The organism is Rubritalea squalenifaciens DSM 18772 (assembly GCF_900141815.1).
GTDB lineage: Bacteria > Verrucomicrobiota > Verrucomicrobiia > Verrucomicrobiales > Akkermansiaceae > Rubritalea > Rubritalea squalenifaciens.
The window spans coordinates 114,624-169,999 of sequence record NZ_FQYR01000005.1; the positions used below are offsets into that span (position 1 = coordinate 114,624).

57 protein-coding genes (2 of these 57 cut by a window edge) are annotated in these 55,376 nt (G+C 52.1%); 25 read left to right on the forward strand and 32 right to left on the reverse strand.

Annotated elements, in window-relative coordinates:
• Together BUB27_RS13740 and BUB27_RS13745 are read left to right on the forward strand one after the other, a co-directional pair.
• Window positions 1-47 carry the 3' portion of a hypothetical protein gene (locus BUB27_RS13740; RefSeq protein ID WP_143184436.1) on the forward strand. 232 nt of this gene lie to the left of the window's left edge, so only the last 47 of its 279 coding nucleotides appear in the window; its start codon lies beyond the left edge, outside the window; its stop codon occupies window positions 45-47.
• Window positions 48-75: 28 nt separating this feature from the next.
• Entirely contained in the window at window positions 76-456 is a 381-nt protein-coding gene (locus tag BUB27_RS13745; protein WP_143184437.1) for a hypothetical protein, read from the forward strand.
• 4 nt (window positions 457-460) lie between these two features.
• Here BUB27_RS13745 and BUB27_RS13750 read toward each other — a convergent pair whose 3' ends face one another.
• From BUB27_RS13750 to pssA, 4 genes are all read right to left on the reverse strand, one after another.
• Window positions 461-703 (reverse strand): hypothetical protein, encoded by a 243-nt coding sequence (locus tag BUB27_RS13750; protein WP_159434969.1) that lies wholly within the window; start codon window positions 701-703, stop codon window positions 461-463.
• A 115-nt stretch (window positions 704-818) separates the two neighbouring features.
• Complete coding sequence (locus BUB27_RS13755; RefSeq protein WP_234991758.1) at window positions 819-2,258, reverse strand: glycoside hydrolase family 10-like protein; 1,440 nt, start codon at window positions 2,256-2,258, stop codon at window positions 819-821.
• An 83-nt stretch (window positions 2,259-2,341) separates the two neighbouring features.
• On the reverse strand, window positions 2,342-2,947 hold the full coding sequence (locus BUB27_RS13760) for an N-acetylmuramoyl-L-alanine amidase family protein (RefSeq protein ID WP_143184439.1): 606 nt from the start codon (window positions 2,945-2,947) through the stop codon (window positions 2,342-2,344).
• 143 nt (window positions 2,948-3,090) lie between these two features.
• Complete coding sequence (gene pssA, locus BUB27_RS13765; RefSeq protein WP_143184440.1) at window positions 3,091-3,912, reverse strand: CDP-diacylglycerol--serine O-phosphatidyltransferase; 822 nt, start codon at window positions 3,910-3,912, stop codon at window positions 3,091-3,093.
• A 140-nt stretch (window positions 3,913-4,052) separates the two neighbouring features.
• Between pssA and BUB27_RS13770 the strand changes: the two genes are divergently transcribed.
• The 3 genes from BUB27_RS13770 (at window position 4,053) to BUB27_RS13780 (ending at window position 7,261) form a co-directional block, all read left to right on the forward strand.
• Entirely contained in the window at window positions 4,053-4,595 is a 543-nt protein-coding gene (locus BUB27_RS13770) for a rhodanese-like domain-containing protein (RefSeq protein WP_234991759.1), read from the forward strand.
• Window positions 4,595-5,992, forward strand: coding sequence for a hypothetical protein (locus tag BUB27_RS13775; RefSeq protein WP_143184441.1), 1,398 nt, complete (start codon window positions 4,595-4,597; stop codon window positions 5,990-5,992). The genes BUB27_RS13770 and BUB27_RS13775 overlap by 1 nt, the downstream gene beginning before the upstream one ends.
• A gap of 78 nt (window positions 5,993-6,070) precedes the next feature.
• Complete coding sequence (locus BUB27_RS13780) at window positions 6,071-7,261, forward strand: serpin family protein (protein ID WP_159434970.1); 1,191 nt, start codon at window positions 6,071-6,073, stop codon at window positions 7,259-7,261.
• A gap of 7 nt (window positions 7,262-7,268) precedes the next feature.
• Here the strand turns inward: BUB27_RS13780 and BUB27_RS13785 are convergent, their stop codons facing one another.
• The 7 genes from BUB27_RS13785 to BUB27_RS13815 all read right to left on the reverse strand — a co-directional run bounded on the left by BUB27_RS13785 (window position 7,269) and on the right by BUB27_RS13815 (window position 12,466).
• On the reverse strand, window positions 7,269-8,342 hold the full coding sequence (locus BUB27_RS13785) for a peptidylprolyl isomerase (RefSeq protein WP_143184443.1): 1,074 nt from the start codon (window positions 8,340-8,342) through the stop codon (window positions 7,269-7,271).
• A gap of 126 nt (window positions 8,343-8,468) precedes the next feature.
• The gene (locus BUB27_RS13790) at window positions 8,469-8,816 is read right to left on the reverse strand and encodes a P-II family nitrogen regulator (RefSeq protein WP_143184444.1); all 348 of its coding nucleotides are present in this window, start codon (window positions 8,814-8,816) and stop codon (window positions 8,469-8,471) included.
• Between the two features lie 159 nt (window positions 8,817-8,975).
• Window positions 8,976-10,076, reverse strand: coding sequence for a DNA-processing protein DprA (gene dprA, locus BUB27_RS13795; RefSeq protein ID WP_143184445.1), 1,101 nt, complete (start codon window positions 10,074-10,076; stop codon window positions 8,976-8,978).
• Window positions 10,077-10,136: 60 nt separating this feature from the next.
• Window positions 10,137-10,850 carry a 3-keto-disaccharide hydrolase gene (locus tag BUB27_RS13800; RefSeq protein ID WP_143184446.1) on the reverse strand — a complete coding sequence of 238 codons (714 nt, stop codon included), beginning with the start codon at window positions 10,848-10,850 and terminating at the stop codon, window positions 10,137-10,139.
• Window positions 10,851-10,986: 136 nt separating this feature from the next.
• Window positions 10,987-11,439 (reverse strand): phosphoribosyl-AMP cyclohydrolase, encoded by a 453-nt coding sequence (gene hisI, locus BUB27_RS13805; RefSeq protein WP_143184447.1) that lies wholly within the window; start codon window positions 11,437-11,439, stop codon window positions 10,987-10,989.
• A gap of 12 nt (window positions 11,440-11,451) precedes the next feature.
• Window positions 11,452-11,952, reverse strand: a complete 501-nt coding sequence (locus BUB27_RS13810) for a hypothetical protein (RefSeq protein WP_143184448.1) — start codon at window positions 11,950-11,952, stop codon at window positions 11,452-11,454.
• 94 nt (window positions 11,953-12,046) lie between these two features.
• Window positions 12,047-12,466, reverse strand: a complete 420-nt coding sequence (locus BUB27_RS13815; protein WP_143184449.1) for a hypothetical protein — start codon at window positions 12,464-12,466, stop codon at window positions 12,047-12,049.
• 336 nt (window positions 12,467-12,802) lie between these two features.
• On the opposite strand from BUB27_RS13815, the gene BUB27_RS13820 reads away from it, so the two are divergent.
• The 3 genes from BUB27_RS13820 to BUB27_RS13830 are packed head-to-tail and all read left to right on the forward strand — an operon-like array spanning window position 12,803 to window position 15,227.
• A complete protein-coding gene (locus tag BUB27_RS13820; protein ID WP_143184450.1) occupies window positions 12,803-13,525 on the forward strand; it encodes a pilus assembly FimT family protein in 723 nt (240 codons plus the stop codon).
• 20 nt (window positions 13,526-13,545) lie between these two features.
• On the forward strand, window positions 13,546-14,292 hold the full coding sequence (locus BUB27_RS13825; protein ID WP_143184451.1) for a prepilin-type N-terminal cleavage/methylation domain-containing protein: 747 nt from the start codon (window positions 13,546-13,548) through the stop codon (window positions 14,290-14,292).
• 20 nt (window positions 14,293-14,312) lie between these two features.
• Window positions 14,313-15,227 carry a type IV pilus modification PilV family protein gene (locus BUB27_RS13830; protein WP_143184452.1) on the forward strand — a complete coding sequence of 305 codons (915 nt, stop codon included), beginning with the start codon at window positions 14,313-14,315 and terminating at the stop codon, window positions 15,225-15,227.
• A gap of 87 nt (window positions 15,228-15,314) precedes the next feature.
• Here the strand turns inward: BUB27_RS13830 and BUB27_RS13835 are convergent, their stop codons facing one another.
• Complete coding sequence (locus BUB27_RS13835) at window positions 15,315-16,310, reverse strand: coiled-coil domain-containing protein (protein ID WP_143184453.1); 996 nt, start codon at window positions 16,308-16,310, stop codon at window positions 15,315-15,317.
• Window positions 16,311-16,515: 205 nt separating this feature from the next.
• Between BUB27_RS13835 and BUB27_RS13840 the strand changes: the two genes are divergently transcribed.
• Window positions 16,516-17,547 carry an L-threonylcarbamoyladenylate synthase gene (locus tag BUB27_RS13840; protein WP_143184454.1) on the forward strand — a complete coding sequence of 344 codons (1,032 nt, stop codon included), beginning with the start codon at window positions 16,516-16,518 and terminating at the stop codon, window positions 17,545-17,547.
• A 25-nt stretch (window positions 17,548-17,572) separates the two neighbouring features.
• Window positions 17,573-19,558 carry a murein biosynthesis integral membrane protein MurJ gene (murJ, locus tag BUB27_RS13845; RefSeq protein WP_159434971.1) on the forward strand — a complete coding sequence of 662 codons (1,986 nt, stop codon included), beginning with the start codon at window positions 17,573-17,575 and terminating at the stop codon, window positions 19,556-19,558.
• 16 nt (window positions 19,559-19,574) lie between these two features.
• On the opposite strand, the gene BUB27_RS13850 is transcribed toward murJ, so the two are convergent.
• The 3 genes from BUB27_RS13850 to BUB27_RS13860 are packed head-to-tail and all read right to left on the reverse strand — an operon-like array spanning window position 19,575 to window position 23,509.
• Window positions 19,575-20,057, reverse strand: a complete 483-nt coding sequence (locus tag BUB27_RS13850; RefSeq protein WP_143184456.1) for a GNAT family N-acetyltransferase — start codon at window positions 20,055-20,057, stop codon at window positions 19,575-19,577.
• A 9-nt stretch (window positions 20,058-20,066) separates the two neighbouring features.
• Entirely contained in the window at window positions 20,067-20,759 is a 693-nt protein-coding gene (locus BUB27_RS13855; RefSeq protein WP_143184457.1) for an aspartate/glutamate racemase family protein, read from the reverse strand.
• Window positions 20,760-20,788: 29 nt separating this feature from the next.
• Window positions 20,789-23,509, reverse strand: coding sequence for a DEAD/DEAH box helicase (locus tag BUB27_RS13860; protein ID WP_143184458.1), 2,721 nt, complete (start codon window positions 23,507-23,509; stop codon window positions 20,789-20,791).
• A gap of 199 nt (window positions 23,510-23,708) precedes the next feature.
• Here BUB27_RS13860 and BUB27_RS13865 point away from each other — a divergent pair, with 199 nt between their 5' ends.
• Window positions 23,709-25,232, forward strand: coding sequence for an arylsulfatase (locus BUB27_RS13865; RefSeq protein ID WP_143184459.1), 1,524 nt, complete (start codon window positions 23,709-23,711; stop codon window positions 25,230-25,232).
• Between the two features lie 83 nt (window positions 25,233-25,315).
• Here BUB27_RS13865 and BUB27_RS13870 read toward each other — a convergent pair whose 3' ends face one another.
• The 4 genes from BUB27_RS13870 to BUB27_RS13885 all read right to left on the reverse strand — a co-directional run bounded on the left by BUB27_RS13870 (window position 25,316) and on the right by BUB27_RS13885 (window position 28,102).
• On the reverse strand, window positions 25,316-25,708 hold the full coding sequence (locus BUB27_RS13870; RefSeq protein WP_143184460.1) for a hypothetical protein: 393 nt from the start codon (window positions 25,706-25,708) through the stop codon (window positions 25,316-25,318).
• 115 nt (window positions 25,709-25,823) lie between these two features.
• Entirely contained in the window at window positions 25,824-26,408 is a 585-nt protein-coding gene (locus tag BUB27_RS13875) for a hypothetical protein (RefSeq protein ID WP_143184461.1), read from the reverse strand.
• Window positions 26,409-26,515: 107 nt separating this feature from the next.
• Complete coding sequence (locus BUB27_RS13880) at window positions 26,516-27,262, reverse strand: NlpC/P60 family protein (protein WP_143184462.1); 747 nt, start codon at window positions 27,260-27,262, stop codon at window positions 26,516-26,518.
• Between the two features lie 3 nt (window positions 27,263-27,265).
• Entirely contained in the window at window positions 27,266-28,102 is an 837-nt protein-coding gene (locus tag BUB27_RS13885; RefSeq protein WP_143184463.1) for a hypothetical protein, read from the reverse strand.
• A gap of 79 nt (window positions 28,103-28,181) precedes the next feature.
• Here BUB27_RS13885 and BUB27_RS13890 point away from each other — a divergent pair, with 79 nt between their 5' ends.
• From BUB27_RS13890 to BUB27_RS13905, 5 genes are all read left to right on the forward strand, one after another.
• The gene (locus tag BUB27_RS13890) at window positions 28,182-28,541 is read left to right on the forward strand and encodes a DUF3147 family protein (RefSeq protein ID WP_143184464.1); all 360 of its coding nucleotides are present in this window, start codon (window positions 28,182-28,184) and stop codon (window positions 28,539-28,541) included.
• A gap of 49 nt (window positions 28,542-28,590) precedes the next feature.
• Window positions 28,591-29,358, forward strand: coding sequence for an imidazole glycerol phosphate synthase subunit HisF (gene hisF, locus BUB27_RS13895; RefSeq protein WP_143184465.1), 768 nt, complete (start codon window positions 28,591-28,593; stop codon window positions 29,356-29,358).
• A gap of 161 nt (window positions 29,359-29,519) precedes the next feature.
• Window positions 29,520-30,533, forward strand: a complete 1,014-nt coding sequence (locus BUB27_RS13900) for a hypothetical protein (protein WP_143184466.1) — start codon at window positions 29,520-29,522, stop codon at window positions 30,531-30,533.
• 222 nt (window positions 30,534-30,755) lie between these two features.
• On the forward strand, window positions 30,756-30,926 hold the full coding sequence (locus BUB27_RS18940) for a hypothetical protein (RefSeq protein WP_159434972.1): 171 nt from the start codon (window positions 30,756-30,758) through the stop codon (window positions 30,924-30,926).
• Window positions 30,927-30,940: 14 nt separating this feature from the next.
• Window positions 30,941-31,093, forward strand: a complete 153-nt coding sequence (locus tag BUB27_RS13905) for a DUF1328 family protein (protein WP_143184467.1) — start codon at window positions 30,941-30,943, stop codon at window positions 31,091-31,093.
• Window positions 31,094-31,156: 63 nt separating this feature from the next.
• On the opposite strand, the gene BUB27_RS13910 is transcribed toward BUB27_RS13905, so the two are convergent.
• Window positions 31,157-31,618 carry an MgtC/SapB family protein gene (locus tag BUB27_RS13910; RefSeq protein ID WP_143184468.1) on the reverse strand — a complete coding sequence of 154 codons (462 nt, stop codon included), beginning with the start codon at window positions 31,616-31,618 and terminating at the stop codon, window positions 31,157-31,159.
• A 44-nt stretch (window positions 31,619-31,662) separates the two neighbouring features.
• A complete protein-coding gene (locus tag BUB27_RS13915; RefSeq protein WP_143184884.1) occupies window positions 31,663-32,202 on the reverse strand; it encodes a glutathione peroxidase in 540 nt (179 codons plus the stop codon).
• A gap of 185 nt (window positions 32,203-32,387) precedes the next feature.
• On the opposite strand from BUB27_RS13915, the gene BUB27_RS13920 reads away from it, so the two are divergent.
• Together BUB27_RS13920 and BUB27_RS13925 are read left to right on the forward strand one after the other, a co-directional pair.
• Window positions 32,388-33,404, forward strand: a complete 1,017-nt coding sequence (locus BUB27_RS13920) for a hypothetical protein (protein ID WP_143184469.1) — start codon at window positions 32,388-32,390, stop codon at window positions 33,402-33,404.
• Between the two features lie 36 nt (window positions 33,405-33,440).
• A complete protein-coding gene (locus tag BUB27_RS13925) occupies window positions 33,441-34,334 on the forward strand; it encodes an NAD-dependent epimerase/dehydratase family protein (RefSeq protein WP_143184470.1) in 894 nt (297 codons plus the stop codon).
• Window positions 34,335-34,407: 73 nt separating this feature from the next.
• Here the strand turns inward: BUB27_RS13925 and BUB27_RS13930 are convergent, their stop codons facing one another.
• On the reverse strand, window positions 34,408-34,848 hold the full coding sequence (locus BUB27_RS13930) for an Hsp20/alpha crystallin family protein (protein ID WP_143184471.1): 441 nt from the start codon (window positions 34,846-34,848) through the stop codon (window positions 34,408-34,410).
• Between the two features lie 409 nt (window positions 34,849-35,257).
• Here BUB27_RS13930 and BUB27_RS13935 point away from each other — a divergent pair, with 409 nt between their 5' ends.
• Entirely contained in the window at window positions 35,258-35,929 is a 672-nt protein-coding gene (locus BUB27_RS13935; protein WP_143184472.1) for a hypothetical protein, read from the forward strand.
• Between the two features lies 1 nt (window position 35,930).
• Window positions 35,931-36,629 (forward strand): hypothetical protein, encoded by a 699-nt coding sequence (locus BUB27_RS13940; protein WP_143184473.1) that lies wholly within the window; start codon window positions 35,931-35,933, stop codon window positions 36,627-36,629.
• 101 nt (window positions 36,630-36,730) lie between these two features.
• Here the strand turns inward: BUB27_RS13940 and BUB27_RS13945 are convergent, their stop codons facing one another.
• Window positions 36,731-37,957, reverse strand: a complete 1,227-nt coding sequence (locus tag BUB27_RS13945; protein ID WP_143184474.1) for a saccharopine dehydrogenase family protein — start codon at window positions 37,955-37,957, stop codon at window positions 36,731-36,733.
• 267 nt (window positions 37,958-38,224) lie between these two features.
• On the opposite strand from BUB27_RS13945, the gene BUB27_RS13950 reads away from it, so the two are divergent.
• Together BUB27_RS13950 and dgt are read left to right on the forward strand one after the other, a co-directional pair.
• Window positions 38,225-39,622, forward strand: coding sequence for a tetratricopeptide repeat protein (locus BUB27_RS13950; RefSeq protein ID WP_143184475.1), 1,398 nt, complete (start codon window positions 38,225-38,227; stop codon window positions 39,620-39,622).
• 136 nt (window positions 39,623-39,758) lie between these two features.
• Window positions 39,759-41,039: a dGTP triphosphohydrolase gene (gene dgt / locus BUB27_RS13955; protein WP_143184476.1), complete on the forward strand. Its 1,281-nt coding sequence runs from the start codon at window positions 39,759-39,761 to the stop codon at window positions 41,037-41,039.
• A gap of 7 nt (window positions 41,040-41,046) precedes the next feature.
• On the opposite strand, the gene BUB27_RS13960 is transcribed toward dgt, so the two are convergent.
• The 5 genes from BUB27_RS13960 to ribH form a co-directional block, all read right to left on the reverse strand.
• Entirely contained in the window at window positions 41,047-41,784 is a 738-nt protein-coding gene (locus tag BUB27_RS13960) for a L,D-transpeptidase family protein (protein ID WP_143184477.1), read from the reverse strand.
• Between the two features lie 46 nt (window positions 41,785-41,830).
• Complete coding sequence (locus BUB27_RS13965) at window positions 41,831-42,775, reverse strand: SAM-dependent methyltransferase (protein WP_143184478.1); 945 nt, start codon at window positions 42,773-42,775, stop codon at window positions 41,831-41,833.
• A gap of 39 nt (window positions 42,776-42,814) precedes the next feature.
• Window positions 42,815-44,965 (reverse strand): AMP-binding protein, encoded by a 2,151-nt coding sequence (locus BUB27_RS13970; protein ID WP_143184479.1) that lies wholly within the window; start codon window positions 44,963-44,965, stop codon window positions 42,815-42,817.
• A gap of 126 nt (window positions 44,966-45,091) precedes the next feature.
• A complete protein-coding gene (gene nusB / locus BUB27_RS13975; protein WP_143184480.1) occupies window positions 45,092-46,027 on the reverse strand; it encodes a transcription antitermination factor NusB in 936 nt (311 codons plus the stop codon).
• Window positions 46,020-46,547, reverse strand: coding sequence for a 6,7-dimethyl-8-ribityllumazine synthase (gene ribH, locus BUB27_RS13980; protein ID WP_143184481.1), 528 nt, complete (start codon window positions 46,545-46,547; stop codon window positions 46,020-46,022). The genes nusB and ribH overlap by 8 nt, the downstream gene beginning before the upstream one ends.
• Before the next feature lie 117 nt (window positions 46,548-46,664).
• Here ribH and BUB27_RS13985 point away from each other — a divergent pair, with 117 nt between their 5' ends.
• Window positions 46,665-47,327 carry a lysophospholipid acyltransferase family protein gene (locus BUB27_RS13985; RefSeq protein WP_159434973.1) on the forward strand — a complete coding sequence of 221 codons (663 nt, stop codon included), beginning with the start codon at window positions 46,665-46,667 and terminating at the stop codon, window positions 47,325-47,327.
• A 38-nt stretch (window positions 47,328-47,365) separates the two neighbouring features.
• Complete coding sequence (locus tag BUB27_RS13990; protein ID WP_143184483.1) at window positions 47,366-47,773, forward strand: DUF2721 domain-containing protein; 408 nt, start codon at window positions 47,366-47,368, stop codon at window positions 47,771-47,773.
• 56 nt (window positions 47,774-47,829) lie between these two features.
• Here BUB27_RS13990 and asnS read toward each other — a convergent pair whose 3' ends face one another.
• The 3 genes from asnS to sppA all read right to left on the reverse strand — a co-directional run bounded on the left by asnS (window position 47,830) and on the right by sppA (window position 52,045).
• A complete protein-coding gene (asnS, locus tag BUB27_RS13995; protein ID WP_143184484.1) occupies window positions 47,830-49,197 on the reverse strand; it encodes an asparagine--tRNA ligase in 1,368 nt (455 codons plus the stop codon).
• Window positions 49,198-49,276: 79 nt separating this feature from the next.
• A complete protein-coding gene (locus BUB27_RS14000) occupies window positions 49,277-50,221 on the reverse strand; it encodes a VPGUxxT family thioredoxin-like (seleno)protein, type 2 (RefSeq protein WP_267462192.1) in 945 nt (314 codons plus the stop codon).
• Window positions 50,222-50,263: 42 nt separating this feature from the next.
• Window positions 50,264-52,045 carry a signal peptide peptidase SppA gene (gene sppA, locus BUB27_RS14005; RefSeq protein WP_143184486.1) on the reverse strand — a complete coding sequence of 594 codons (1,782 nt, stop codon included), beginning with the start codon at window positions 52,043-52,045 and terminating at the stop codon, window positions 50,264-50,266.
• A gap of 375 nt (window positions 52,046-52,420) precedes the next feature.
• On the opposite strand from sppA, the gene BUB27_RS14010 reads away from it, so the two are divergent.
• Window positions 52,421-53,569, forward strand: a complete 1,149-nt coding sequence (locus tag BUB27_RS14010; RefSeq protein WP_143184487.1) for an alpha-hydroxy acid oxidase — start codon at window positions 52,421-52,423, stop codon at window positions 53,567-53,569.
• 1 nt (window position 53,570) lies between these two features.
• Here the strand turns inward: BUB27_RS14010 and BUB27_RS14015 are convergent, their stop codons facing one another.
• Window positions 53,571-55,376, reverse strand: partial view of a chondroitinase family polysaccharide lyase gene (locus BUB27_RS14015; RefSeq protein ID WP_143184488.1) — the 3' portion only. Its footprint extends 1,191 nt past the window's final position; 1,806 of the gene's 2,997 nt are visible here — the last part of the coding sequence; the start codon falls outside the window, past its right edge — the gene reads right to left on this strand; the stop codon is at window positions 53,571-53,573.

Consider the following 55,376-nt stretch of genomic DNA (forward strand, 5'->3'; position numbering starts at 1 on the left):
TGAAGCGGATGTTCGAGCGCGCGCCGAGCTATTTGTTGATTGCTTGAGCTTGCAGGGATCTGTGTTAGCGTGGACATGATGAAGCATGTCGTATTTGCATTAGCTGGGCTTTCTCTTTTCACTAGCTGCTCTAGAGTTGATGAAGAGAAGGCGGTGAAGAAATCTGCTGAGCCGGGAGCTCAGAAGCAACCGGGTGAGACTAAAAAAATGGCTGAAAAGAAGGCAGAGAGTGAGACGGACGAATCACTGAAAAGTGCGAAATCTGAGCCGAAGGGGGATGACCGCTACCTAGGGATGGAGCTGAAAGCTGCCATGGAGTTAGCCAAATCCGAAGGAAGGTCTGCACGTGTCATCCAAGAGGACGGTGAGCACCGCATAGTCACGCGTGATTATCGACCTGAGCGGCTGAATTTTGTCGTGGTCAAAGGAAAGGTGACTGAAGTCACCAGAGGTTAGCCGCTTATTCTGCGACTATGGTGCCTAGCTCATCAGGCGTTGGCAGTTTGCTGACCAAGTCTGGTGTCTCGTCCTGATCTGCAGAGAGGGCGAGATTAGCATCATCTTGGGCTGAATAGCTTGCCATGTCTACTTGGTGGAAGTAGGCGAGGCCGAGCCAGCCGCTGAGGAGAAAAAGTGATGTGGCGATGAAGACTTTGACTTTCATGATGAATGTAGCAGGGGGGCTGGCTAAGTTCCGGGCCATGTTAGGCTGTTTTTCCAGCAGTTGTAAAGAAATTTAGGTTTCTTTAGTTTCTGATCTGCGCGGGAGATGCGATGGAACCGGGTAATTGTCAACGATATATGCCGAATTCTTTGTCTTATCTTCGTCTGCTTTTTGAAATGACAAATGGCTGGCTGGTGTTGCCGAATCGATCCACGGAGGAGACGGCAATCGCATCTGGGCTGCCTTTCAAGTTGATACCAGATGCGTAAGTCACACTAATAGAGTGCCAGTCCTTGCCGTAGCGAGCCTGAACGGCGTACTTGGAGGCATCTCGGACAGGCTGCCAGCGGACCAGAGTAATGTTGCCCTGCAAGGTGGCTGAGATGGAGGGAAGGCCTGGGGTGCTTTTGCTGAGCCAGGGCATCGGTGGTACGAGTGCAGGGGCAAGGTAGGCAGATTTTTTCAAGTCGTTGCTGATGCCTCCTCGATTTTGCATGAGTGACTTCATGCTCCAATGGACGTGGCCTACCCAGTTTTTGCCGATGGTGCGGGAGTAATTGACTTGATTGACGATTTCGGAGGCTTTTCGACCGGGATCCTCTGAGGAATTGATACGGGCTGTCGCAATGCCGGGCCAGACGGGGCGTGAGCCTTGGGAACGCCACCAGGCGAGTAGTGCGGTGTATGACTGTTTTCTGGGAGAGATTCTCCAGTAAAGCTGGGGTGAGAGGTAATCACACCAGCCCTTTTGTAGCCACTTGCGTGAATCTCCGGCAAGATGTTCGTAGGCGTCGATACCGGCTTCAATGCCAGCAGGATGACCCGGGCGCCAGATGCCAAAAGGCGAAATGCCTACCCGCACCCATGGTTTGGTCTGCTTGACAGAGCTGTACATGGACTGGACGAAGGAATCCACGTAGGCGCGGCGCTGGGCAGGAGTCTTCCCGTCTGGGAACTCGGGGTTGGGACGGCCGTTGACGACCGTGGGATAGGGGTAGAAATAGTCGTCGATGTGAACGCCATCGATGTCATAGCGTTTGACGACATCGAGAATGACGGAGAGGGCGCGGTTACGGGTAAAGGAGGAGGCAGGGTCGAGCCAGCGGTATTGCTTGTAGGGGCGAATATCACCTTTGTTGGTGCGCATGACGTGGTTGCGGGCAGTCGGGATATCCTTGTTCGGCAAAGCACGGAAGGGATTGAACCAGGCGTGCACTTCAATACCCCGGGCATGGGCCTGCTGTATACAGAAGGCGAGTGGATCGTAGCCGGGTGAGCGGCCCATCGTGCCGGAGAGCCAGTGAGACCAAGGCTCGATCGAGGATTTGTAGAGGGCGTCAGCATTCGGCCTGACCTGGAAAATGATCGCATTCAGGTTCAGGGCTTGGGCTTCATTGAGAATGCGGAGGAGTTCAGCTTGCTGGGCCGAGGCCGAGAGACCGGGGCGTGATGGCCAGTCAATATTGTAGACACAGGCTACCCAGGCCGCGCGGAATTCCCGGGGAAACAGGGGAGGTTGTTCGTTGCTGCGGGTATACCCTTGTGCCAGGGCTGAGACGGCGGTCAGTGCAAGAATTAGTAAGGCGCGAATCACGGGCTGTATACTAGCCCAGCTTCAGCTGAATGAAATGGAAAAGTCCGTAAACGGGGGGAATTTCAGTAATCAGCAAGAGCGCCTTACCGGTAGGCCACGATTCCGTCAACGATGGCGCTCGCACAGAGGGACTGGTACCAAGAGGAGGAGCAGCGTTTCCGCTCGTAAGGATTACTGATGTATCCGCACTCCACCAAAATTGCGGGGCAATGCGTCTGGTTAAGCACGGCGTACTTGGCACCCAGGCGTGTTTTCCTGTCCTTGATATTGAGTTTTTTCACCATGCGGCTGTGGATCTGCTGAGCGAGAGCCTTTCCTTTGGCGCTGGCGTAATAGGTTTCCAGCCCTCTTACGGAAGTGTGGGTGCTGGCATTAAAGTGAATACTCACGAAGATGGCGCCGCGATAATTATTGGCGATATTGGCCCGCTTGCTGAGTGAGATGAATTGGTCGCTTCTGCGGGTCATCGTTACGGGGATTCCGCGGGCTTTCAGTAGAGTCTCTACCTTGCGAGCGACTTTCAGGTTGAGATCGGACTCACGAACTCCACCCCAGATAGCGCCTTTGTCCTTGCCTCCATGACCTGGATCCAGAATGACTCGGCTGAATTTCGCAGCGCTGGCAAGGCTGACCATACTGAGCACTGCCAATAGGATGAGGGTGAACTGTGGTAGCCTTGGGATTTTCATGAGATAGACGCTTCAGATGAAATTTTAAAAACTTTAATGACCTGGGTCAATATTTTTTAAACTTATTTAAATAGTTAATGCGTCTAAATAAAAAATGCCCGCATGAAGGATGCGGCATTCAGAAAAAGCGATGGATGCGGGACTTAGCCGTCTACGGACTCAGCGAGGGTCTTTTGTACTTTCTTGGAGAGAAAGGGGCGCACCAGGCCATAGATCAGATAGCAGCTGAAAATGAGGGTCGGCGCATACCAGCGTGTGGCTTCGATGACGAGAAGCATGATGACCATACCTCCCAGAAGGATACCCCAGAGCGAGCCTTTGGTGCTCCAGTCGACTTTCTTGAAGCTGGGGTAGCGTACGTTGCTGAGCATCAGGGCGGATAGTCCGAGCATCACGGCTGCGAGTACGTAACTCCAGATGCCGAGGTTCTTATCGGATTCGTAAAGGTGGATGATGAGGAAGGTGATGGAGGCAATGAAGCCCGCTGCCATCGGAATGGGGATACCGCGGAAGTCCATGGAGTCGCCTTCCTTCTTGGGCATATTGGCGAGGCAGTTGAAGCGCGCCAGGCGCATGGCACCGCAGAGCAAGTAGATGAAGGCGATAGCCCAGATGATCTTGTTGTCACTGCCTAGTTTTTCAGACAGGGGGAAGAGAACTGCTTTGGAGACCAGCAGGGCGGGAGCCATGCCGAAGGAGACGACGTCTGCGATGGAGTCAAATTCCTGACCAAACGGGGACTCCTGACCGCCGAGGCGAGCCAGGCGACCGTCCAGAAGATCGAAGATACAGGAGGCAAAGATCAGCATAATGGCCCGCTGGTACATAGGGTAAGCGGTTCCGAAGGAGTCCATCTGCATGCCATTGAAAATAGTCAGTACAGCAAAGAAGCCGCAGCAGAGATTGCCGGCGGTCATCAGGTTGGGCAGGAGATAGATTTTAGGTTCCTCGCGTTCTTCTTGCATCGACGTAGCTTGAGCATAGTTGAGGGCGGATAAACAGTGGAAAATTACCGCCCGGTTAAACTAGTGTACGTGCAATTTTCAAAAATGGTTTCTTTTTTACTGCGAAAACTGGCCTGAGTGTATGTATCTTGCGCCCAGACATGGCTGACCTTACTGCGAACACCACAATGGCGGAGATCACCTCCACTTTCCCTGGCTCCAAGCGCGCTCTCTTTGCTCGCTATCATATCGGGGGCTGTAGCTCTTGTGCCTATAGGGATGACGAGACTTTAGCCGAGGTTTGTGAGCGCAACGAGATCAAGGCTGATGAGGCAATCGAGTACATCCTTGAGAGTCACGAAGTGGACAAAGCCATGTTGATCTCTCCTCAGGAGGTGAAAGCTCTCATGGATTCGGGTGAAGAGGTTCTCTTACTGGATACCCGAACACGTGAAGAGCATGAGGCGGTCGCGATCGCAGGCTCCAAATTCATGACGCAGGAGTACCAGCAGGAATTGTTTGGGACCTGGGGCAAAGACAGGCTGATAGTGCTCTATGATCACACTGGGGGGCGCGTACTAGATACCTGTGCCTGGTTCCAGGGTCATGGTCTCAAGGGGGCCCGCGGCATGACCGGCGGCATTGATGCCTGGAGCAAGGAAGTCGACAAAAGCGTGCCGCGATATAGGTTGGAGATGGAGTGATGTTTCGCTGGATTCTAAACAAGCTAAAAGGTCGCCCAGATGTGACTCAGGCCGGAACTGCACCCGGGCGCGTAAGTATTGATCTTACATTCGAGGAATTGCATCGTAATTATGATATAAGAACCTCTGAGTTTAAGGGCTTGAGTCTATCTAGTATTCGGCAAGAGGCTAGATTAGCGCATTGGATCGGGGCGTCCGACTATTCGGGATTTATTAGAGAGAGATCCCTGAGATTTATCATTGATCATTTCCAGGAGGGGGACGAAGAGCGTATAATGTTGAGGTTGTCGGATTGGGTTCCGCAAATCAGCTCAATTGCTTCAGATTGGATTATAGCCAATTTTAATCAGCTTCCATTATCAGCAATTTATGCCAATCAGAGAATCATTCTGTATCTTTCTCGAAAAGCGAGAGTGGTCACAAAACCTGCATATAAGGTAATCCAGCGAGATGTTTTGGAGCGTGTTTCTCATCTGGATGAGGAATGTTTTTTTAAGTTTGATTTAGCTTTCCGTAAGTATTTGTACAAGCTCTCTATGAATGGTGACCAGAAGCTTCGTCCGTGGATGATGTCTGATAGTGACCCCAGAAACCGCTTGTTACTTTTGAATCTCATTGGGGAGTGTGACCGGTTGACTGACACTGAAGTCGCAGCTTTCGAGTCCGATAGGTCGGCTCTTGTTAGGCGTCGTTATCTCTATTACTTGTTGTCACAAGGAAAGATGGCCTCAGAAGATTTTTTGTGGTCCATGGCTTTGCATAAGAGCAAGGGTTTAAGGGATCTCGGGAGATACTATTTGGAAAAGGAGTACCAAAGAGATGTGTACGCTAAGTATGCAGGTCTCTCTGGAGAGTCGTTTTATTATATTGCTGACTATGAAAGGGCTTCAGATCTGGATGTTTTTGTCAGAGGGGTGAGGGAGGGATGTAAAAGAACCCGGATGCTTTGTCTGCAGGCAATAGTGAATCTTGAGCCGAAGCGCATCTTGGAATTAAGTATTCATGATTTACTGAAAGCCTCTGGCAGCGAGAAGTTTATCGTTTATCAAGTGCTGCCAGATCTACTCACTCTGGAAGAATTAAGAAGCTATCGTGAGGATATTGAGAGTGCTAGCCCCAGCGGATGCGAACATTACATGAACATGATTGGGAGAAAATCGTTTTGGGCATTTGTCTGCGACGGGTTAGATTACCTCATCAAAGATACTTCGGAGTCGAGCGTTCGGAGTCTAGTGTTTGATACAATCCAGAGGAAAAATTCCATATTTGAGCAGCTGTCCAGTGAGCTCGAATTCAGGATTCAGTCCAAACTGGAGGAGCTGGAGAATTCTTCAAAAGGTGAGTATTCTAAGTGGATCGAGCATGTCAGGTTTATTTTGAAAAATGCTTTATCTTAGTTAAAATAGGTCAAGATAAGGGATATAGTGTAAAGTGATGCTATGCGGAGTTTTGTTCTTTTAATGGTTTTAGCTGCTTTGCTCAGAGCGGAAGATCTACCCGTGCTTTCTGGGGTGGTGAATGGCTTTGCTGTTGATCTGTATCAGCAGGTCGAGAAGAAGCAGAACTTCTGTTATTCTCCCTATGCGCTGCATGCTGCCTTATCGATGATTGAGGTGGGGGCTGAGAAGCGAACCAGGGATGAGCTCTACGCTGGCTTGAAGCTCCTGGGTGAGAGAGGGGATACCGTGATCCAGCATGCGAATGTCTATGGGGACATGGTAGAGCGCTATTCCAGGGGGCTTCCAAAGCAGCTTGAAGGAAAAGAAGATCCGTTAGATCTGTTTTTGTTGAACCGCATTTATCTCAGTCAGCAGAGAAACTATGAGCGAGATTATCTGGAAATTGGTCGTGACGTGGCTGGCTACGGCATGGAGAAAAAGGATTTCGAGCGAGATCACCAACGCATTCAGAAGCAGGTCAATGCCTGGGTGGCACATGAAAGTCTTCAGCGGATCGAGAATGCTCTGCCAGAGAATGCCGTCCGGAAGGATTCTTCACTGCTGTTACTGAATGGCTTGTTCTTCCAGGCTCCTTGGCATGAGCCCTTTGATGTGAAGTTGACGAAGCCGGGTGGATTCCATCTCCATGACGGCAAGGCGGTGCAGGTGCCGATGATGCAGCGGGAGGGAAAGTATGGTTACTTGGCGAATAGTTCCTGGACGGCGATAAGTTTGCCATTTGGCCAGTACTCGGAATGTCACCTGGTTCTGATAGTTCCCAAGGTGGTGGATGGGCTGAGTGGGCTAGAGCAAAATTTGAAGGCAAAAGACCTGATGGACATGAGGGATCTACCACAGCGGACCCTCCGCCTCCATATGCCAAGATTCGAGCTGAAAGGAGAGAGCCAGCCTCTCATGCCAGCTTTGAAGGGCTTGGGAATCAAGCGGGCTTTTGATGACCCGAAAGGGAGTGCTGAATTGACCCAGATAGATGCTACACGAAATACGGTGTTAGGCCCCGTCTATCAGAAGAGCTATTTCAAGGTCGATGAAATGGGGTGCGATGTCCTGAAAGCTTCCAGCGCGGTGTTACTGGATCGAGTCTTTGAGCAGACCGGACGGGGTTTCGAGTTTAAGGCTGATAGAGCCTTTCTCTTCCTGGTTCAGGACAGCCGCACAGGAATGGTACTCTTCATGGGAAGAGTGGCTGATCCGCGAGCCCATTAGAGACTCGTTAGTGGGTCCAGTCGTCCTCAAGCATGTCTTGATGAATGACGACGTGCTCTTTCTCCCGGTAGCGAAGTCTCTCCCGGTAGTCCTTGATGGCGGCTTTGCGGCGTGTGGTCTCTAGGCTCGCGAAGATTTCAGGTTTGAGTTCTTCGTAGCTGCGCAGTTGAGGATCTTTCCTGTCGGTCACTTCGATCAGGTGCCAGCCGAGTTTGGTGCGGATGATCTTAGCTTTACCCTTTGGAAGGGCAAAGACCGGAGTGGAGAAATCCAGCGGTAGGCGTGACTGGGTCATCCAGCCTAGATCTCCACCGCTGTTCTTGTTCCGTTCGTCTTCGCTGATTGAGGCGGCCAAGTTCTCGAAAGTTTCCTCTTGGGAGGTAATTCTCTTGAGTGCGTCCTCCAGTTTTTGGGTAGCCTCTTCTTCCTTGTTTGTGAGCGCAGCTAGAAAGATGTGCCGGGCACGAAGACTTGCTGGGGTGGTGAGTTCTTTTTTGTGGTCTTCGTACCATTGCTTGGCTTCTTCCTCAGAGACCACAATCCCGGGAGCGATGTGTGCCTCCAGGTATTTGTCTTGCTGGAGTTTGGCGGCTAAGCGGAAGCGCAGTTCTTTTTCCCCCTCAAAGCCCATGTCGTCCATGGCCTTGAAGAGCTCGTCTTTAGTGGTGAATCGGCTGGCAAATCTTCTCAGCGCGGCTTCGATCTCCTCGTCACTGACCGGGTATTCGTCTGCATTGAGTTTCACCTTGATGCGGAAGATGTACTGGTCGATGAGTTCTTGCAGCACTGAGTTTCGCAGAGCTATGCGCTCGCTCTTGCTTACGTCATTGCGTGTGCGGCCTGTGCGCCACAGGATTTTGTCGACACCGTAGTCAACCTGGCTCAGCAGGATGGGCTTATCAAAGACCCTGGCGACAACTTGTCTCTCCATGTCGCTGGCGAGCTTTTCCTCCGGAAATCCCTGCATCTTGCGGACGCTTCGCTTGAGTGGGCCATTGAAGAGTACCAAATCAAATAGAAGGTACAGCATTAGCACGGACCAGAGGCCCAGGCGAATGACGAATTTGGAGGACATTTTCATGATCTCAGATAGAAGCTACGAGCAAGAGAGTCTGACGGTGAGTGATGAGTAGGCTGGAGACCAGCATAAAAAAACCGCCCAGTCCTCGGAAGGATGGGCGGCGTAAGCTATGAATGGTGTGATGAATTAGTTCACAGCAACTGCTTCCGGACCAGTTTCACCGGTACGGATGCGGATTGCTTCATCAACGGAGGAAATGAAAACTTTACCATCACCGATCTTGCCGGTGTTTGCGCTCTTCACGATAGCCTCAGCCACTGTCTGGGAGAGTTCATCATCAACAACGATTTCGATCTTCACCTTAGGAAGGAAGTCGACTGTGTACTCAGATCCGCGGTAGATCTCAGTGTGACCTTTTTGGCGGCCGAAACCTTTAACTTCTGTTACCGTCATGCCCTGGACGCCGACGTCAGCGAGAGCTTCTTTTACTTCTTCGAGTTTGAACGGTTTGATGATTGCTTCGATTTTTTTCATGGCTTGAGTCGATCAGTTATGGATACGGGGAATAAAGCAGGAGGTGTGCCAACGTCAGCTTATAATTGTTGCATACCCGTAAACCATCTAAGGTTAGAGTAATAATCATGAGCGGTAGTGGCAAGTGAATACGCCTTCTGAAGGGCAAGTAAATTGTCATCAGCGAAGGATGTAGCGGGGGCCGGGCAGTTGGCGGACCAGACTTTTCATCTCAAGCTTGAGCAAGGTAGCTGAAAGTTGCTGCACACTAAGGCCTGTGGAGGCCACAAGCTGATCGAGGAGCAGTTCTTCTTTGGATAGCACTGAGATGACGGAACTCTCCAGCTCGTCAAGTTCAAGGACGGGGGCTGGTGTATTCGCTAGATCGGATGCTGACTGCATCAGGGGAAGGGTTTCCAGGTCGTCCAGGATGTCTTGGGCGCTGGTGACGAGGGTGGCTCCGTCCCGGATAAGCTGATTGCAGCCAGCTGAAGTGGGGCGGTCGATGGGGCCTGGCACGGCGTAGATGTTCTTGCCCATGTCGGCGGCCAGATTTGCGGTGATCAAGGAGCCGGACCATTGAGGGCATTCTACGACGAGAACCCCGGAGGCCCAGCTGGCTACGATCCGGTTCCGCATGGGAAAGGTTTTCTTGTCTGGTGGTTGCTGGAGTGGAAATTCGGAGACGACGGCACCGTGACCGTCAGCGATTTCCTCCGCCAGCCGCATGTTCTCGGGGGGATAGAGTTGGGCCAGGCCGGAGCCAATGACGGCAACAGTTCTGCCCCCTGCCTCTAGGGCTCCACGGTGTCCAAAGGTATCGATGCCGCGTGCGAGTCCGGAAATAATCGTCAAGCCGGAGGCTGCCAAGTCGCGCGACAGCGTGAGTGCGGCACTCTGACCGTAGTGGGTGCAGCGGCGAGAGCCGACGACGGCCATGGCGTGCTTGTCTTTGTCTTGCAGCTCGCCCCAGACATAAAGTGCCAGTGGCGGGTCATACATCTGGCGTAGCGGGGCGGGGTAGTCATCGTCTTCTTGAGTGATGATCTGAATGCCTCGCCTCTCAGCTTGCTGGATTTCAGCAGCCAGATTGATGCTAGTTTCCCAGGATCGGATGATTTGTGCGGTCTCATTGCCAATTCCCCTGACCTGGGTGAGCTTGTTAGCCGGGGATGTTAGGATGGCTTCGGCGGAGCCAAGAGCCTCTAGCAATCTCTGCACACGGACAGGGCCTATCTTAGGCAGCATGTTCAGCGCGATCAGAGCTTCCCTGTTAGTCATGATAGAAACGCTAACAGAAGGAATAGCATCTTGGCGAGAAGTTTACGTGTTCAAATGAGTCTATTTGATCTCTTTGATCGTGATGTCCTTGAACTGTAGGGCAAGGTCGTCCCTGGCGTGGAGTTGCAGGGCGATGTGTCCCTTCATGCCTACATGATGCTTTTTATGATGTTCGTCATTGAGTACGCCCTCGCCATCATAGTCAGAAACGAGGTTACCGTTGAGCCAGGTCTGGATCTTGGTGCCGACAGCCTTGATGCGCAGCGTATTCCAGCCGTCTTTCTTCCAGACGACTTGGTGCTTGGTGTCTTCGGGGTTCACTTTCCAGCTAGGCTTGACCGGGTGGATCCAGTGCTGGGTTTCGAAGGTTTCATCATAGATGAGGCCTATCCGGTAAGGCGTAGGAGTATGAATATCGATCTGGGGGCCATTCATCCACATACCTTTGCCCTTAGGGTGCGGTGAATAACGCGAACGAATCTGGATACCTGAGTTTCCGCCAGCTGGGCGCAGCTCTTTGATTTTGAGGGAGAGGTCGAAGTCTGCGAATTCCTTTTCGTGAACCAGCCAGACGTAGAGGTGCTTTTTGTCGCCCTTGGTATCCACGGTGATGGCGCCGTCTTTGACGGACCAGTAGTCTTTGCCTTGGTCGCTTTTCTGATACTCGGCTTTCCAGCCAGTAAGGTCTTTGCCATTAAATAAGCTGATGGCTTCATCGGCATGGGTGGCACAAATCAGTGACAGGCTGGTGATGGCTGTGAGCAGGGCTTTCATGGTTTTCTTTAAATGGAAGTGGGCTGGATTTGAATAGTATTACCGATTCTAGCTGCCAGATCTAACATAGAGGCAATAAAAAACCTGCGCACCACAGGGATGCGCAGGTTAAAATGATCTCTCAGATCTCAGAGACTTACTTCTTGTAGACGGAATCCGGGTCGAAAGTAAGGTCTTCAGTGAAAGTCAGTGCGGTCGGGTCTGTGCCGGCCTCGAGGTCTACTTTGCGGTAGAAGCAGGAGTTGCGGCCAGTGTGGCATGCGCCAGCGCCTTGCTGATCTACGTAGAGGATGACTGCATCCTGATCACAATCGGTACGGATCTCGACGATCTTTTGAGTATGGCCGGAGGTGGCTCCTTTGTGCCAGATCTCTTGGCGACTGCGTGAATAATACACGGCTTCACCAATTTCGAGTGTCTTGAGGAGGGATTCCTCGTTCATGTATGCCAGCATCAGAGGCTCCTTGGTCTGGGCATCCATGGCTACAGCCGGGATGAGACCGTTTTCGTCAAACTTAGGTGCGAAAACTGGTGCTTCTTCTACGGTTTTCTTGTCGTTACGTCCGCCGAATGTGAGGTTACAGCTCATGATTCTAAGTGGTTATGCAATGGCGATTCTCTCGTCTTTTTCGAGGAGCTCGGTGAGGGAGTCCCATCCGGACTCTGTCTGGAGATTGAATACGCTGAGGTAGAGAGCGGTCAGCTTTTCACCGTTCTCTTCGATCAGCTTGTCTACAGCAGCCTTGAGCTTATCTGCATCGAGAGTTTCTGGCAGCTCACCGTCTACGGAGCCTTTGCCGTCGTGTTCGATGCCCATGGAGTCGCAGAAGGACACGAGCATTTTCTCTTGCCCCTTCATGAAGTAAACTTGGAAGAGGTGTTCGCCGATCATGTCGCAGCTCTTCAGCTTGAGTGTTTTGTGAAGCCAGGCGATCTGCTCAGGGACGGACTTCTTAGTGACAAATACTGGACGGAGTTTGCGGTCCTGAGCCAGCGTAGCCACGGTGGTCTTATAGAGGTCGCGCTCTTCGTCTCTCATCCACTGGAACATGTCCTGGATGAGTGTCGGGTCGATATTTTGGTAGATTTCGTAAGCTTTCACGATGGTCAAAATTGAATTGATGGAGTGAAGGCTGTGTGCCATGCCCAGTCAAGGGTGTAGTGTGCGGGAAATCCGTAAAAAAACGGCTGAGGAATCAGCCGTGTGAAGAGAAAGGTGGGTAGGAGTCTGCGAACTTATTCCCGGTGACGGGATTTACCCCTGCGGCGGCTAGATTCGCCATCGCTGGGATTGCCCCGCTGGGTAGAGACGAAGGTGCGATTATCGCTAGATCTACTGCTTCGCTGGCGATTGTGCTCACTGTGGTTACCGCCTCTTGAGCGAGTTCGCTGGTAGCTGTCACCTCTGGAATGGCTTCGTTGATAGCTCCTGTGGCGATCATGGTCTCCAGAGCGGTGAGATCTCCCGCTGTGATGCTTGACGTGGTGACTAGAGTGAGGCTTCCGGTGACCGTAGTGGCGATGATGATGGCCGTGATGATGTCTGTTTGCGTGGCTGTAGTGGTAATACGGGGAGCTATAGTAGCGGGGATAACTGGAATAGCTGGTATAAACATAGCTGCTACCAGTATAGCCGGGGCTGTAATAACCATCATAACCCGTGTAATAGGCGTCATACACGCAGGAGGGCAATAGGAAGGAGAGTAAAACCAGACCTATTGCGTAAAAAGAGCGACGTATTCTCGGATTTTTCATGGTGTAGTGTTCGACGTTGATGCTATCACATCTATTCACACAGTAGCTTATTTTATCTGAATTAGTTAAAATAAGTGTGAGTTTTCAATGGGAGAATACTTTGTAATCACAATTATCTTGAAATCTCACGGAAAGCCTTCAAACTTAAAAAAAGGGTTTCCACCTCGCGGTGAAATCACTAGGTTCCCATCTATTCCATGAAAAATCCATCTATATCTTTATTCAGGAACAAACCCAGAGGCTTTACGCTCATCGAATTGATCGCGGTGATTATGGTGATCGCGATTTTGATGGGTATCGGAGCAACGACCCTGAAGAACGTGACAACGGCAAAAGGTGTAAACACCGGAGTGCCAATCGCTGAGAGTATCTTTTCCGAGGCTCGCTCACTGGCCAAAGGCAGAGGTGTGGATGCCTATGTCATCATCTACGCAGATACTTCAGATAACGACGCGGACATGACCGAAAAGCTCTATCGTTACATGGGTGTAGCAACCAATGCCGAATACGACGCGAACGGGAACTTGACTGAAGGCTCAGGTACACTGCGCCTGACAAGTCGTGGTTCTATGTTGCCGACCAAAACATTCTTGAATGCCAATCTCAGTGGTTTGACTGATGCGGACAAAATGCCGGTTTTGATTCCAGGTTCCAGTGATCCAAAGGAATGCTACGTCTACCGTTTCAACTCTGAGGGCATCCTCGTAGAGCCGACTCTCTCTGGAGCGAATGGCCCTCAGGCTCTGTTCGTGATTCAATCAGGTGTGATGACCCCGGGTTCAGATTTTCCTAGGGAATTGCCGAAGAATGAGAAAGACGTAGGCGGTTTCGCTGTGTGGAGAAGTGGTCAGACTTCCGTCTTCCGTCACCCGGACCAAATCCTCGACATCAACGGAGCTGTGGACGCTTCTTTTGAATAAATACCAATTTCCTCACACTTATGAGATCTACAAAACTCAATACAACAAAGGGATTCTCACTGGTAGAAGTGGTGATTGCCATGGGGATCGTGGCTATCCTGCTGACTACATTCTTTGCCGTATTTACTCCGGCCCAACGAAATATCCAACGCTCCCTTGGCATCAAGGATGCCAACCGTATGGCATCCGCCTTGGAAAATGAAATGGCGGTGCTGAGACCCGGTGGTGAATCCAGTACTTACGATTCTGCTTTTGATAAAGCCTTCGAGTGGATCAAGAATTCCAATTCTCCTACTTCAGCCGTCCTAGTCTACCAATACACGGCAGTGCCTGGTCAGACCGATGGAGAAATGAACCAAGATGGCACACCTCAAGCCTACAACACCGCGAAGGATAAAGGTATCCCAGGTAAGGATTACATTACATTTACCGCTGTCAGAAGTCTTAATGACAGTAGCGCTAGGAACTTGATCCAAGAGGAGCTTGTCCCTGGTGTGGTAACTGGAGGTGTCTATGTGGTACGCATGACTCAGCTTGTGCCTAAGCAAGATGGCAGCTTGGGGCTTGGGTCTGAGGGGCAAATCGTAGATCCTGATACAGGTTCCGGAGTTGGCTCCAGTGATCAATACGAACAAGCTTACATCGCATTTCAGGCTGACTTCTTCCGTCTTAAGTCCAACCAGGCAGGCTATGTACTGGGTGGCTCATGGAATTTCGATAATCTCGGTAAGGCTGTAGCATCTCGTAACATGGCCGTCAGACGATAACCCCATAAGAATAGGATTTTATGATTTCAGTAAAGAAACTCAGAAGCCGCAAAGGCTTCACAATGATCGAACTGCTTACTTCGGTTGCTGTTACTGCCATTATCATCAGTGTCTTGATCGGGATGACCCGTATCGCCATGGATGCTTGGAAGGATAGCCGTGACAAGACCAAGGCATCACGTCTGGCTAAGGAAGCTCTGGAGACCATGTCCAAGGACTTGGAGGGGATTGTGATCCGCTCCGGCAACAACTATGAATGGGCCTTTGTGAAGTCCGAGTCTTCCAACAAAGACGGTCCTCTCAATGCCGAAATGTCCAACCCAACTGAGATTCTCTTCTTCACAGGGGCAACAGATCGTTATGATGGTCAAATCGGTACCAAAGACGATAAAGGTGGCGACGTGTCCACGGTGGCTTATCGTATTGTTTATCAGGATCAATTGAATCCTGGTGAAAACGAGTTCCCGATCTTTGCTCTCTACAGAGACTTGGTAAACCCTGATGAGACTTTCAAAAAGTATCTTTCAGAAGAGAACTTGATGTCCGGTGGTATTTACAATTCCAGTGATACCAGCGACCAGGAGAACTTCTTGGTGGAAAATATTTTCGACCTAACTATTACATTCATCTTCGAGTATCAGGATAATTCAGGTCAGACCTTCACCAAGCGAGTACCTGTTACGGCGGACGGCTCTGGTGCCAACCGCTTGAGAATCTTTGGAGATCGTGTGGAAGTAGGTGGTTCCGTTCTTAATGACCCGAGTGGCAATAAGATCACCCGTCTTGCTGGATGTGAGTTGAGCGTGCTGGTGCTTACAGACAGTGCTCTGACCCTCTTGAAAAATCGTAACTTCTCTGATCCGAGTGAGCTTTCCAAATTCCTCAATGAGAATGGATTCCATTACTCCAAGTCAGTGATTCTGCCACGCCCTTAATCAGGTGTAGGTTTGAGACCTTTTCAAAGAAAAGCCGGTCTAACGACCGGCTTTTTTATTTTAGGGGAGAGGCTTATTGCTTGTAGCTCATGGATTAGTCTTATCGTGCTCTTCAAGCCACTTCTTGCGGGCTTCCAGGTTTTCTTGCAGATCAGAGAGCTTGCTTCGCTCGGTTCTGAATTCCTGGTATTTTCTGCGAATCGTATTCAGGTCGTCTCGCAAGTCGGATACAGCTTCATTGAAAGCCTCCTCCAGATCATTAGCAGCTTCTTTGCCGACTGCTGATGTGTTGTCTGGTTTACCGGCCGTCATGACCTGGGTGAGTTGGCTTTTGCGGGCTAGCAGTGTTTCCTCATGGCGCTGAAGTTCTGATTGGATTAATTCCTTGTCCTCTGGTGAGAGATCGCGGTTTTCCAATTTATCCTTCATGCCAGCGATCAAGGATTCATAGCGTGTGATGGATTTTTTGAGAGCGCCTTCCATGGCGTCTCGTTGTTTTTTATCCATGCTCTTATCCCGTCTATTCTGCTTCCATTCCTCGCTGATTCTCTCGTTTTCGACATACCAGAAGCTTCCTCCGGAATAGTACTCGTAGCCTCCGTCTGATTCATATTTCTTCACGTCCTCGTCCTGGGTGAAAGAGTTTGAGATTTTGACGATCTGCTCCACCCGTGTCTCGGTGAGTTTGTCTAGCGTGTCGATTTCTTCCTTGAGTCCCTCTGAGCCTGTTTTCTTGAGTTCCCGTAGAACCTCTGAACGGCGGCTCTGAAGGCGCTGAGCCGACTTGCCTAGCCCTTCCATGGCCTGCATTTTGAGCTGGCTTACCTTGCGGCCTGAAGACTGGGAGTCTTTGATGCTAGCAAGCTTGTTGACGATTTGGTCGATCTGGGACTCGACTCGCTTATCCAGACGGATGATATCCGCAGCGAGGACTTTAAGGCGTTCTGAGCGCTCATCAATGCGCTTCTCGAGCGCAGGTATGGATTTTCTGCGGGCTTCCATATCGATAGCTTGTTCGTCCTGTCCAAACGCGAACGGGCTGCAAAACGATACGACAATCACAAAGGGGGCTAGAGTTTTCATCAATACTTATATACTCATGCTTTGCCAGTTGAATCAAGTCGTTAGTTTGTTAGTGAGTTTTGCCCTGTATTGATAGTGAGTGTGTTGTGTTCTGGTTTGTGTGGTCTATTGAGGGAGGAGGGAGATCTTAGCCTGAAACGGGAAAAGTGGTGAGTTCGGAGTGTTCAAAGGCGGGGGAATGGTATAGATGAGGAGCGTGAGCGATATGGAAACAGAAATTCTCTATGCAGATCCAGAGGGCTTTGATGAGGCTGTGAATGCCGCAGTGAAGCTGCTGGAAAGTGGCGAAGTAGTGGCCTTGCCTACAGAGACTGTCTATGGTCTTGGGGCGAATGCTCTGGATGAATCAGCTGTGGCCAAAGTATTTGATGCCAAGCAGCGCCCCTCTTTCGATCCTCTGATCGTACATATTGCGAAGCGTGAGCAAATCCGTGAAATCTGTGAACTCAGCCCTGAGCTGGATGAAGTGGTGCAGAAGCTCATGCATGCATTTTGGCCGGGACCGTTCACCATGGTACTTCCGAAGAAGAGTATCATTCCAGATATTGTGACGAGTGGTGAGCCTACCGTCGCGGTGCGTATGAGTGCGCATCCGGTGATGCGAGCCGTGTGTAAGCAAGTCGGTAAACCAATCGCGGCACCAAGTGCCAATCGTTTTGGCCGCATTAGCCCGACATCGGCTAATGCCGTTGAGAAGGAGCTTGGTGGCAAAATTCCCATGATTGTTGATGGCGGCGCCTGCAATGATGGCGTTGAAAGTACAATCGTGCGTGTGGAGCTGGGTGAGAAAAGACCCGAGCTTCATCTACTGCGTGCCGGTCCTGTAGTCAAAGAAGACCTGCAGAAGTACGGCAAGGTGATCAGACCGAAAAAGGCCCGGAATGTAGCCGAGGCTCCGGGTCAGTTGGACAGTCACTATGCTCCGGCGACACCACTGTATATTTTTGACAAGCCAGAGGACTTCAAGCCTGAGCCGGGTCTCCGCTACGCGCTGCTGAGTTATCGTGGCGCCTCCAGGGATGGGTATATCGACCTCTATGATTGGGATGTCGTGGAGGAATTGAGCCCCGGTAGCGGCAAGTTGACCGAGGCGGCAGTGCGTTTGTTTTTTGTCATGCGTCAGCTGGATGAGAGTGGCGTGGATGCCATCGTCGCGGAAACCGTGGCAGAGACTGGAATTGGCGTGGCTATCAACGACCGTCTGAGAAGAGCAAGCGTGCCTCAAGAACCAGCGTAATTAAAAGGATATGCTGCGCTCCATCATGACTGTCTCGGGGTTCACGGCGATCAGCCGTGTCCTGGGGTTCCTGCGGGACATTCTTATCGCTAGATATATTGGCTCGGGTCTGGTGGGGGACGCCTTTCTCTCTGCATTTCGTTTTCCCAATTTATTCCGCCGAATTTTCGGTGAAGGTGCCTTCAATGCGGCGTTCATTCCGATGTTTGGCAGGCGTCTGGATGGCGAAGGTCAGCAGAAGGCTCTGGGCTTTGCGAGTAACGCTTTTTCGGTGCTCTGCGTTACCTTAGTGATTTTCTCGATCATCGCGATCCCGTCCATGAAATGGATCATGAGCGCGGTGGTGCCAGGTTTTAAGCCGGCTGTGGTAATGACCGCCCCGCATGGTGAGCAGCTCGAGACTGTGCCTTTCACTGTGCAGGTCGGTGGTGAGCGAAACATCTATTTTTCGGATGCCGCCAACAAGGAATTCGAAGGTGGCAGAAGTATTGTTCTCAAAAACCTGCGTTTGGTTGGTGAAGGGGATAAGGTGTGGACCAATCCATTTGGTGATGGTGCACGCACTGAAGAGCTTCCCTTGGAGAGCTTTGTTTCCGGCTATAACGAAAAGGAAGACGCTCGCGTAGAGGCGGCCTTGGCACAAGGTGAGGAAGCCAGTCCTGTCTATAGTTTGACTAACCTAACTCAGCAAGGTGATCAGTGGGTCGTGGCGCCAGGTGATTTTGGCCGCATCCGTATGGGTCGTGGTCATGACTATGGCTGGCTGGAAGGTGAGCTGGTGACTGGAGCGGGAGCGACCGAGGCGGATGTTGTAGAAGTCTACAAAAACCATCCAGACACCTTTTCGCTGACGGTCACCCTCTCTCAGATCACATTCTGTTATTTACTGTTCATGGCCTTGACGGCTCAGTTGAGCGGCGTGCTCAATACCTTCAAGGTCTTTGGGGTTCCTGCAGCAGCACCGATCCTCTTGAATCTTGTTTTCCTGATCGGCCTGGTCGTCTTCATCTGGATTCTCGGATCTGATCTGCCCGGACACGTCTTGGCTTGGTGTGTGGCGGTAGCAGGCGTTCTGCAGTTTGTGATGCTGTGGTGGAGTTGCCATAGACACGGTTATGAGGTGAGGCTGCAAAAGCCGGAGTTCAATGGGGAAATCAAGCGACTCTTTGTCCTTATGATTCCTGGGATTGCCAGTGCGGGTATCCAGCAGGTCAATTTGCTCGTCGGTAGTGTGATTGCCAGTTTCCAGCAGGGCGCGATCTCATGGCTCTATTATTCTGACAGGGTCTATCAGCTCCCCTTGGGAATGATTGGCATTGCTTTGGGGATTGTCTTGCTGCCGGAAGTGACTCGTTTGCTGCGTTCTGGCAAAAAAGACGAGGCTTCTGAGAGTATCGTTCGTGGCGCAGAGATTGGCCTACTGATTACCTTACCAGCAGCCATTGCGATGATCGTGATACCTGGTGCTATCATCTCTCTCTTGTTTGAGCGTGGTGAATTTACTGCTGTGGATGCGAGTGCTACTTCCCAGGCACTGGCCGGTTTTGCACTGGGCTTGCCCGGCTATGTTTTGATCAAGGTGCTCCAGCCCGGATACTTTGCGAGGGAAGATACCAAGACTCCGATGAAGATGGCGATTGTGACGGTGCTGGTGAATATCGTGGTCAGCCTGGCACTGTTCCCTTTCATTGGCCACATAGGTATCGCGATTGCGACTTCCGTGGCGGCTTGGGTCAATGTGGCTATGCTGTGGTTTGGTCTTAAAGGCTTGGTAAAAGTGGATTCTCTCTTCTGGAAGCGTATCGGGAAGCTGCTGCTCGCGAGTGTGCTGATGGGGCTCACCGTCTGGGTAGCTCAATGGATGGTTTCCGATTGGTTAGTCGAAGGGCTGATCAAGAAGGTCTGCGCGGTATCTTTGCTCATCGGCCTGGGAATGGTGGTCTATGCCATGCTGGTGCTCGGGCTTAAGGCGATGACCTTACAGGAGCTCAAAGCAGGCTTCCGCAGGTAAGTAGATAGATGGATGCTTATTCCCCGGCTTGAGTGAACGCCGGGGGGTATTCGATGGCGAACTTGGGATCTTCCGTGTTCCATCTCAGTGCACGGAAATGCTGATTTGAGGAGTCATAGGGACAGCGGGCGTTCCAGGTTTTGAGAAAGCCGAATCGCTCATAGAATGCAGGGTCTCCCAATACAAAAATGCTTTCGTCGCGAAGTTCCGCACTTTGGAGAGTTTCCCGGATGAGCTGGGTGCCGATTCCTTGTTTCTGATGATCTGGGTGTACACAGACTGGTGCCAGATGGTAGCCAATCTTGGTGCCGCTGCGCAATGCAGGAGAATAGAGAATGTGAGCGATAATCGTTCCTTTCACTTCGAGCACCCATTCATGAAAATCGTCTTCGCTAACTACCAGTGCCCTGAGCTGTGCCTCGTAGCTGCTCGGGGAGAAGGCTTTTAAAAGTAGTTCGGAAATGGCTGCTGAATCCGATGGGGTGGATTTTCTGATCATGCTATCGTTCTAATCGAGTAGATACTGGGTGAGGTTATGGCAATGGCTCTGCAGTGAGTCGATCAAAGGGAGCTGGCTCTGGCTGTCTCTGAGAAGAATCGGGAATTCTGTGCAGCCTAACACCACAGCTTTAGCTCCTTTGGTGGCTAGCTTTTCGATGATCTTTAGGAATGCTGCTCGGCTTTCATCATCGAATATTCCCATGGATAGCTTGTCGTAGAAGTGCTGCTGGATGATATCTTGCTCAGTGGGAGCTGGCACCAAGGAGGTGATCTGATGTTGGCTGAGAAGTCTTCCCCGGATGAAGTCTTCCTGCATGGTGAAACGCGTGCCGAGGAGGCCGATGCAGTCCAAGTCTTGAGCTTTCACGGAATCGGCAATGGCGTCGGCAATATGGAGCACGGGGATATTCAGCGACTCTTGCAGTGGTTCGTAGATTTTATGCGGTGTGTTGGCACAGAGTGCTATCGCATCGCAGCCTGAGCGTGCCAGCTTTTGAGCTGCATCTATGAAGATCGTGGAAATGGTCTGCCAATCTCCGGAACGTTGCAGTTCGTGGATCTCGTGCTGGTTGAGGCTGACAAGATGAAGAGGTGGGTTGGTGTTATTCCCATAGTGTTGGTTGATGGCACGATTCAAGGTGCTGTAGTACTCTACTGTGGAGTGCCACGAAGTGCCGCCTATGAGCCCGAGTGTTTTCATGCTCTTTACCCCTAGCTCATATACTCTACTCAGGAAAGCAGCGAATGCATGGTTTGCTCATTAAGGTCAATGGTCTGGGTGGAGCCGTCCAGGATGTTGTCAGCCAGAGTGTTTTTCTTCGACTGCATGTCCTGGATACGTTCCTCGACGGTATCTTGACAGATAAGCTTGTGAACGAATACGGCCTTGTCCTGGCCAATCCGGTAGGCTCGGTCGGTAGCTTGGTTTTCTGCGGCAGGATTCCACCAGGGATCGTAATGGATGACAGTGGATGCACCTGTTAGGGTGAGTCCTGTGCCACCGGCTTTGAGGGAAATGAGGAAGACTTCGCCTTCACCGGATTGGAAACGCTCGACAAGATCTTGGCGGTCTTTGGTGGCTCCAGTTAAGATGAGATACTCGATGCTTTCCTCATTGAGATAGTCTTCAATGATGCTGAGCATGGAGGTGAACTGGGAGAAGATCAGGACACGGTGACCTTCAGCCCTGAGGGTTTCCAGTAGCTCTATCAGATAGCTGAACTTCGCGGATGCATGGTAGTCGAGTTTCTCGTAGCGTTTGGCTTCATCATCCTCTCCCTTGAGTAGAGATGGGTGACAGCAGATTTGGCGCAGCTTGAGGAGCGCATCTAGAAAGACTATCTGAGCCTGGCCACCGCGTGCGATGATGGCCTGGCGCACTTGCTTGTCCATTGCCGAGCGTACGGTTTCATAGAGGTCCTTTTGCTCTTCTGTGAGTGAAATGGTATGCAGAATCTCTGTTTTTGGCGGGAGCTCCTTGGCAACGTCGTGCTTCGTGCGGCGCAGGATGAGTGGGCCGACTTTTCGGTTGAGCTGGTTGCGCTTTTCCTCGTCGTGATTTTTTTCGATCGGAGAGCGATAGGTTTCGGTGAACTGTGTTTGCGTTCCCAGCAGACCGGGCATGAGGAAGGCGAAGAGACTCCAGAGTTCGCCGAGATTGTTTTCGATCGGGGTTCCTGAGAGGCAAAGGCGATGGGTAGAGCTGAGTTCGCGCACCGCCTGAGAGGTCTGGGCTGCGGCATTCTTGATGTGCTGGGCTTCATCCAGTGCGATCAGGTGATAGTGGATCGGCAAATGCTGCTCGAGGTCGCGGTGTATGAGGGCATAGGATGTGAGTACCAGGTCGTACTCGTTGATCCGGGAGAAGTGTTGATGTCTGTCAGGTCCCTGCAGGATAAGCACGGACAGAGTGGGGGCGAACTTGGCGGCCTCACGTTGCCAGTTGACGACCACAGAGGTGGGGGCGAGAACTAGCGTGGGATGTCCTTTGGATTGGCCGCTCTCTTTCTCAGTGAGAATGTGGGTGATGGTTTGCAGTGTTTTACCCAGGCCCATGTCATCGGCTAGAATCCCACAAAACCCACTTCTTGCGAGGAACTGCATCCAGCAGAAGCCTTCCTGCTGATACTCTCGCAGGGTGGCCTGCAGTGAGTCGGGAGGGGTGATGTTTTCAATCTTCTGCGGGGAGAGGATACGCTCGGCTATTTGTTCGATGTCATCCGGGGCTGCGACTTCGATCTCGGGATCCGCCTCTAGCAGAGCTGCATCCAGCTTTGACATCTTGATAGGGCCGTCTGTGAACTTGAATTCAAGAATCTCCCCTAGTGTCTTCAAAATATGGCGGAAACGTCCAACCGGGAGGACGAGGCCTCGGCCATCGGGGAGAAAGATCATGAATTCCTGTCCCTTTGGCATGCCTTCAGTGACCTCCATGAAGTTGTTTTCTAACAGTGCTGCTAGGATGGGTTGCAGTTCGAACTGCTCGCCATCGATCTCGAAACCTGCCGAGAGGTGGAACCAGCCTTTGGCCTCCTCGACCATTTCAGCCTTCCACGTGTCTGTGCGGAAGACCAGCGGCTTGAGGGCTACATGAGGGGAGTACTTGACCTCCCAGCCTCTGGATTCCAGCGCCGGAGTAGCTTCGTGTCTGAAGCGCTGCCAATAAAAGTCTGGGTGCGGCCATTCCTTTTTGTTCACGCCCCATGGTGGAGCGATATGCGAGGTGCTCTGCTTGGCGGTTTTCAGGAAGTGAGTGGCAGTAGGCTCTTCCTGTTCATCATGTAATTGGTCAAAGTTTTCGTTTTTCTTCAGCGGCAGCAGGTCCAGCGCATAGAGAGTCTGGAGGGCGACCATTTCAGCCTCACGTTTCCTGATGATTTTTTGTTCGGGGGTGACGATGGGTCGGAGGTTGCCTGAAGGTTCCAGCGGAACTTGGTGCTTGCCGTAGACTGCGTATGGCTGCGCGTAAATCTCAGGAAGGTAGTTCAGGGTTTTGTCATTAGGGCGCCTTTCGATGCGAATGAGGAAGCTAGGTCCTCCGCTTGAGGCTGAGGGGGCTGGTTTCTGGCTTTCTATGCTTGTTAGGTTCTTTCCTTCGCTGATGTTTTCGGTGTGCGGAGTTTCGCCGAAGGCTATGAAGAGGCGTTCCCCTTTACTGAGGTATTCCAAGCCACAGGCGCAATGCACGCAGTTACTCCGGACATCACAGGAGCAAGAGGCGTCGAGCTGGAGCTCTCCGTTCTCCATCCAGAATGCGAGGATGGACTCATGCTGGTGACCTGTCTTGTCCATGATCTGGGCAACGAGCTCGACGTCACCCGTTGGCAGAAATTCACCAGTCACCGAGGTGACACAGCGACCTCGAGCCATCTTCGTGCCAGCCATAACTACGCCTCGTTCAAACTGCCCCGTCCAAGACGAGGTGTTCAGGTAGTCCGTAATGTGTTTCATCTCCAGCACGGGGCTTTTATAGTGTCCGTGGAGCAAACTTGCATTGTTTTTGTCAGCGAAGATACTAGTTTTGTTAAAATAGCGAACGTGAAATATTAAAACATGTGCGCAATAACTCACTACTCAATCACGTAAAGAGCGTGTACTCATAATCTAATACCCCACGCACTCCGCATTTTAAGAACATTATCACAAACACATGAAGAGAATTACTATGAGAAACAGAATGGCTGCCTTCGGTGCGGTCATGCTGGCGGGTCTGGCCAGTTTTGCCCAGGCAGCTGGTGAGAAGCCGAACATCGTATTCATCCTGGCCGATGACTTGGGCTATGGTGAGCTTGGCTGTTACGGGCAAGAGAAGATTAGGACTCCGCACATTGACCAGTTGGCGAAGGAGGGGATGAAATTCAACCAGCATTACACTGGAGCCCCGGTCTGTGCACCTGCACGCTGCGTGCTGATGACTGGCAAGAGCTTGGCCCGTGCGGAAATCCGCGGTAATCGTGACTCTGGTAATGGCAAGAAATTCCCGGGACAGTTACCGATCACGGCAGATGCCGTCACCATCGCGGAAGTGCTCAAAGAGCAGGGTTACACGACTGGTGCTTTCGGTAAGTGGGGCCTAGGCCCTTCAGATACCACAGGGTCACCCATGAAGCAGGGTTTTGACCGTTACTATGGTTACAACTGTCAGCGTAATGCACACAGCTATTATCCTCCCTTCCTGGATAGCGACGAGGGGACGGTGACGATCAACAAGAATCCGATCCCTGGACACAAGCGTCAGCCGAAAGGCGAAGTGAAGGCTGAGGACTACATCGCAGAGAACTATGCTCCTAAGCTCATTCTGGATGAGAGCCTCAAGTTCATCGATAAGAACAAGGACAAGCCATTCTTCCTCTATCTCCCTTTTGTGGAGCCACACGTTTCCATCCAGTCTCCACAGGAACTGATCGATACGTACCCTAAAGAGTGGGACAAGGATCGTGAGTATCGTGGACAGAACGGCTACCTTCCTCATCCCCGTCCGCGTGCAGCCTATGCGGCAATGATTACTGATCTGGACAGACATGTCGGAGCTGTCATGGAGCGGCTTAAAAAGTACGGTTTGGATGAGAACACCATCGTGATCTTTACCTCAGACAATGGACCGACTCACGGAGGCGGTGACAAGAGATTCAATATTGGTGGTGCTGACTGTGAGTTCTTCAATTCCCGAGGTGAACTCAAGGGGTACAAGGGAAGCTGCTATGAAGGTGGAATCCGTATTCCTTGTGTTGTGAAATGGCCGGGCAAAGTGAAGCCAGGATCCGAGACTTCCTTCCCGTCTTACTTCCCGGATTGGTTCGTGACCATGGCTCACATCGGTGGAGCCACTCTGGCGGACAAAGATCAGGATGGCGTGGATATCACCCCAGTGTTGGAAGGTGCAGCTTCAGTGAAGCGTGATGTGCCTATGATCTGGGACTTCCACAACTACGGTGGCATCGTGGCCATTCGTGAAGGTAAGTGGAAGGCGGTACGCAGAAACCTCCTTGCCAGGAAAGGTAAGCCTGCAGCGTGGGAGCTCTATGATATTGAGGCTGACCCAGCTGAGAAGAACGATGTCGCATCCGAACACAAGGATGTCGTCAAGCAACTCGAAAAGGTTTGGCTTGAGCGCCGTACGATTGAGCCTGATTTCCCAGTGCCGTTCGTGGATGGTAAGAAAGAGCTGAAGTAAGCTGATCTCACCAAATTAGATTCAAAAAAAACCACCTTCCTTTTTGGGGAGGTGGTTTTTTTATAATGGAAAGGGAATTTGTCCTAGAGCGTGCTCAGGACTTTGTCGTCGAGTTTATACATCGCACCTGTGGCTGGATCTACGATGATGAGGCCGATGAGTCCGCCGAAGATAACGTTGCCGCCGTACCAGGGGTCGATCTTCGCGCTGAGCTCCTTGGTCTCTTTGTGTTTCCTCTTCTGGAAATCTACAGTGTACTTGGCTTTCTTAAAGTAGCCGTTTGAAGCTCTGAGGTTGACTGTAGCAGGGGTGTTGGCGGAATGGATGGTGTCACCATTCGTATCTTTGACGTTGAACTTCACGTTCGGAGTCGTGCTCTGGAAAGTGACTGGGTACTCAGACTTACTGACGATGGATGAACAGCTGGTAGTTGCCACAGCACATGCAGCAAGTAAGATGGAGAATGATTTCTTCATGGGATGATAGATTCAGCAATAACAACACAAGCTAACACATTGTTAGAAAGTGCAGAGGCGGAAACTAGTAGCCGGACCACTGAGGTCAAGCCAGATTTTGCTGCTTATTTAGCAGTTACCACCAGACCAAGGCACAGGCGAGAACGGCGATGCCGTATGTGAGGCCTGCGAAGGCGAGAGCTTGGAAGCGGCTCTTCTTGGCAATGGCCCAGGTGATGGCATCACGGAAAAGGTAGGGCATACCGACCCAGAACAGGCCGGCAGTAAGCAAACCGTAGCTGAAGATAGGAATGAGGAGCTTGCCTGGAGCTGGCTCCATCCAGGCGGCAGCGAGCAGTGGTGCAGCAGCCATCAAGGCGATAACCCCAAGCCCGCGCACTGCGAGGAACTCACGGACGCGATCGATCATGATGTAGGTCACGATGGGGACGAGAATGAAGAGAGCGGTTTTGGCGGCATTGAACTCACCGAGGTCCATGGCGAGCGGGGACTTGAACACTCTCTCAGGGATAATGAGCAGCCAGAACCAGAACATCCCGGCAGCCATGAAGGCGATACCAAAGGGGTAGTTGCGAGGCAGGCGCTTGAGAAACGCCATGGCATTGTCGGACTTGGTGAGCATCCAGACATGGACAAGGATGAGCCAGACACCAAGTATGTAGCCTGCGGTATTCAGTGGAATCTCTTCGTATGGATGCATGAGGAAATAGAGTGTTCAGGATGGCTGGCTCTATGCAGAGCCTGCCGTCAACGTATCGATGGATAAGTTCTGTACAGAGAATTTCAATGGCTAACTGAGTTTGAAGCCTATTTAGACTCTACCGCTGACGGAAACTGAGACCAACGGAACATACTGACATCAGTGTCGAACCAAGGATTCTGCTCCTTTTTTGCATTCAGAGTATGAACCTTGTAGGCTGACGGGTCGGCTTGAATCCATTGGTCATCCCCCAGATAAACGATGACGTGGTTACCGCTGGCTGTGATGGCGAGGTCTCCGGGGAGTAACTGCTCTGTAGGAAGCTCTTTAAGTACACCCTGGATGCCAAGTGGTTTGACATAGTTTCGGTACTCCTCCATCAGAGCTAGCGCACTGGAGTCATGCCACCAATTGAGGATCGATTCTCTTACCAGAGCCGGATTGGCACGAATCAGGCCTTCCTCAGCCATGGCTAAACGATATGCCTTCCGCGGAAGTCCCGAGCAATCAATGCCTTTTCCTGTCTCGCCGCCCCAGTGGTACTCGACTCCCTCATAGGATTCCAGATTTCTGGTGTAGCGCTCCCTCAGGGCGTCCTCCTTGATCTTTCTCATGGGCGCGTAGGCGATGATAGCACCTGCTGCCAGAGGGATAATGACTAGTAGAGAGCAGAGGGGGCGGAGCTTTCGAGTCAGGATGATGATGCTCATCCAGAAGGTGGCCAGTGCCGCCGTGGCGAGATAAGTCGCCAATTTGCTGTTTACCGGGTTGTTGTAGATGATGAGAAAGAGGATCAGGCCTCCAATCAGGCCAATCCATGAGAGAGTCTGGAGCTTGAGGCGGGACTTCAGCATGGTTTAAAGCGGGCGGGCATAGGTTTCACAGCGATTGTTCCATCCAGCGCGCCAGCGGGATTCACCCCGGGCCTGAGGTGAGTTTTTGATGCGGCGCTCTAACATGGCTTTGGCAGAATCAGCAAAGGCCCTGGCGGAATCTTGTCCTCCGGAGGAGGGACGCATGTTCGAGAGCACCTGAAGCATGCCCCAGCCTTGGTTGTTGTAGCGTTCGGTGGGATTGGTGCCGTCGCCTTTGAAATTAACGTAGTCGATGAGGGCGTAGGCTCCGTTTGGGGTAGATGCGACTTTGGCATAATTGTCCCGGATGCGTGCCCGTTCCTGGGCCGGAGCCGCGGCGAGGATCTTGGGGAGTGCGGCGCTGGAGCGGGAAAGGATGAAGTCAGTCTGGAGAGTGACGGTGCTTGCGAGAAACTTGCGTAACTCGGTGAGGCGTGGGCCGTTTTTGTCGGCATTGAACTGGGCTCTGGAGTTCCACGGGCAATCCTTGGCGCTGAGCACCCAGGCTGGAATGTCTTTGTTGCCAGCAGCTTTAGCGTAGTTGATGAAGAGCGGGAAGGTCTCTGTCCAGCGGCCATTGAAGCCTTTGGGGTACCAAATGAAGTGACCAATCCCCATGGAGGGGAATTCCTCTCCTTCATTCCAGTGGGTGAGCCCGGCGACGCTACCTCCAGATTCATTCTGCCAGATCTTTTTGCCGATCTTCATTTTGTCGGCATTGGAAAAGCGGGGAAGGAGGTTGTTGCTGGAGGCTGTTTTGACAAGAACGGGAGTTTGTTCCACTGGCGTGCAAGCCAGAAGTGGAAGAGATAAGAGGGTGAGCAAAAACGGATACTTCATGATAGAGTAATGAGTTATTTATGGGATTTTACGAGTGTAATCCCTGGAATGTTTCGTTATCTGTCGACGTATCCCAATTATGCCGATCTTCCTGAAATACCTGATCACGGCTGCCATTGTTGTGGCAGTATCCGAGTTTGCCAAACGGAGTGACAAGCTGGGGGCTTTGATCGCCTCCTTGCCCATGGTCACGACGATTGCGATGATCTGGATGTTTGTCGAATTGAAGGGGCAAACCCAGGTGGACAAGATTGCGAACCATTCCTGGTACACGTTCTGGTACGTCCTGCCAACCTTGCCGATGTTTTTGGTGATTCCAGTCATGATGCGTAAAGGGATTCACTTTGGTTGGGTCTTGGCTACGTATTGTGCCGGTACGATGGTTCTTTTTGTGCTTCTGCACCTGATTATGCGCCGATTTGGCGATGGTCTGATGTAGTGGCGTTTTGTGGGGTTGACCTTTGCGGGCGGAGAGGTTTTCTTGCGGCATGCTCGCTAAGCGGATTATCCCATGTCTCGACGTCACTGACGGACGAGTAGTGAAAGGCACGAATTTCGTTGATCTCATCGATGCGGGGGATCCCGTGGAGTGTGCGATTGCTTATAACGAGCAACAGGCAGACGAGCTGGTATTCCTGGACATCACGGCTTCCAGTGATGAGCGTAAAACGATGGTCGATGTCGTCCGCCGCACTGCCGAGCACGTCTTTATTCCTCTGACCGTGGGGGGAGGTATCCGCAAGGTAGAGGATATGCGCGAAATGCTGATGGCTGGAGCCGACAAGGTAGGAGTTAATACGGCAGCTGTAGTTAATCCCGGACTGGTCGACGAAGGGGCCAATGCCTTCGGGAGCCAGTGTATTGTCGTCGCCATTGATGCCAAGCGAGAGGGGCCTGGGAAGTGGGGAGTCTATACCCATGGTGGCCGCAAGCCTGTAGGGCTGGACGTGGTCGAGTGGGCCAAGGAAATCTACAATCGTGGTGCCGGTGAGATTCTACTTACCAGCATGGATGGAGATGGTACTAAGGCTGGCTATGATGTTGAACTGACTGCTGCAGTCAGTGAGGCTGTGGGGATTCCTGTGATTGCCAGTGGCGGGGCGGGGAATCTGCAGCACATGGTCGATGTGCTTGAGCAAGGCAAGGCAGATGCCGTGCTTGCGGCGAGTATCTTCCACTTTGGTCAGCACACGGTTGCTGAAGCTAAAGCCTATTTTGCCGAGAAAGGTATTCCGGTTAGGCCGATCACCAAGTAATTCCGTTGCAGATCCGGAATTGGTAACAATAACGACAACCTGATGTTCTAGTCTGAATATCAATGTTTTGCCGTGTCGATGTGTGTGCTGACTAGCCCTTCTGGCTCACAAATGTGAAGCAAGGGTTGAAAGTCTCAAATGGGTAGTTTACTACCATGACCATGTCCTTTGCTAAGTACATTACTACCCCTTTGACTGTTTCCCTGTTGAGCTGTCTCCTGCTTTCTTCATGTGATGTGGATTGGCGTAGCCGTAAGCAGATTGAAGAGGAAAAGAAGGAGCAAATGGAACATGAGCAGACTCTCAGGGAGCTTGAAGCTACCCGTAGGTCTGTGGAGGCCTCCAAGGCTCTTGAAAAACAAAAGGCAGCAGAGCTCGCAGCCAAACGTGCTGCTGAAGAGGCTGAGGAGAAAGAGCTCGAGCGTCAGCGTGTCGAGGAGCAGAAAAGGCTTGAGGAGGAAGCCAGACTGGCCGAGCTGCAGCTTAAGGAGGACCAGTATCGAGAGAGGCAGAGACTCCAGGCTTGTATTCAATTCAAGGGTAGGAAATTTGCATCGCTGACTCTGCGCAATGGCGACACCTTGGAAAACCTCAAAGTCACCTCCGCTGATGCGATTGGTGTATCTTTCATGCATGCCCATGGAATCAAAAGGATTCCATTCACGAATCTTCCTGATGAGATTCGCGAGGCCTGCCATTATGACCCGGAAGCCGCAAAGAGACGCGAGAAGCTTGAGCTGAAGTACAAGCAGGCCCAATATGAGGCGGCTCATAAGCTGGAGATGCTGGAGCGAGAAAGAAAAATCAAACTCAAGCAGCTTACCACCCTGTCAGGTGATTCACCTTCTAGCAATACCAAGCCTTCTACCACTCCCAAGGCTAGCACCCAACAAGGCTCGCTCACAGTGACCGTTTCCGGGATTAACCAACTTGGCAGAGACTACAAAAGGGGACAAAAGCTGCTTAAGATTCGAGCCTTTGCCAATGTGCCTGCCTATATCGAATTCAACGGTGAGCGCATTGTTACACTGCAGCCGTTTGTGGCTCGTGAAGTGGATAGGATGACGAGTCTTACTGGTCAATACAAGGTGGTCTTGAGAAGTGTCAAAGATGGCGCCATTCTCGACCAGGAAAGCCATAACAGAAAGACCGGCCTGTCTACCAGCGAGCTCTAGTCTTCCGGTTAGATTGGCCATCTTCATGGTGAAATCGAGAGTGAGCTCTTCTCGTTTTAGCGTCTAGGAAAGCTCGTCTTCACAGCTCCGTGGAAAAAATCCCCTGACAGGATTGGCCATGGCGTGTAAACTATATCCAGTTGTGAATTGAGTGTCAGTGTATTGCTCGGTGCATCGGTTTCCGTTGCAGCCTTGAAAGACATTCCTGTTCACACAGGATTTATGAGAAAAACAAAAGAAGTACTAAAGATAGGCGCTCTTGTGGCGCTTGGTTCCGCAGCCTTGATCAGTTTGGTTGCGTGTGAGAAAGAGGGACCTGCAGAGAAGGCTGGCAAGAAAATTGACGAAGCCGTCGAGAAAGCAGGTGATAAAGTGGAAGACGCTACTGACTAACCCCAAATAAGAAGATGTTAAGCAACGCCCTGCTATTTCTAATCATCGCATTGATCGCAGCTGCCTTAGGCTTCACCGTATTGTCTGGTATTGCTGCTACAATTGCCAAGATTCTCTTTATCCTCTTTTTGATTGTTTGGATTCTTTCCTTTTTCAAAAAGGGTTAAGCCGATGCAGTTAGCATCCTAGGAATTTCAAAGGCACCCGTGATGGGTGCCTTTTTTTTGCAGTTACCTCTCTGATTGGTGGTTCTTCACTTTTTTCTTTAATGGGGCCAAGAGGACGAGAGATACGTACATCAGAGCCGAGAGTAGTATGGCTAAATCAAACCGGTTGAAGGCACAAGCCACTCCAATAGCTCCCGTGCCCCAGAGGGTTATTGCCGTGGCGGTTCCTTTCACACTCTCGTTATTTTTTAGAATAGCTCCACCACCTAGGAAGCCGAGGCCAGTCATTACCCCGGCTATAAGGCGAGCTGCTGCATCATGCTCAATGCCCTCAGAGGGGACTAAGGATTTACCCACAAGTACAAAAATACAGCAGGTGACTGCGACTAAGGGATACGTACGTAATCCAGCGTTTTTCTCATGTGACTCACGATGCAGGCCGATAGGGAATGCTAGAATGCAGGCCGCTAGAGCTCTTCCAATATCTTGGATTTGGGGTAGGAACTCTGAGATTTGTTCTAACATAGGTAAAGATAAATGCAGTATTAGGGAAGATTACTTCTCAGGCTTTATTGTTTCAAGGCTGCTTCAATCGCTTCAGTCACCTTGGCGTCATCCGGGGTGGTGCGTGGTGAGAAGCGGGCGAGGATCTTGCCGTCCTTGGAGATCAGGAACTTGGTGAAGTTCCATTTGATGAGTCCTGGATAAGGCGAGTCCTTGCCAGCAAGGATCGTGTACAAGTCGTGGCGTTCCTTGCCATTCACCTTGAGTTTACCGTAGATAGGGAATGTTACTCCATAGGTGGTGGAGCAGAAGGTCTCAATCTCCTTGCCGGTACCAGGTTCCTGTTTGCCAAATTGGTTGCAGGGCATGCCTACCACGGTGAAACCTTTGTCGGCGTATTTCTTCTGCAGCTCCTCGAGCTGAGCGTACTGCTTGGTGAGACCGCACTTGGAGGCCACATTGACGATTAGCATGACCTTACCCTTGTGTTCGGCCAGGCTAGTCTCTTTATCGTCGACAAGCGTTTTGAGCGGGACGTCGTAGATACTGGCGGAGACTGAGCCAATGGCAGCGCTGCTGAAGAGGGCGAATAGCTTTTTGAACATCATGGCTTGGAATTTAATGCTGTTATGAAAAATGTACAGTGGTGACTTTTAGGGTGAATGCTTGAAGGTCCTGAGGTAGGGATCTTACTGGTACAAGGAGCGCGATTTGTAGTAAGTGTCGGGATATGGCGGCTTGCTGGGTTGACACCACGGGGGTGAGTTTGCACTTTGTTGGACTGTAAATTATGAGCAAGCAAATCATACTCAAAGCTAATTTGGAACTCGGTGTCGTCCCAACACATGTGAAATTTGTCGGAGGCCTGGTGCCGGATGAAAATGGCAAGCTGCCAAGAAATGCAGATGGTGAATTCGTCGTCGTGGCGGAGATGAAGAAGTTGATGGAGCAAAGCTCGGTGGCGATCACCAGCGTGCAGGTTCCTTACTTCGGTGGTGCGGATGCTGCGGATGTGGATGCGTTCTACAATAGTCTCAAGGATCTAGGCCTTACGCTTCACATCATCATGATGGTGGGCGGTGCTGACCCGATGTCTCCGGAAGGTGAAGACGCGGTAGTTGCCCAGCTCGTGGAAGGTCTGCAGACTGCCAAGAAATTTGGCGTGGCTACCGTTTCCTCCACCTCTCTGGAAGAATGGATGGACCCGAATGCTTCCCGCAAAGACGGCGCTGATTTTGACGCGGCTGTGAAGCAGGTGATCAAGCTTCACGTACGTGCCTACGAAGAGGCCGGTGTGGCTGGTAGCTGCGTAGAGGCCTGGAACCTGGAGTTCCTTCGTGGCATTGAGTTCAGCACATTCACTGACCTCGGTCGTGTGTGGGAAGTGGCCAAGGGCGCGAATGAGGTGATTGGGAAGAAATTCTTCAAACTCCTCATTGATGCCGCTCACTGCGGTGACTCCGAACTGAGTATCGATGAGAATGCAGCTCTCATTGCCAAGATTGCCGAGAGTGGTGAGATGGGCATGTTCCATGCTTCTTCTCCTACCACCCGTGGCTGCCTCTCTACCGATGATGGTTGGATCGGTGCCTTGCTTACTGCTTGTGCAAAGACAGGCAAACTCACTCAGGTCTTTGTGGAGCTCTTCAACCATGAAGACGATGCCTTGGCCGGTCTGCGTGCTGGAGTCGAAGGTCATGGTGTGGATACCACGGACGGACGTACTTACAGCGAGGCTGTGATCGACGGTCTGCGTGACGTGTCTTGCCGTATCAATAATTTGGTTGCGCGCGGTCTTCTCAAGTAAGGAGCTCGTTAACACTTGTTTCCACACAGTCACCTCATGAGTAAGACAATCTTGGTTATTGGTGGCTCTGGCTGTGTGGGACGCAATGTGATTGAAGTTTTGATGAGGGATCACCCGGAGTGCCGGGTGATCCTTTTGTCTCGGGGCATTGCATCTGTGGAGCAGCGCCAGGGAGTGACCTGGGTACGGGGAGACATTCTCGATAAAGATTCCCTGCTCGATGTCATGCGGAAGTTTGAGGTGACTCATATCCTGCACGCAGCGGGCATGCGAACCTCGGACTGCAAAGCCGATCCCGTGCACGCCATGGAGGTGAATGTCGCGGGTACAGTGAATGTGTTAGATTCGGCCAGAATGCATGGAGCGATTGAGCGCCTGGTGTTTCTGAGTACCGCCGCTGTCTACGAGGTGCCGGATGGTGAAGAATTTCTCGATGAAGGTGCCAAGACGAGCGCGCTCAATGCCTACACGGCGAGCAAGCTGGCCGCCGAAGCGATGGTGGAGTGCTACGCTCGAAGTTATGGTCTGAAATGTACCGTCCTCAGACCTCAAATTATCTATGGCCCGGACCGTGAGGGGGAAGGCTCTACTGCGGGGGTGAGCGTAGCCATTCGTGAAGCTGCCGCTGGGAGAAAATACACGATCCCTTTTCAGGGGCGGACCTATTTTCACTACACCAAGGATGTGGGAATCTATGTGGTGAGGTCTTTGTTAGAGTCCAGCGATGACTATGCGGTCTATAACCTGCCGGGAGAATCTCTGGAGGTAGCAGAGATTGCTGAGACCTTGAACCGGTGGGCGGGGAGAGAGTTGGTCGACTACATGCCTGTGAGCTATCCCTTTGCTCAGGGACTCGTCGATACGAAGTTCCGTGAGGCTTATCCAAGCGTGGCCAATACGCCGCTCGATGCGGTGTTAGAAAATTTATGAAACCCTGTGGAGAAATTAAAAAAGGCGAAGAGGATTCCTTCGCCTTTGGCTGGCTAGGGGGATTTAAGTACGTTTACTTAATCTCAATACGTTTTGATTTTTCGATTTCTCTGGGTTCCATCTTGGGCATGGTAAGCAGCAGGAGGCCGTCCTTGTACTCGGCGTTGATAGCATCCGTGTTCACATCATCAGGGAGCTGGAAGCTCCGGGAGAATGATGAGTAGCTAAACTCACGCCTGGTGACCGTTTCCCCTTCTTTCTCTTCATGCTCTTGTTTCTGCTCGGAGGAGATTGTCAGTACTCCGTGATCGAGTCCAATATCAAAGTCTCCTTTCTTGAGGCCTGGAGCTGCAATTTCCATCAGATACTCATTGTCGGTTTCCTTGGAGTTTACAGCGGGAATACTGGTTCCCAGTTCCATACTTCCTCTGAAGAAGTCTCTGTTGAATAAGCCGTCCCACAACGAATCAATTGCAGGAAGCAAACTGTCTTTGTCCCTTTTGATAATAGCCATAACGTTATCTGTTCGTTCGTGAATGCTAAGTGGCTTAGCATAGATAATTTAACGCTTACATCGACTGTCGTCTACGTGGATTTTACTCATCCGAGAGGCCAAAATGTGAAGGTTTTATGTTGGTTGCTATATCAGATGGTAGGAGCGGTGATTATGATACATTTCCGTGATCGTGGATTTGTCGGTGAATGAATTTATTATTTAATTACTTACGGCCCTTACTGTCTGCATGAAGTTTTGATTTCATCAACTTTCAAGCTCTTGAATTTGTGATGAGGCGGCGGAAATCGAATATGGCTATATTCGTGGGCATGATATCATCAGGCAGAAATTTGAGCAGCGTTGGGCGGATCGTGCAGAGTCCGTTGCTGACGTCTTAAATTTCCTCAATGAGATCCGCAAGGACCCCATGCTACTGAAAGCCTTGGCTTGCTATATGGCAGATGAGTTGCTCGCGAGATATGGTGGCCCAGATGGCTCTATCAATATGGCCGAGGATGTCATGCTGGCCGCAGTGGAGGCCATATTAACAGCAGGTATGAGCAAGGCGGGCAGCTTGGCGAAGCTGATGCCTAAGCTCAAGGTGCTCAGGGAGGCAATTGCTGATGGAAGAAATGCTAGAAAGCTTTCTAAAGCGATGGATGGTCTTGACCTTCTTGATGCAGACCTTGGATCAAACGCTATTGAACGCTCAATTAATGACATCTTCATTAATCCTGAGCGAGTATGGAATAAAAAACCAATTCAAAGGGGAATTGATATCGAGGATTCTTTAGCTACTACAGACTATAAGGATTGGTTCAGAGCAGGGCAATTAGATGATGGTATGTTTCCGCTTGTGGATTTTCAATTGGGGGATAATCTAGTTTCGTTAAAGAGTATAGATACGAATGGCAGTACGTGGACGGGTAGAATGGAGAAGCATATAAACGACTTAGCCTTGGGCCATGAGGTAAATGACGCGCCTGCCAACATGATATTGGATATTAGAGTGCAACCAGGTGGCGCTAGCGATGCCGCTTCACTTATTGAATACGGTGCTGAACGTGGTGTTGATGTAATGGTCTCTGAATTTAAATAGCATGAATAAATTGGTGTTGGTTTTCAGTTATACTAGTGTGGATGTCACTAAATTGTGGGATGCCCTGTATCCACTATTGTCCTCATCCATAAACGATGATCAAGTTGTTGATGTTTTTGGTGAGGAGATGAAGTTCATGGATATTGAGCGAAATCTAAGCGAAGAATCGTTCAGCCTTAAGAGTGAGAATTTATCTATAAACTACACTAGAGTCGGGCGATATAAGCATGACGCTGTTCGTCTCAAAACTAGCTTGTTGATAGATTGGGGTGAATTGGTGAGAGATCTATCAGATGTAGGAATATTTACTCAGGGATATCTAGTGGATGCTGAGTATGATTTCTGGCAGAATGCCGTGGATACTTTACAGTACGAAGTTGCTGGTAAAGATTTCAGCCATTTGCCAATGGTTTCAAACGGTCTGCCTAAGCCATTATCTAGAAACATTATTGATATCAGTGAAAATCCAGGAAGGAGAGTGCTTAAGAATGGTTATATAGAGGCGATTGGGAGCCCTATGTGGTTTACTGATGAATTTTGGAGGCTAACTGGATCTCAAATGTCTAAAGTTTGTAGTGTTGCTGGGGTGAGATGTGTTGTTGAAGATGGTATTACAGTGGTTAGTATGCTAGATGGAAGGGTTGATGAGGCCTCTAATGAAAGTACGCTGAAAAATCTTCGTTGCGCTCTATACCCCTAGCCTCCTGCTGCCTTGAAACACTCGACGTCGAGTATGATAGTTAACAAAAAAGAGCGACCAGCTTTCGCGGGTCGCTCTTTTGAAAGGAATGTTCTAACTGATTAGACGACGGTGAGGCTCTTGGCGGCTTCGACGTCGAGTTCGACGACGGTCCATGGGAGGCCGTATTGGTTGAGGTCGTCCATGAATGGATCCGGGTCGTTCTGTTCCATGTTCCAGACGCCTGCTTCGGTGGTCCACTTGCCTTCGAGCATGAGCTTGGCGCCGATCATGGCAGGTACGCCGGTGGTGTAGGAGACACCCTGGGAGCCGACTTCGGCGAAGCACTCTTCGTGGTCGCAGATGTTGTAGATGTAGAGAGCTTTCTCCTGGCCGTCCTTGATACCGCGGATGATGGTGCCGATGCAGGTGCGGCCTGTGGTGGTCTTGCCTAGGTCGCCTGGGTCCGGAAGGACAGCTTTGAGGAACTGCAGTGGGATGATCTTCTGGCCGTTGTACTCGACTTCGTCGATACGGGTCATGCCGACGGACTGGAGGACATCGAGGTGCTTGATATAGTTGTCTGAGAAGGACATCCAGAACTGAGCGCGCTTGATGGTCGGGATGTGCTTGGTGAGGGACTCCATTTCCTCATGGTACATGCGGTAGATGGAGTAGGTGCCCACACCTTCAGGGCAGGTAAACTTCTGGGACTTTGACATGGCCTCAGTCTCCTGGAAGGCACCGTCTTCCCAGTGGCGGCATGGTGCGGTGACCTCGCGGATGTTGATCTCCGGGTTGAAATTGGTGGCGAAGGACTGGCCGTGGTCGCCGCCGTTGACGTCGACGATGTCGAGGTAGTGGATTTCGTCGAAGTGGTGCTTGAGTGCCCAAGCGGTGAAGACATTGGTCACGCCCGGGTCGAAACCGGAGCCGAGCAGGGCCTTGAGGCCAGCTTTTTCGAAGCGCTCCTGGTAGGCCCACTGCCAGTGGTACTCGAACTTGGCTTCTTCTGGTGGTTCGTAGTTGGCGGTGTCCAGGTAGTGGATGCCGGCTTCGAGGCAGGCGTCCATGAGTGGAAGATCCTGGTATGGCAGGGCCACGTTGATGAGCAGGGAAGGATTCACTTCCTTGATGAGAGCCACGGTGGCGGCTACGTTGTCCGCATCGATGGCTGCGGTCTTGATGTTCACCCCGGTGCGCTCCTTGACGGAAGCGGCGATCGCGTCACACTTGGAAACGGTGCGTGAGGCGAGGGTGATATCGGTGAAAATATCGGAGAGTTGAGCGCATTTGTGAGCGACTACTGAGCCGACTCCGCCGGCGCCGATGATGAGAACGGTAGACATAAATGGATAACGGTTTGGTTTGCCCCGAGGGATTGCAGATTACGTGAAGGATTACACGAAATTTCTCACTTACAAGTGATGATTTTTTACCAGTCTGAAGGTGGGCCATCTCAGTAAAATGGGGAACAATCAGGTAGTATCCGCATAAAATAAAGATTCTGGTAGCCTTAGCTTGCCATGAGGGGTGAAACGAGCATGATAGCAGGAAACCCAGCGTAGATAAGCGCTAAAGCAATTTACTAAAAACACCAAAAACCAGTATCACCTATGAGCGATCCAGTCGTCGAAATCACGGAGTCCGATCTGCCGCAAAACCTTAAATCACTGTGGCAGAAAGCATTGAGCGCAGTGGAGGTTAAGAACTATGGCTACGCCATCAGTATTATTCAGGCCATTTTGAAGGAGCAGCCAGGCTTTTTGGAGGGCCGTAAAGTAGCGCGTACCGCTGCTGCGAGACTCCAGGGTGGAGTCGCCAAGAAAAAGAAAAGTTTTCTTGGCGGTGGCATGTCCGGCATGAAGCTTGCCGGCCAAGCCAAGAAAGATCCACTCGGAGCCTTGATCGCCCTAGAGAAAGAACTGGAAAAAGAGCCTTTCGATCCGGGTATGAATGACGTCCTTTTCGAGGCAGCATTGAGTCTCAATATGGTGGAGACAGCCGCTTTCGGTCTGGAGACTGTGCGTAGTGGGGCTCCTGAGAATACCAAGCTTCTTCATAAGCTCGCTGAGCACTACCTCGCTCGTGACCTGCCAGACAGAGCAGCTGAGGTGTACAACACCATCGTCAAGCAGAACCCTGGTGATACCGATGCGGTCAAGGGTGCCAAGGATTGCTCTGCCCGTGCTTCCATGAAGCAGCAGAAGTGGGGCGAAGATGCCTCTATCGATGATCTCAAGAAGAACAAGGACGAGGCTGCCGAGCTGGAATCCAGCGGCCGCTCCGCCATGACCCGCGACCAGATGGAGGCCAAGCTTGGCCAGCTGATCGCGCAGTACCAGGAAGATCAGCACAACCTGGCCAACGTGAAGCAAATCGCCAGTCTCTACGAGCAGCTCGAGGACTGGGAGAACTCCCACGCCTTCTTTGCTTGGGCTTATGAAATTTCCAACCAGGACGTGACTCTCAAGAACAAGGCTCGCATCATGAAAGAAAGAGCCGAGGAAGCTAGTGTCCAGGCTCTGGAAGCTCAGCTCGAGGCGGATCCTAACAACGAGGAACTCAGAGCACAGGTTCAGGAGATCAAGCAGAGCCGCGCCAAGGAAGCAGTGGCCGATGCACAGAAGCGCGTGGAGCAGAACCCTACCGATCCACAGCTGCGTTTCGAGCTTGGTACCGCACTCTTCAATTCCGGCATGTTCAGTGAGGCCATTCCTCACCTGCAGCAGGCTACTCGTAACCCGCACATCCGTACTCGCGTGCTTCTCACTCTTGCCCGCTCCTTTGATGGTAAGAACATGCATGACTTGGCCATCAAGCAGCTCTCTGATGCGCTTGCTGATCTGCACGGCATGGACAACACGAAGAAGGAAGTTCTCTACGAGAAAGGCCTCATCCACGACAAGATGGGCGACCAGACCAATGCACTGGCTTGCTTCAAGGAAATCTACGAAGTGGATTACGGCTACCGCGATGTAGCAAACCGCGTGGAGTCCTCCTACAGCGGCTAGTCCTACTGGCGATAAACGCTTTTCAGAGACCCCGGCGAGCCTGGCTCCCGGGGTCTTTTCTTTGTACTCACCCCGACAAAGTGGGAAAAGGGATTGAGCCGTCAGGCGCGGTGGCTACAGTGGTGCAGCAATTCTCATGAAAAACAGGTTTTATAACGCGTTCGACACCGAGCGGATGTTCGAGGAAAAGACCAGCGATGACTACCGCTCGGCTTTCCAGATAGATCGTGACAGGATTCTCCACACGCCTGCTTTTCGTAAACTGCAGAGCAAGACCCAGGTCTTCTGGAGTGGTGAGTATGATTTCTACCGTACCCGGTTGACCCATTCCCTGGAGGTGGCCCAGATCGGCCGTTCCATCTGCCACTATCTGAATGTGACCTCGGACTTGTTAGGAGAAGATTATTTTATCGATGGTGATCTGGTGGAGGCTTCTTGCCTTTCCCATGATTTGGGGCATCCGCCCTTCGGGCATGCCGGTGAGAAGAGCTTGAATGCCCTGATGGCCGGGCATGGAGGCTTCGAGGGGAATGCGCAGACCTTGCGTCTGCTGACTGAGCGAATCTTCAGTGTGAGCAAGCGGGGGATGAACCCTACCAGAGCTTTCCTGGACGGTGTGCTGAAGTACAAGTCCCTCTGGTCGGAGATGAAGGCCGCCAATGGAGGGAAGAACCCCAAGAACCATTTCGTCTATGACGAGCAGACGAAGTATCTGGACTGGGTCTTTGATGGCCGTGACTTTCCGCTGGAGCTTTCACCGGGTAAGCCGCGAGAAGCTTTCAAGTCCATCGAATGCCAGATCATGGACTGGGCGGATGATGTGGCCTATTCCCTCAATGACCTGGCCGATAGTGTGCGGGCTGGATTCCTCACCATTGAAAGCATCGAAAGGTGGGCGAGCCTGAATGACATCAGCAGCGATGAGGGCAGTGCTCTCGGTGATCTGCTAAGAGCCATTCGCAAGGGAAAGGTGGAACCTATGGTGGGCAGCCGTATCGGCAAGTACCTCAAGGGGGTGAAGCTAGAGGAGGATATCAACTTCATGAGTGCGGAGACTAACCGCTATCACTACAAGCTCATCATCGATGATGAGGTGAAGCGGGAGTCAGGCTTGTTCAAGAAGCTGGCGTTCGAGGTGGTCTTCCGTTCAGCAGAGCTCAACCAGCTTGAGTACAAGGGCAATCATATGCTGGTCCGCCTCTGGGACGCGCTGGAAGAAGAGTATCTTGCTGGCGCAGGTGCAGGCTACAAGCTCCTGCCAGATGATGTGGAGGCGGAAATCCGCTCCACCGAGGACGAAAGCTCTAAGCGCAGGCTGCTGTGCGATTACTTGGCCAGCCTGACAGACTCCGCCGCTGGGCGTCTCTATCAGCGCCTCTTTGTCCCCGGCTCCGGCTCGATCGGGGACTTGGTGTAAGTCCTGCTTAAGGCAATTTCCAGACTGACTTGTACTTGGTGTACTCAGCCTGAGGAAGCAGGATGTAGACTGGGTTTTTGTTAGGATCCAGTCTGGCGATGAGATTTCTTAGCTGGGTTTCGTGCATGGTGGTGCAGCCAGCGGTTGGGGCTTTGCCGTCACGACGCCAGATGTGGAAGAAGATGGCCGAGCCTCCATTGGGGACGGCCTTCTGCTTGGAGGTGGCGGTGTTGTGGCTGATGTAGAGTTTGAGGGAGTGCGGGTAGTCGTTCTGCCGCATCTGCGCCTTCTTTTCCCACTTGGAGCTAGGCTCGTGGTCGATCCTCAGGTGGCGGTTGTAGTAGGGCGAGCTAGAATCTTCCACCCAGAGGTCCCGGGTGGTGACCTGGGTGTAGTCCAGAGAGCGGTGCTTCTTGATGGAGGCGTGTGTGCCGTAGGCTCCGTAGGGTTTACCTACCCAGAAGACTCCGGCTGGAGCGCGCCAGTCAGATTCACGCTTAAAGTAGGGCTTGGTGATAGTCGGATGAATGCCCCTTCCCCAGGCGAGGCCTTTTTTGCCGAGACGTCCTTGCCAGCTCTGGGTGACGGGCTTCCAGGTGTTGCCAGACTTCTCGTAGATCTGGAGGGTAACGTGGGAAGAATTCCAGTCTTTGGCGATGCCGACGATGGCTTGTTTGCTGTTAGATGGAATTTCGAATGCCTGCAGCGGCAAAAGCAAAGCGAGGAATGCGACGAGTAACTTCATAGCTAGTCTAATAAAGCACAGAAGTGCCGCAAAATATAGGGGCATTTCAAGACGGTGCCTGAATCAGCACTTTGAAGGCCGAGCCGGGGCCGTCTGGATGGGTCAGGTAGTGATCCAGAGAAGTAGAAGTCGCGTGTGGCGCGAGAAACTCGTTTTGGGTGACGAGGCTCAGCGTGGTGAGGCCGCAGTGGTTCCCCCAGTCCATGAGATCGGTGAAGTTGACATCTGCGGTGAGGTCCTGCATGCCGACATTCTGATAGATGGCCGGGCCATCCAGCAACTGGTGCATGAGGAAGGCGCGAATCGTGCCGTGCGGGCGGCGGTGGTAGATCTCCGGGTAGGTGTCCCCGTAATCGATGGTGATGATTTCCCCCTCATGCCAGGCTGGGAGCCAGTCCTCCATCCAGTCGCGGTAGGATTCGTGGATTTCGACCCGGTAGTCTTCCGGGTGATCATCCTGGAGTGCCGAGGACTCGGGGAGGCTAGTGCAGGGGTGGAAGGATTCCTGCCCATTTTCCACATGAAGCTCGTTCCAGAGGCCTTCCTTGCGGCAAAGGATGCGCACAGGGAAGGCATCTACCAGTTCGTTGGAGAAGATGACGGCGCGGCCACGGCAGGCAGAGAGAGCCGCTTTGACGTTGTCGTGCCAAGTGACCCGGTGCTTGTTGAGCTTTTCCTTCTGTTGCTCGGTCAGTGGTTCTGAAGTCTCTACGATGTGGTAGTGGACTTTCCAGCGTTGCGGGATGGGCAGTGCATTCAGCACGGACTTTGCCAGCGAGCCATCACCTGCGCCAATTTCTATCAGGTGGAAGGATCCAGGGTTCTGCTTTAGCCAAGCGATGGCTCTGGCAGCGATGGCTCGACCTAGGATTGGAGATAGCGTAGCTGTGGTGGAGAAGTCTCCACCGGGGCCCACGGTTTTGATTTTACGCGCGTAGTATCCTTCTGATGGATGATGCAGCGCATACTGCATGAAAGAGTCGAAGCGCACGGCTATGGATTCTGAGAGTTGGGAGGGCAGGAGTGCTGCTTATTGATCAACCTTTTCAGAGAGTTGCTGGCAGGCTTTGATATCGAGCTTTCCGGAGGCGAGAATCGGAATTTCCTCTACTGGGATGATGCGTTTCGGGCACCAGAGGGAAGGAAGGCCATTTTCTAGCAGGCGGTAGCGGAGGTCGATGCACTCTTGCTCCAGCGCAACGCCGCTGATGGTGGAGAGGAGTGCAATGGCTTCACCTTTCTGAGCGTCTGGAATGCCCACGATGGCAATCTTGCGCTCCGTCTCTTCGTCGAGTCCCAGAGCATTGTTGACTGCTGCCTCCACGGTTTCATGAGGAACCATTTCACCGGCAATCTTGGAGAAGCGGGAAATGCGGCCCTCAATGGAGAGGAAGCCTTGATCGTCCATGCGGCCTACATCGCCAGTCTTGAACCAACCATCGATGATGACTTCTTTGGTCTTCTCTTCGTTGTTCAAGTAGCCGGGGAATACGTTGGCACCCTTCATCCAGATGATGCCTGGCTGGTCGATTGGGACCGGCTTGTCTGTGCTCGGATCGGTGAGTTTGACGGCGATGCCTGGCAGGAAGTTACCAACCGTGCCAACCTTGGCAGCTGGGATCACGGGCAGATTGCCAGCTGGCTCAGGAGCGGGTAGGTTGACGTTGGTAGCAGGTGAGGTCTCGGTGAGTCCGTAGCCTTCCTGCGGCATGATATTGAATTTCTGGTGGAAGGCATTGGCGAGAGAGGTCGGGAGCTTCTCTGCCCCGGTGACTACGAGCTTGAGTGGTTTGAGCTGCTCCGGGGTGACCCTGCGCATGTAGCCACGCAGGAAGGTCGGGGTAGCGAGCAGGAGGACGATCTTGTGTTCCTCGATGAGCTCGGCAATGCGCTTGGTTTCCAGCGGGCTTGGATAGGTCACGAGGTTCAGGCCTTCGATGATCGGGAACCAGAGGGTTACCGTGCAGCCGAAGGAATGGAACAGAGGCAGGGAGCCTAGGATCGTGGCATTGTGCGGAAGGTTGAGGCGGGTGCCAAACTGGCAGACATTGGCCAGTAGGTTGCGGTGAGTGAGCGGGACGCCTTTCGGTGCTCCTGATGAGCCCGAGGTGAAGAGAAGGATCGCCTCTTTGTCTCCACCTTGCGGGTCGATACCGACGAGCTTGGCGAGCAATTTGGTCGGGGTGACCTTGGAGAGAAGTACCCAGCGGGTGATCGACTTCTTGAGCTGTGGGAGTACACGCTCTAGATAGATGAGGTCGCGGTTAGGCGGCCATGGGAAGGATGGCATCTTGCGGATGAAGGGGTCCGCAGTGATGAACTTGTCCAGATCAGCCTGCTTGATGGCGGAGTGGACTGCCTCATGGCTGGCGGTGAAGTTCAGGTTCACAGGTACCTTGCCGGCAAAAATGACGGCGAGGTTGGCGATCATGCCGCCGAGTCCCGGAGGTAGAATGATGCCGACGCGCTTCTTCTTCGTCTGCTGGCTGATGTGCTTGGAGAAGGCGATGGCAACCCCGAGAATGATGGCAAAGCTTTTGCTGTCGTCCTTGGAGCCATCAAACACGGTGCACGAGCTGTGTTTTTTCAGACCGGCAAGCAAAGCCATACCCAAGGAGCCTTTGAGGAATTCCCTGGAAGAAAAAGCTGCCTCACTGGCAGTGAGGAGGCCTTCCAGCCAGGCAGCCGGGCTCATGTCAGATGGATGGAGCAGTTTGCCGAAGGAGAAAATGACTGAGGGCAGTGAGGAAGTGCTCTCGATAGAAAGAGAGCTGTCAGCAGGGATCTGGACAGCGAGTGGCAAGGAGGGTAGGCCAAGCTCAGTGATGGCCTTCAGGGTGTCGCTGGGGATGAGGGAGGCCGTGCCGGGTAGGGCGAGAGCTTCGCCTGGGAGGAAGACCGCTACGCCATTGTCGCCCAGATCTTTGAAGAGCTGTTTGCCGACCTGCTGCAGGTCCTTGTCCTTGGATGAAAAGGCAACGGCCTCGGTACCTGGTTTGCTCAGGTGAGCCTGAATAGAATCCTCAATGACGGCACTTTCCTCACAGAGCCAGATGATTTTGCGACCTGAGAGAAGTTTCTCTAGCTGAACCAATTCGGGGTAGTTCAGGCGCCCGGGGACGATCAGAACGTTGCGGTTCGGCAGGTTTTCTTTACCAATAACTTGGATGGATTTACTCATGAGACTGGACTTGCGATGGACGTGTTGCTGCGGGGAGCGTGCTTACGCTACACAATACGCCGAGAATGGCCTGTTTAATCAAGCCATTCTTTTCGATGATCCCATCTCGATTTTCAATGATCGAGCTTACTGCTCGCTCTCTTGTGGTGAAGAGGGCTCTACCGGGGCGATCTGCTCCTTGGAGCCTTTGGCAATCGCATCGAGCACACCATTGATAAATCTAGGTGAATCGGTGGAGCCGAAGCGGCGGGAAATCTCGATAGCCTCGTTGATGGCGACAGGAGTCGGGATGTCCTCACGGAAACAGATCTCGTAGATGCCGAGGCGCAGGATGGCGCGGTCAACCGGATCGATACGCTCAGGGCGGTAGTTGCTGACGATCTCCGCGATCTTGGAATCGAGATCCGCTTTGCGGTTGAGGACGGCACTGGAGAGGGAGTCCACTTCCTTGCGGAAATGGTTGAGATCTTCGCTGGTCTCTCTGAGGTGCTTGATATCCGGATGGTCCGGGAATTTGTCCGGGCTCTCGACCATGTCGATGCGGTCGGAGACGCGCTGCAGGGCATTGATGGAAGCCTTGATGGATTCCAGCTGTCTGTTGATGACTGGGAAATCCTGCAGAAGCAGGTTCCATTCCCTGCGCTGAATGGTCAGTGAGCGGTTCAGTGAGAAGAATTTCTCGATGAGATCGAGCAATTCCGGGTCGGCAGTTTCGCTGTCTGGCTTGAAGAGGCGCTTGATGCGGTCCACGAGAGCCTGCCAGTTGTTTTCCAGTTTGAGGATTTCAGCGAGCTTCAACTTCAGCTTCTCAGCGTCCGGGTGGGCGCCGATGATCGAGTCGGCCTCTGGAGCCCTGTCGATGAGTTTGGTGAAGCGGCCTTGTCTGCCCTGATTGAAATGAAGGATGGCCTTCACGGTGGCTTTGGTCAGCTTGTTGTGGTCTGACTCAAGCACGAGGGCCCAAAAAGTTTCGCAGAGGTCTTCTGCTGAGGCGCCGCCTTCTAGATCTGAACTATAGAGGAACTGGATGGCGGATTCGCGTATTTCGCGGCGGCTATGCATTGCTCGGGAACTGTCGGTTAAGTTTCTTTTTGGAATCTGGGTCGTGCTTCAACTTGGAGAAGAGCTCTACCATGGATTCCGCAGCTCTGGCAGCCTCGCGTCCGCGGTTGAGCTGGGAGCCGATGCAGCGTGCGTAAGCTTGTTTCTCGTCCTCGACAAGCAATACTTCATGAATCACGGGAGTAACATGCTTGACGGCCATCTCCTGCAGGCTGGTGCTGACGGATTCTGCGACCAAATCTCCGTGCTGGGTTTTTCCTCTAATGATGAGGCCCAGGGCGATCACAGCCTGTGGCTTTTCCTCTCCGGCAAGTACGGCGGCACAGGCTACCGGGATTTCAAAAGCTCCAGGAACGCGGACAACATCCACGCGGGCGTGTGGCATGATGGCTGCGAGTTCATCTTTGGCATTCTCAACGAGGGCATCGGTAAACTCTTCATTGTACTTGGAAGCGACAATGCTGATGCGAGCCTTTGAGTTGGAGATATTTCTTGGTCTTGGAGGAAGTGCCGTCGACATAGGGAGTGTATGTCGTGTGACGGGGAAAAAGTCAATGACGGCCTCTGAACTTACACAGGCTACTTGCTCTAAGGGCTTGTCATCATGGGAAGAGATGGCAAATGTGTGGGCAGCAAGATGGGGAAATCAACAGAGATACGTGGTGGGACCAAGGCCAAGGTCATCGGTAGAGTAATCGGTGGCGTGATATGGCTGGTGGGGATTACGCTGCGTATGCGCTTTGTGGACCGTACTGGCGCGGGCAAGACCCAGGGAACGCCGGATGAGGTGCCACCGATGCTCTATTCCCTCTGGCACAACCGGGTGTTCATCATGCCCTTTTTCAAGCGCAAGTTCCTGCGCAAGCGCCGGGTAACTGTGCTGACCAGTGCCAGTAAGGACGGGACGATCCTGGAGACTGCCGTGGGGATGTTCGGGATGGGGGCCGTTCGAGGCTCAAGCTCTCGCCGGGCCGTGGCTGCCCTGGTGGCTATGAAGAAGGCTCTTAAGGCTGGCAGCGATGTCTGCGTGACGCCTGATGGTCCCCGCGGGCCAGTCTACAAGATTCAGGCAGGTATTGTGAAGCTAGCTCAGACGACTGGAGCCCCCCTCTGTATCGTGCGTGTGCACTACTCGAGCTACTGGAGCCTGAAGAGTTGGGACCGCTTCATGATTCCTAAGCCCTTCAGCAAGGTGGAAATCATTTTCGAAGAGCCCTATTTTGTAGGGGATGACCTGGATGAAGCTGGTTTCGAGGCTGAGCGGGAGAAGCTGGAGCAGGCGATGTCCTTGTCAGCATGAAGAGTTGATCCTGGCCGCGGAAAGGCTAAGCTCAGCGCATGCAGATCGAGTTATCCACTCCAGCCCTCCTTTTTCCGGCTGTGAGTTTGCTGTTTCTTAGTTACACGAACCGATTTTTAGCTCTGTCTGCGCTGATCCGGAAGCTGCACACGGAATGGCGGGAGGATTCCAAGTTTGGTGGTAAGTCGGCTCTCGCACAGATCGAGAACCTGCGTCACCGGCTAGTGCTGATCCGCTGGATGCAGGTGAGCGGTGCGGTTAGTCTTTTCTGCTGTGTGCTCTCCATGGCAGCCATGTTGCTCGATTTCCGAGTGCTTGGCGTGTGGATCTTTGGGACGGCTCTCTTTCTGATGGCGGTTTCCCTGATTGCCCTGGTCAAGGAGGCGAGTGTCTCTGGTGGCGCGCTGAATATTTTGCTCAATGAGGCCGAGGAAAAAGAGGAATAAAAAAGCCACGCTCGGGAGAGACGTGGCTTGGAAAAAATGGGTGATGATTCCTGCGGTTAGAATTCGCAGGAGCCCGGAGTCCTGGAGAAGGGGATGACGTCCCGGATGTTTTTCATGCCAGTGACGAACATGAGCATGCGCTCGAAGCCCATCCCGAAGCCTGCATGTGGGCAGGTGCCGTACTTGCGCAGATCCAGGTACCACCAGTAGTCCTCATCGGAGAGGCCGTGCTCTTCCATATTCTTTTTGAGAACGTCCATGCGCTCTTCACGCTGGGCACCACCGATGATTTCGCCGATGCCTGGGACGAGAAGGTCCATGGCGGTGACGGTCTTGCCGTCGTCGTTCGTGCGCATATAGAATGGCTTCACGGATTTCGGATAGTTGTAAACGGTGGTGGGGCTCTTGAAATGTTCCTCGGTCAGGTAGCGCTCGTGCTCGGACTGCAGGTTTACTCCCCACTCGATCGGGTATTCAAATTTCTTGCCGGACTGGATGAGGATCTCGACGGCTTCGGTGTAGGAGACACGCTGGAATGAACGCTCGACCACGAACTCCAGTCGCTCACGGAGGGACTTGTCGACAAACTTGCAGAAGATATCGAGGTCACCTTCGTTGTTCTCAAGGATGTCTTTCACGAGGTATTTGACGAATTCCTCGGCAAGGTCCATGTCTCCCTCAAGGTCACAGAATGCCATCTCTGGCTCGACCATCCAGAACTCGGCGGCGTGGCGTGAGGTGTGGGAGTTCTCCGCGCGGAATGTCGGGCCGAAGGTATAGATGTTAGAAAGGGCGGTGGCAAAGGCTTCTCCCTCGAGCTGACCGGAGACGGTGAGGTAGGTCGCCTTGGCGAAGAAGTCTTCCTCTGGTTTGTCGGCCTTGGTATTGGTCGGGTCCTGGGTGGTGACGCGGAACATTTCACCAGCACCTTCGCAGTCGGATGCCGTAATGATCGGAGTGTGAACCAAGGTGAAGTCACGCTCTTCGAAGAAACGGTGAACTGCATGGGCAAGACGTGAGCGCATGCGGAAGACGGCTCCGTAGAGATTCGCGCGTGGGCGTAGATGGGAAATGGAGCGCAGGAACTCAGGAGTATGACCTTTCTTCTGTAGCGGGTAATCAGATGGAGCCTCGCCGATCAGTTCAAGTTCGGTGACCTGGACTTCCCATTTCTGGCCTTGGCCGGGAGATTCGATCAGCTTTCCTGTGATGCCGACCGCGGCACCGGTAGACATCTTACCGATGTGCTCGTAACCAGGGATGCCAGCATCCGCAATGCACTGGATGTTCGCCAGGCAGGACCCGTCGTTCATTTCGAGGAAGGAAAACTCTTTGGAGTCGCGTCTGGTACGCACCCATCCCTTGATGACGATGGAGTCCATCGGGGAGTCGCTACCCAGAGCGTGCTTGATTAAAGTTCGCATGCAGCTGGGATAATCGTTTTAGCTTAGCGGGTAAATAAGGAAACCGACAAACTTTTGATTTCCGTGGTGACACAGGGTCCTACCGGGTCACTTCAGCTCGTTGAGACGCCGTGAGGTAGGTGAGAGCCTTGGTTTTGTCCGTGCGGGCAAAGGCATTGACTTTGGTAGCTTGTGCTGGGGTGAGTTCTAGTTTGGTAAAGCGCGTGCCGGCGAGTTGGCGCTTTTGGTCAGAACCTTTGGCCTTCCTGTATTGCTTGCCCAGAGTGGCTACGGGCTTCGCGGTAATCTTTCTCACCAGATCGAGTCGTTCTCGGGGAACGAAGATTTTATTGGCGCATTCGATGGCGCTGGCTTTTCTCACCAGATCCTGAAGCTTGAGTTGGGTTTGATCATAGGTCACGAGCGTGACTTCCAGTCCATCGATCCAGCCCGCCTCCGTGGTGATGACTCCGGGTAGGGCACCAAGTTTGCGCTCACCAGTCCAGAAGCAGTGCATTGCAAAGGCGGCCTTGGCCTGATTCTGTGTGCTGAGTTCTATCCGTAGGAGCTCCAAAGGAGCTGGAATCTTCTGCCCGGATTTTTGAAGAGCTAAAACCATTCTGTCTGTTAGGCTCTTGAGGTCCCAGATTTTGTCTTTGCGAGGAATGATATCTTTACCCGAGGCGTCGAAGAAGCGGATGACTTGGTAGTTCCAGGCAGGCTCGTTGAACTTGCGAAGCATTTCTTTGTCCTTACCTCCGCTGTTATTCTTGATGAGGAGCGGGACAAAGGTGTTCTCAATACTATCAACGATGATGGGGTGGGCCATGACCTCATGGCCAAACTTCTTGCAGCCTGCTCATCCGGGGACTTCCTGAAAAAAGGCGAAGATCGGCTTGTTAGTCTTTTTGGAGAGTGCCGCGGCCTGATCAAAGTCTCTAAGAAAAGCGGCCGGCCCAGTCTCTTGGGCAAAGTTTTTTGATTCGGCGGAGCAAGAGCTCAGCAAAATACTGAAGCCTAAAAGAAACAGCCATCGTAAACCCATACAGGTACGATGGCTGTGAGATGGTATCTATTCCAGATCTATTTAATTCATCGGAAGGCTAGGAGCAATTAGGAGCACACGCTGGCTCTGGTAGGCTTCCAGCTTATTGAGGAAGCTTTCAATTTGCTTTGCCTTGTCAGGACCGAGGAGCCCGACGGCTTGGCTCTGTAGAAGCTCTTTGCGGAGTTGCTCTACCATGGAATGCTGCGGATGAGCTGCCTGAATGAACTCATGCTTGTCTTCTTTTGGCTTAGCAAACAGGCCTTCCATAGGGCTCTTAGGCTCGGGGAAGAGAAGGACGTCTATTTCATTCTCACTGTGGAGGGAATCATAGAGGTGGTTGATGGCGTCATTCAGACCACCGAGTTCATCTACCAGGCCGATAGCAATAGCGTCTTTGCCGCTGTAGACTCGACCACCTGCCAGCTTTTCCAGTTCACCTTTGATGCGGTCACCGCGGCCATCCATGATGCGCTTCTTGAAAGTCCCGTAGACGTCGAGCATGGACTTGCGGATCAGCTCGGTTTCCTCAGGGGTGTAAGCGCGCGTGATATTCATGAGGTCGGCGTGCTTGCCACGCTTGGAGGCGTGCACCGTGATGCCAAGTTTGTCCATGGCATCGCCAAACACAAATTTCATGCCGACTACACCAATCGAACCAGTGATGGTGCCGGGCTCTGCGAAGATCTTGTCTGCTCCTGCAGAGACGTAGTAACCACCACTAGCTGCGACTGCCCCCATAGAAACAACAAATGGACGGCCGGTGGCTTTGAATTCATCAGTCGCTTCCCATAGGACGTCTGAAGCAAGAGCAGATCCCCCTGGTGAGTTCACGCGAAGAACGAGACCTTTGCAGTTGTCGTTGCGAGTGGCTGCCAGAATCTCCTTTCGGACTGGCGCAACCGATTCGTCAGTGATGTTGCCTTCCAAGACGACGACTGCGATGTAAGGTGATGTTGCTTTGGCATCACCATCAGAATTGAGCATGAGTTTGACCAGGTCGAAGAAGCCTTTGATCTCCGGGCCATTGGGATCAGGGAGTGAATAGGTGCGGTCGAATTTCGTTTCCTTGCCGTAATGGGCTCTGACTTTTTTGATGAAGTCAGTGCGGTACTCCAAATGATCCACGAGCTTGAGCTCCAGAGCTTCCTTGGGGCTGATGACGCCTTTGTTGATGATGTCTTTGACCTTCTCTTTGGAGAGCTTACGTCCCTCTGCCAGTTGGTTGATGATCTGTTCGTAGAGTGAGTCTAGCAAAGCGGCCTGCTGTTTCTCAGCGTACTCGGATGGTCCAGTCCTGTAGAAGGTTTCTCCAGCGGACTTGAAGTCTCCGATGTGAATGACCTCGACTTTGACGCCTACTTTATCCAGCAAGTTTTTGAAGTACATGCTCTCGCCATAGAGGCCTGTGAGCATGACGTTGCCCTCTGGCATGAGGGTCATGTGGTTCGCGGCGCTGCCTAGCAGTGCGGTGGTGGGAGTCAGATATTCGGTGTAGAGCCAGACGTCTTTTTCTTGTTCTCTGAGTTTCAGGAGAAGACAGCGGATTTCCTGTACTTGAGCCAGTGACATAGAGGAATCGTCTACGTCGAAAACGACGCCTTTGATCTCATTGTCGTTGATGGCTGCCTCAAGGCTCTCAGTGATGTCGAAGTGAGTCAGCGGACGTGATGCGTCGCTCAGGTTGAACAGGCTGGTGCTTGTCTGACCACTTTCAGAGATCGGGCTATCTAGGTCATAGACCGCGACGGTGGGCTCTGCATACAAGCTAGTGGCTGCCATCAAGGCTGAGGCTGTGAGGATGGATGGAATAAATCGGGACATGTTCGTCAATTCTACGTGTTATGGGGTATTAACGCATCACCAAGGCTTGGTTACAACTAAATGTAACGAACATAAAAAAATGCAGGATGGAGAGACCGGGATTTCTTCCACCGCAGCTCAAGAGCCGTAATTGGCTCCAGATTAATGGATCTGCCCGATCACTGTGTTGAGGTAGATAGAGACAAGGTCGAGAGCAGAAATTGATTGGTGATATTGAATATGGTATATAGACCCCTTATGCTGGGAAAAGAAGATGCATTGGGATGTCGCGCCTACCAGAGTGGATTTCAACTATCCCTTGGTGTAGAGCGGATATTCTCCTCGAGTCATGTATTGGGGCAGTATCGTCTGTAATCACTGAGGCTGATTTCTATCATGAAGAAGGAGTATTTTAATCCAGAGATTCCGTCGGTGGAATTTTTGATGCAAAGAGTGAAGAAGCGTCTGCCGGGTTTCGCCTACGATTACTTGGTGGGAGGTTGCTTTTCCGAGGTCAATCTTGAGCGGAACATCTCAGATATAAAACAAGTGCAGCTTAAGCCTTGGTATCTGCGGGACTTTGCTGGGGCTAGTCAACAGACTCAATTATTCGGGAAATCTTACGATTCTCCCTTTGGTGTAGCTCCAGTTGGTTTGCAGGGGCTCATGTGGCCCAGGTCCTGTGAGTACTTGGCTAGGGCTGCAAGAGATCATGGAGTGCCTTTTGTTCTCTCTACGGTTGGGACGGCGAGTATCGAAACGATCGCAGAGATTACCGAAGGGGAATTCTGGTTTCAGCTGTATCATCCTGCGGAGAATGAGCTTCGGGACAAGCTGTTGGAGCGGGCCTGGAGTGCAGGCTGCAGGACATTGGTGATTTTGGCTGATACGCCGACTTTTGCTTACCGACCCAAAGAAATTCGTAATGGTCTCTCTATTCCTCCGCGAATGACCTTAAGAAATATCATCCAGATGTGCCTTCACCCAAGTTGGTCCTTTGCTCAGCTGTCAGCAGGAGCTCCTGAATTTAAGACGATGAAGCCCTACATTCCTGAGGGTCTGAATATGAAACACCTCGGGCAATTCATGAATAAAACATTCTCAGGCCGTCTAACAGAGGATAAGATTGCGGCCATAAGAGACAGATGGAAGGGTAATCTGGTGATCAAGGGAATCGTCAATCCTGAGGATGCTGAGTTGGCTGTAAAGCTCGGCTTAGATGGTATGATTGTGTCTAACCATGGTGGGCGTCAGCTGGATCGAGGTCAGTCAACGGTCGAGCCATTGAAGGCGCTAGTGCCGGAGTTTAAGGGCAAGATCAAGATCATGATGGACAGCGGCATTCGTTCGGGTGAGGACATCGCGGCCGCTTTGGCATGTGGTGCTGATTTTACCTTTCTCGGGCGTACTCCGATGTATGGAGTCTGTGCCATGGGCGAGTATGGCGGGCACCATGTCTTTGAAATGCTCAAACGCCAGCTGCAGCAAGTGATGGAGCAGGTGGCGTGTGAAAAGGTCGAGGATTTCCCTAAGCACCTGGTATGAATTAGTCCGCAGATGGCGTGAGCTGCATTTGTACAGATTCACCACGCCAGGTGGTGATCAGGAGGCGTGTATTCTCCCCGGATGACTCTAGCTGGATCCCTTTGTCTCCCTTGGACGTAGAGAGAGACCACTTGCCTTTGAGTTCAATCACGGTAGTCGGAGATAGGGGGGCCTTGCCTGCCAAGGGGAGATCAATGTCGGTGATACTCAGCTGGAGGCTTTTATCTGCCTGGTGACGGATCAAGGCGATGCAGCTGCGGTCGGTGGAGAGTAAGGTCGTGTCACCCTTACTTTGATAGGGAGAAAAGGCGGCTGTGGCCTCTAGGTTCTTTGATTTGTTAGCGATCACGTGAGCCGTATCATCTTGTTGAATGATTTGGTAGTGAGCAGCGTGCTCGCTATGCCATGTTTTCATGAGCTCTGGTGTGGCATCCAGTACGATGTGGTATTGATAGCTTGCATTCCTTGGAGTGATTCCGTGCTCAAGCCAGGCAGTGGAGAAGTTGCCGGAGGTAGGCTTGCGGTCTGATTGATCCGGAGATTTTTGTAAGCCCGAATGGTGTTTTAGGTTTTGGTCTCCTGGTAGGTAGTAACCGGTGCCGAAAGGATCAATGAGCCAGCCATCTCCCTGAGAGCTCAGGTCTTCACCCTTTGTCGGCAGTGCTGCTTGAAATACAGTCGTGATTGTCGGGTAGGTTTTAGACTGGTTGCTGATACCGCTGCCTAAACAAATGATTTCCCGGTCGATGAGGAAAACGCTCTTACGTATGCGCAGTGACTGATCGTCTTTGCTTGGGTCAAGCTGGAAGAGGAAGGCTCCGAAATGCTTGCCCAGCTTTCCCGCTCCGGATGGATAGCTCTGTTGTTTTGGCCCCCAACCGTAGAAGCCCTTACTACCCTCGAGTTCATCAAAGGGAAGAAGCTGGCTAGTAGTTCCTGGGATCTGGCTCCAGTTCCAGCCCTCATTCAGCTGTCCGCTCTTGTGATCTGATGTTGTCTTGAAGATCTGTGTAGAGCCGTGGCTTAGATAACGGCCGTAGCGGTTGGCATCGCGGTAAGTTTCGTGAGATTTGATGCCGTCGCCAAAGCCCTTGAGCTGCACGGTAGAGTTACCCCATTTGTAGGATCCTCCTGCATTGTAGTTCATGACGTGAAAGCCTTGTGTACGTGAAGGTGAGATGCTTTCAACAAAGAGCTTTTGACTATCTCCGCCAAACATTTCCAAGTAGCAAGCCGCCAACTCGCTATCAACGTCACTAGTACCAGGTCGGCTAAGAGCTAGCTTCTGCAGAGCGCCTCTGCTGCTGGTGAGGTCATGGGTAATCGGGTGTCTGCCGCAGGCGTTGAATCCACAGTAGGGGTAGCCCCAATAGTTGGCTGCAAGATAAGCACGTTTCAATACTTCATAGGCTTCTGGAGTAATCTCAAAGGGTGTGCCATCCAGTTTGTGAACGACACTTGTGCTGATTTTGTCGATCGCTGGGATACCGTAGCCATGGTAATGCATGGCGTGGTGGAAGAGTGAGCCGTCAGGTTTGAAGCCCGAAGTCGTCCCCGGAGATTCGGAGCTAATTGTCTCGCTGATCCATTGTGAGTATCTTTTGATGCGAGCTACTTTGGCCGCATTATCTTCACCAATCATTTGGATGGTGAAGTCCGCCTGAGACAGGGTATTGAGATAGTCCATGTTCGCCAGCTCTTCGACTGGTGCAAATATTCTGTTAGAATTATAAAACCAAACAAGTGATTCTCTAGCTTGCTCAAGCAGCCTTGCTTTAGCAAGTGGTTCCTGCATCGCCGAAATCGC

Excerpts from the sequence above, each read along its gene's own strand:
- BUB27_RS13745 (WP_143184437.1), top strand. The coding sequence starts at position 76 with ATGATGAAGCATGTCGTATTTGCATTAGCTGGGCTTTCTCTTTTCACT.
- BUB27_RS13750 (WP_159434969.1), bottom strand. The coding sequence starts at position 703 with ATGGCCCGGAACTTAGCCAGCCCCCCTGCTACATTCATCATGAAAGTC.
- BUB27_RS13760 (WP_143184439.1), bottom strand. The coding sequence starts at position 2,947 with ATGAAAATCCCAAGGCTACCACAGTTCACCCTCATCCTATTGGCAGTG.
- pssA (WP_143184440.1), bottom strand. The coding sequence starts at position 3,912 with ATGCAAGAAGAACGCGAGGAACCTAAAATCTATCTCCTGCCCAACCTG.
- BUB27_RS13770 (WP_234991759.1), top strand. The coding sequence starts at position 4,053 with ATGGCTGACCTTACTGCGAACACCACAATGGCGGAGATCACCTCCACT.
- BUB27_RS13775 (WP_143184441.1), top strand. The coding sequence starts at position 4,595 with ATGTTTCGCTGGATTCTAAACAAGCTAAAAGGTCGCCCAGATGTGACT.
- BUB27_RS13785 (WP_143184443.1), bottom strand. The coding sequence starts at position 8,342 with ATGAAAATGTCCTCCAAATTCGTCATTCGCCTGGGCCTCTGGTCCGTG.
- BUB27_RS13790 (WP_143184444.1), bottom strand. The coding sequence starts at position 8,816 with ATGAAAAAAATCGAAGCAATCATCAAACCGTTCAAACTCGAAGAAGTA.
- dprA (WP_143184445.1), bottom strand. The coding sequence starts at position 10,076 with ATGACTAACAGGGAAGCTCTGATCGCGCTGAACATGCTGCCTAAGATA.
- BUB27_RS13800 (WP_143184446.1), bottom strand. The coding sequence starts at position 10,850 with ATGAAAGCCCTGCTCACAGCCATCACCAGCCTGTCACTGATTTGTGCC.
- hisI (WP_143184447.1), bottom strand. The coding sequence starts at position 11,439 with ATGAGCTGTAACCTCACATTCGGCGGACGTAACGACAAGAAAACCGTA.
- BUB27_RS13815 (WP_143184449.1), bottom strand. The coding sequence starts at position 12,466 with ATGTTTATACCAGCTATTCCAGTTATCCCCGCTACTATAGCTCCCCGT.
- BUB27_RS13820 (WP_143184450.1), top strand. The coding sequence starts at position 12,803 with ATGAAAAATCCATCTATATCTTTATTCAGGAACAAACCCAGAGGCTTT.
- BUB27_RS13825 (WP_143184451.1), top strand. The coding sequence starts at position 13,546 with ATGAGATCTACAAAACTCAATACAACAAAGGGATTCTCACTGGTAGAA.
- BUB27_RS13830 (WP_143184452.1), top strand. The coding sequence starts at position 14,313 with ATGATTTCAGTAAAGAAACTCAGAAGCCGCAAAGGCTTCACAATGATC.
- BUB27_RS13835 (WP_143184453.1), bottom strand. The coding sequence starts at position 16,310 with ATGAAAACTCTAGCCCCCTTTGTGATTGTCGTATCGTTTTGCAGCCCG.
- BUB27_RS13840 (WP_143184454.1), top strand. The coding sequence starts at position 16,516 with ATGGAAACAGAAATTCTCTATGCAGATCCAGAGGGCTTTGATGAGGCT.
- murJ (WP_159434971.1), top strand. The coding sequence starts at position 17,573 with ATGACTGTCTCGGGGTTCACGGCGATCAGCCGTGTCCTGGGGTTCCTG.
- BUB27_RS13850 (WP_143184456.1), bottom strand. The coding sequence starts at position 20,057 with ATGATCAGAAAATCCACCCCATCGGATTCAGCAGCCATTTCCGAACTA.
- BUB27_RS13855 (WP_143184457.1), bottom strand. The coding sequence starts at position 20,759 with ATGAAAACACTCGGGCTCATAGGCGGCACTTCGTGGCACTCCACAGTA.
- BUB27_RS13860 (WP_143184458.1), bottom strand. The coding sequence starts at position 23,509 with ATGAAACACATTACGGACTACCTGAACACCTCGTCTTGGACGGGGCAG.
- BUB27_RS13865 (WP_143184459.1), top strand. The coding sequence starts at position 23,709 with ATGAAGAGAATTACTATGAGAAACAGAATGGCTGCCTTCGGTGCGGTC.
- BUB27_RS13870 (WP_143184460.1), bottom strand. The coding sequence starts at position 25,708 with ATGAAGAAATCATTCTCCATCTTACTTGCTGCATGTGCTGTGGCAACT.
- BUB27_RS13875 (WP_143184461.1), bottom strand. The coding sequence starts at position 26,408 with ATGCATCCATACGAAGAGATTCCACTGAATACCGCAGGCTACATACTT.
- BUB27_RS13880 (WP_143184462.1), bottom strand. The coding sequence starts at position 27,262 with ATGCTGAAGTCCCGCCTCAAGCTCCAGACTCTCTCATGGATTGGCCTG.
- BUB27_RS13885 (WP_143184463.1), bottom strand. The coding sequence starts at position 28,102 with ATGAAGTATCCGTTTTTGCTCACCCTCTTATCTCTTCCACTTCTGGCT.
- BUB27_RS13890 (WP_143184464.1), top strand. The coding sequence starts at position 28,182 with ATGCCGATCTTCCTGAAATACCTGATCACGGCTGCCATTGTTGTGGCA.
- hisF (WP_143184465.1), top strand. The coding sequence starts at position 28,591 with ATGCTCGCTAAGCGGATTATCCCATGTCTCGACGTCACTGACGGACGA.
- BUB27_RS13900 (WP_143184466.1), top strand. The coding sequence starts at position 29,520 with ATGTCCTTTGCTAAGTACATTACTACCCCTTTGACTGTTTCCCTGTTG.
- BUB27_RS18940 (WP_159434972.1), top strand. The coding sequence starts at position 30,756 with ATGAGAAAAACAAAAGAAGTACTAAAGATAGGCGCTCTTGTGGCGCTT.
- BUB27_RS13905 (WP_143184467.1), top strand. The coding sequence starts at position 30,941 with ATGTTAAGCAACGCCCTGCTATTTCTAATCATCGCATTGATCGCAGCT.
- BUB27_RS13910 (WP_143184468.1), bottom strand. The coding sequence starts at position 31,618 with ATGTTAGAACAAATCTCAGAGTTCCTACCCCAAATCCAAGATATTGGA.
- BUB27_RS13915 (WP_143184884.1), bottom strand. The coding sequence starts at position 32,202 with ATGTTCAAAAAGCTATTCGCCCTCTTCAGCAGCGCTGCCATTGGCTCA.
- BUB27_RS13920 (WP_143184469.1), top strand. The coding sequence starts at position 32,388 with ATGAGCAAGCAAATCATACTCAAAGCTAATTTGGAACTCGGTGTCGTC.
- BUB27_RS13925 (WP_143184470.1), top strand. The coding sequence starts at position 33,441 with ATGAGTAAGACAATCTTGGTTATTGGTGGCTCTGGCTGTGTGGGACGC.
- BUB27_RS13930 (WP_143184471.1), bottom strand. The coding sequence starts at position 34,848 with ATGGCTATTATCAAAAGGGACAAAGACAGTTTGCTTCCTGCAATTGAT.
- BUB27_RS13935 (WP_143184472.1), top strand. The coding sequence starts at position 35,258 with ATGCTACTGAAAGCCTTGGCTTGCTATATGGCAGATGAGTTGCTCGCG.
- BUB27_RS13940 (WP_143184473.1), top strand. The coding sequence starts at position 35,931 with ATGAATAAATTGGTGTTGGTTTTCAGTTATACTAGTGTGGATGTCACT.
- BUB27_RS13945 (WP_143184474.1), bottom strand. The coding sequence starts at position 37,957 with ATGTCTACCGTTCTCATCATCGGCGCCGGCGGAGTCGGCTCAGTAGTC.
- BUB27_RS13950 (WP_143184475.1), top strand. The coding sequence starts at position 38,225 with ATGAGCGATCCAGTCGTCGAAATCACGGAGTCCGATCTGCCGCAAAAC.
- dgt (WP_143184476.1), top strand. The coding sequence starts at position 39,759 with ATGAAAAACAGGTTTTATAACGCGTTCGACACCGAGCGGATGTTCGAG.
- BUB27_RS13960 (WP_143184477.1), bottom strand. The coding sequence starts at position 41,784 with ATGAAGTTACTCGTCGCATTCCTCGCTTTGCTTTTGCCGCTGCAGGCA.
- BUB27_RS13970 (WP_143184479.1), bottom strand. The coding sequence starts at position 44,965 with ATGAGTAAATCCATCCAAGTTATTGGTAAAGAAAACCTGCCGAACCGC.
- nusB (WP_143184480.1), bottom strand. The coding sequence starts at position 46,027 with ATGCATAGCCGCCGCGAAATACGCGAATCCGCCATCCAGTTCCTCTAT.
- ribH (WP_143184481.1), bottom strand. The coding sequence starts at position 46,547 with ATGTCGACGGCACTTCCTCCAAGACCAAGAAATATCTCCAACTCAAAG.
- BUB27_RS13985 (WP_159434973.1), top strand. The coding sequence starts at position 46,665 with ATGGGGAAATCAACAGAGATACGTGGTGGGACCAAGGCCAAGGTCATC.
- BUB27_RS13990 (WP_143184483.1), top strand. The coding sequence starts at position 47,366 with ATGCAGATCGAGTTATCCACTCCAGCCCTCCTTTTTCCGGCTGTGAGT.
- asnS (WP_143184484.1), bottom strand. The coding sequence starts at position 49,197 with ATGCGAACTTTAATCAAGCACGCTCTGGGTAGCGACTCCCCGATGGAC.
- sppA (WP_143184486.1), bottom strand. The coding sequence starts at position 52,045 with ATGTCCCGATTTATTCCATCCATCCTCACAGCCTCAGCCTTGATGGCA.
- BUB27_RS14010 (WP_143184487.1), top strand. The coding sequence starts at position 52,421 with ATGAAGAAGGAGTATTTTAATCCAGAGATTCCGTCGGTGGAATTTTTG.